The organism is Streptomyces sp. XY006, assembly GCF_002237655.1.
Classification (GTDB): Bacteria; Actinomycetota; Actinomycetes; order Streptomycetales; family Streptomycetaceae; genus Streptomyces; species Streptomyces levis.
Map to the genome: position 1 here is coordinate 1 of NZ_NOKT01000028.1, position 57,671 is coordinate 57,671.

A 57,671-nucleotide genomic window follows, 5' to 3' on the forward strand; every position below is an offset into this window, starting at 1 on the left:
GCGCGGGGCCGGACCCCGCCGGGGCCGGGGCGCGGAGCCGGGCGCTGCGGGTCGCCGGGCCGGGGCTGCCCTGTTGCCGGGCCGGGGCAGCCGTGCTGTGGGGCCGGATGGGCGGCTCCGGCAGCCGGCGTCCCACACCGCCGGCTCGCGCGCGCGCCGCGACCGCACGACACCTCCCACCGCGGCCCCCGCACCGCCGCCGGACCGGACCCCCGGTGCCGCCCCACGGAGGCTCCGCCACGGCCTCCGCCGGCCCGCTCACCGACCCGCCCCCGCCATGTCCCCGGGTGACGCCCGCGGTGTCCCGCGGCGGCGCCCCCACCGACCCACCCCCGCCGCGCCGTCGGGCCGTCGTGACCGGCCTTCCGGCTCCGGAGAGAATGGACCCCGTGCGCTACCGCATCCTCGGCACCACGCAGGCGATCCGCACCGACGGCACGGTCGTCCCGGTCGGCGGGGCGCGGCTGCGTGCGCTGCTGACCGTGCTCGCCCTGCGGGCGGGGCGTACCGTGCCCGCCGGGATGCTCGTCGACGAGGTGTGGGGCGGTGACCCGCCCGCCGACGCGGCGGGCGCGCTGCAGGCGCTGATCGGCCGGTTGCGGCGGGCGCTCGGCGCGGACGCGGTCGCCTCCGCCGAGGGCGGCTACCGGCTCACGGCCGCCCCCGACGACATCGACCTGCACCGCTTCGAGCGGCTGGCCGGTGAAGGGCTGCGCGCCCTGGCCGACGGCGACCCCGCCAAAGCCGCCGTACTGCTCGACGACGCCCTCGCCCTGTGGCGCGACCCCGCCCTGGCCGACCTCCCCGGCCGCACCGCCGAGGCGGCCCGCCGGGAGGCCCGGCACCTGGACGTGCTGCGCGCCCGCCACGGCGCCGCCCTCGCCCTCGGCGAGGCCGGACAGGCCCTGCCGGAACTGACCGCCCTGTGCGACAGCCGCCCCCTCGACGAACCCCTCCAGGCGCTGCGCCTGCGGGCCCTGCGCGACACCGGCCGCACCGCCGAGGCCCTCGCCGCCTACGACGACGTACGACAGCTCCTCGCCGACCGGCTGGGCACCGACCCCGGCCCGGAACTGCGCGCGCTGCACGCCGAGTTGCTGACCGCGCCGGACGGCGACGACGGCCGGCGGACGCCCGCCGCGGGCCCGGCCGGCCGAGCGGCGGCACCCGGGACGGCCCCGACGGCCCCGGCCGCCCCCGCACGCGGCAACCTGCGCGCCCGCCTCACCTCCTTCATCGGCCGGGAGCGCGACATCGAGTCCATCCGCGGGGACCTCGCCGCGGCCCGTCTGGTCACCCTGCTCGGCCCCGGCGGCGCCGGGAAGACCCGTCTGTCGCAGGAGGCCGCCGAGACCGTGCGGCACACCATGCCCGGCGGGGTTTGGCTGGCCGAACTCGCCCCGGTCGACGACCCCGCCGCCGTCCCGGAAGCCGTGCTCACGGCCGTCGGCGCCCGCGAGACCGTCCTGTACGGCGCGGGCGCCGAGGGCATCCGGGCCGCCGTCGCCGACCGGCTCGACGACCCCGTCGAACGCCTCGCGGAGCACTGCTCCCGCCCCGGCATGCTGCTCATCCTGGACAACTGCGAGCACGTCGCCGACGCAGCGGCCCGCCTCACCGAGGACCTGCTGGAGCGCTGCCCCGGCCTGACCGTCCTCGCCACCAGCCGTGAACCCCTGGGCGTGCCGGGGGAGTTGCTGCGCCCGGTGGAGCCGCTGCCCGAGCCGGTCGCGCTGCGGCTGTTCGCCGACCGGGGCGCGGCGGCCCGGCCCGGCTTCCGCGTCGAGGACGACCCCGAGGCCTGCGCGGAGATCTGCCGGCGCCTCGACGGCCTGCCCCTCGCCATCGAACTCGCCGCCGCCCGGCTGCGGATGCTCACCCCCCGCCAGATCGCCGACCGGCTCGACGACCGCTTCCGCCTGCTCACCTCCGGCAGCCGCACGCTCCTGCCCCGCCAGCAGACCCTCAGAGCCGTCGTCGACTGGTCCTGGGAACTGCTCGACGAGGACGAACGGGACGTCCTGCGGCGCCTTTCGGTGTTCGCCGGCGGCTGCGACCTGGCCGCCGCCGAGGCCGTGTGCGGACCGGTCGCCCTGGAGGCGCTCGGTTCGCTCGTCGACCGCTCCCTGGTCGTCGCCGCCCCGCCCGGCGACACGGCCGACGGCGAGATGCGCTACCGGCTGCTGGAGACCGTCGCCGAGTACGCCGCCGAGCGCCTGGACGAGTCCGGCCGCCGCGCCGAGGCCGAGCGGGCCCACCTGACGTACTTCCGCGAATTCGCCCGCACCACCGACCCGTTGCTGCGCGGCCCCGACCAGCTCGCCGCCATCCGCCGGCTGGAGCGGGAGTACGAGAACCTGCGCACCGCCCTGCGCCACGCCGTCGCCCTGCGCGACGAGCAGGAGGCGCTGTGCCTGGCCCTGTCCCTGGTCTGGTACTGGCAGATGCGCGACCTGCGCATCGAGGCCCGCAACTGGTGCAGCGAGGTGATGGCTCTCGGCCCGGACCCCTTCACGGAGCCCGTCCGCCGCGCCGAGCCCGTCTGGCAGCGCTGCACCGACGCCCCGCCCCCGATGACCGGGGAGGTCCTGTGGGAGGCCCGGCGGGGTGTCCACCTGGCCCATCTCGCCTGTATGGACACCGAGCTGGACGCCTGGCAGAACCCGCGCTCCCAGCAGAAGCTGAAGACCATCTCCCAGACCTACGAGCCCGGCCTGCCGCAGACCTGCCGGCTGCCCGGGCTGCTGTGGTTCTTCGCCGTGATGCTGACCGGCGACATGGAACGGCTGCGCGTCATCATGGACGCCTCCATCCGCACCTGCCGTCACACCCCCGGCTTCGAATGGGAGCTCGCCTCCGGGCTCCAGATGCGGGCCAACTTCCTCGCCAACCGCACCGACTGGGCCGGTGACGCCGGGCGCGACGCCGACGAGTCGCTGGAGATCTACCGCCGCCTCGGTGACGCCTGGGGCACCGCCGAGGCCCTCTCGGCCCGCGCCGAGGCCCATGAGCGCCGGGGCCACCACGCCCTGGCCGCCGCCGACTACGAGGCGGCCATCGCGCACGCCGAGCAGCTCGGCGCCCGCGCCCAGGCGGCCGTCCTGACGGCCCGGCTCGGCGGGGCCCTGCTGGAGGCCGGAGAGGACGGAGAGGCCGAACGGGGCGAGCGGCTGCTGCGCGAGGTGATCGCCCAGCACGAGAACTCGCACAGCGAGGCCATGCCCGCCGCCCGGCTGTTCCTCGCCGGCCGGCTCGGCATGACCGGCCGCACGCCCGAGGCCCGCGACCAGCTGCGGCGGCTGCGCGAGGACTTCTCGATCTCCCACTTCATCGTCTTCGACGCGTTCATCCTCGGCGCCGAGGCCTGGCTGGACGTCCGGGACGGCCGGTACGAGGACTGCCTGGACCGCACCCGCAAGGCCCTGGAGCGGGCGAAGGACCCGGTGTCCGCGGCCATCGCGCCCCACATGCGGGCGGTGTTCCTGACCATCGGCGCCCAGGCCCTGTCCCTGTACGACTCCGGGCGCCACGCCGCGGACGCGGCCCGCTGCCTCGGCGCCGCCGACGCCCGGCTGCCGCCCGGCCATGTCGCCCAGCGCCAGGAGCGCGAGACCCGCGAGGAAGCGGAGCGGCAGGCCCGGACGCTGCTCGGCGACGCCGCGTACGACAGCGCCTACGCGCAGGGCGGCGGCCTCTCACTGGAGGAGGCCGCCGACCTGCTCCGGCGCTGAACGACCCGCTCCCGGTCAGTTCTTCGTGCGGAACTTGTGGATCGCGTAGGGCGCCATCACGGCCGTGATGGCCACCGACCAGCCGAGCGTCACCCACAGGTCGTGCGCGACCGGCCCGCCGATCATCAGGCCGCGCGCGGCGTCCGCGAGCGTGGACAGCGGGTTGTAGTCGGTGAAGGCCTGGAGCCAGCCCGGCATCGACGTCGTCGGCGCGAAGATCGACGAGCCGAACTGCAGCGGGAACAGCACCAGGAAGCCCATCGCCTGCACGGACTGCGCGTTCTTCAGGATCACGCCCAGGGTGAGGAACACCCACATGATGGACGAGGCGAACGCCGTCGACAGGGCCACCGTCGCGAACAGCCCCGGCCAGTTCGTGATCTCGAAGCCGACCGCGACGGCGACGATCATCAGCACGGCCGTCGCGAACAGCATCCGCAGCAGCTCCACCGAGATCTTCGCGAACAGCACCGAGCCGCGCCCGATCGGCAGGGACCGGAAGCGGTCCATGACACCGGAGTTGAAGTCCTGGCTGAAGCCGGTGCCGACGCCCTGGGACAGCGTCATGCTCATCATCGCGATCATGCCGGGGATCACGTACTGCACGTAGCGGTCCTGCCCGCCGCCCAGCGCCTGCCCGATCGAGCCGCCGAAGACGAACACGAACAGCAGGGTGAAGATGACCGGCATCAGCAGCGCGTCGGCCATCGACTCCGGGTCCTTGCGGATCCACAGCAGATTGCGGCGGATCAGGGCACCGGTGTGCCGCAGATGGCCGCGCAGCGGGATGCGGGCGTCCGCCTCGACGTCGTGGACGGTGACGGCGCTCATACGGCGGCCTCCTGAAGGTCTTCGGCGGGCACGGTGTCCTGCGGGGCACTGGCGCGGTGGCCGGTGAGGGACAGGAACACCTCGTCCAGGCTGGGCAGTTCGGTGGTGAGGGAGGACAGCGTGATGCCGCGCGCGGTGACCGCGCCGACCACGGCGGTCAGTTGCTCGTCGCTGAGGATCGGCACCAGCACGTCACCCCGGTCGGTGTCCACGGTCGTGGTGGCCAGCCCGGTGATCCCCAGCTCGTCCAGCGCGCCGGCGAGGGGCCGCAGGTGCGCCGGATCGGCCGGGCGGATCCGCAGCGCGCGGCCGCCGACCTTCGCCTTCAGCTCCTCGATGGCGCCGCCGGCGACGACCTGGCCGCGGTCGACGACCGTCAGCTCGGTCGCGAGCTGCTCGGCCTCCTCCATGTACTGGGTGGTGAGCAGCACGGTGACCCCGTCGCCGACCATGCGCTTCACCTCGTCCCACACCTCGTTGCGGGTGCGCGGGTCGAGACCGGTGGTCGGCTCGTCGAGGAAGAGCACCGCGGGCCGCCCGATCATGGACGCGGCCAGGTCCAGCCGGCGCCGCATGCCCCCGGAGTACGTCGCCGCCGGGCGCTTGGCCGCATCGGTCAGCGAGAAGCGCTCCAGCAGCTCGTCGGCGCGGTGGCGGGCGTCCCTGCGGGGCAGGTCGAGCAGGCGCCCGATCATGTAGAGGTTCTCCCAGCCGGAGAGCTTCTCGTCCACGGAGGCGTACTGCCCCGTGAGCCCGATCACCCGACGCAGCTGCCGGGGCTGGCGCACGGCGTCGTAGCCGGCCACGGTGGCCCGGCCCGCGTCGGGCGCGAGCAGCGTGGACAGGATCCGTACCAGGGTCGTCTTCCCGGCCCCGTTCGGCCCGAGGACCCCCATGACGGTGCCCTCCCGCACATCCAGGTCGACCCCGTCCAGCGCCTTGGTCTCGCCGTAGTGCTTCACCAGCCCCCGCACGGTCACAGCGGCGCCGCCGGCGTTGTCGTCGATTCGCGTCATGCCCCCGACGGTGCCACCCCCCACCGACAAATCACCGACATCCCACCGACAACCGGTCCCGGGCGGCCTCGGCTCTCGGCGAGGGCCCGCCCCGGCCGCTGGCGAGGGTCCGTCTCGGCCGCTGGCGGGGCCCGCCCCGGCTCTTGACGAGGTCTCGTCCCGGCCCTTGGCGGCGCCCCGCCCCGGGCCCTTGGCGGCGCCCCGCCCCGGGCCCTGGCGGCGCCCGTCCGGGCCCTTCGGGACAGCTCGTCCCGGCTTCCGGCGGCGGCCCGTCCCGGCTCTCCGCGACAGCTCGTCCTGGCCCTCCGGCGAGAGCGCGTCCCCGCCCTTCGCGACCGCTCGTCCCGGCCCCCGGCGAGAGCGCCTCCCGGCCTCTGCGACGGCCGGTCGACCGGTCGCCCGGCTCGCCGGATAGGGCCCGGCAGACGCGACGGCAGCCCGTGCGGCCGGGGCCGTGGGCTGCCGTGCGCAGGAACCGTCAGTGGCGTACCGTCTCGGAACCGTCAGTGGCGTACCGCCTCGGAACCGTCAGTGGCGTACCGTCTCGGCCTCCCGTGGGACGTGGGTCGCCACGACCCGCTCGCGGCCGGCGGCCGGGGCCCGGCGCCGGTCCACGACCGCGGCCAGCGCGGCGACGCCCAGGCCGAGGACGGCCAGCGCCGCGCCGGCCAGGGCCGGGGAGGTGACCCCGAAGCCGGCGGCCAGGGCGAGGCCGCCGATCCAGGCGCCGCCGGCGTTGGCCAGGTTGAAGGCGGCCTGGTTGGCCGAGGAGGCCAGCGAGGGCGCCGAGGAGGCCTTCTCCATGACCATCAGCTGCAGCGGGGAACCGGTGACGAAGGCCGCCATGCCGAGCAGGGTCACCGCCACGGCGGCGGTGAGCTCCGCGCGCATCAGCAGCGGGAACAGCGCCAGGACCGCCACCAGCGAGGCCAGACCGCCGAAGAGCGTGCCCCGCAGGGAGTGGTCGGCCAGGCGCCCGCCGAGCAGATTGCCCGCGGTCGCGCCGACGCCGAACAGCGCCAGCAGCACGGTCACGCTGGCGCCGGCGTACCCGGCGGCGTCCGTGAGCATCGGGGTGATGTAGCTGTAGGCCGCGAACAGGGCGCCGAAGCCCGCGACGGTCGTGCCGAGCGACAGCCAGACCGGGACGGAGCGCAGCGCGGCGAGTTCGCCGCGCAGGCCCTGGGCGGTGGCGTGCTCGTGGTCGTGCGGGATGAGGAACGCGAGCGCGGCGATGGCCGCCAGGCCGATGGCGCTGACGCCGAGGAAGGTCGCCCGCCAGCCGAGCTGCTGGCCCATGAGCGTCGCCACGGGCACACCCACGACGTTCGCGACCGTCAGGCCGAGGAACATCAGGGAGACCGAGCGCGCCTTGCGTTCGGGGGCGACCAGGCTCGTGGCGACGACGGCGCCGACGCCGAAGAAGGCGCCGTGCGGCAGTCCGCTCAGGAAGCGGGCCGCCAGCAGCCAGCCGTTGCCGGGCGCGAGGGCCGACAGCGCGTTGCCCGCGACGAACAGCCCCATCAGCCCGATCAGGACCGTGCGGCGGGACATCCGGGCGGTGACCGCGGCCAGCAGCGGGGCGCCGATGACGACGCCGAGCGCGTACGCCGACACCAGGTGGCCGGCACTGGGTATCGAGATGTTCAGGTCGTCCGCGACATCGGGCAGCAGCCCCATCATCACGAACTCGGTGGTGCCGATGCCGAAGGCACCCACGGCGAGGGCGAGCAGGGCCAGGGGCATGAAGAACCTTTCGAGACTTGCGTGAAGATCCGTACGTCGTATGTTCAAGTACGGAACAAAGTCTCGCAGGCGCACTATTCCACGAGGTGAAGCCCAGGTTGCCGGATCTCGCCGAAACTGCCCTGACCTGCGGTTTTCAGGAACCGCTTGTGGCGACCCTCACACGGGCGGCGACCGGCAGATGGTCGCTTCCGGTCTGCGGGAGGGTCCACGAGCTGCGCGGCTCCAGGCCCCGCACCATGATCTGGTCGATACGGGCCATCGGGAACGAGGCCGGCCAGCTGAACCCGAAGCCGCTGCCCACCGCGCCCTGCGTGGACCGCATCTGGGAGGTGACGGCGTTGAGCGCGCGGTCGTTCATCGTGCCGTTCAGATCGCCCAGCAGCACGATGTTCTTCAGCGGTTCGTGCGCGATGGCCTCGCCCAGGTAGTCGGCGCTGCGGTCGCGCTGCCGGGCCGTGAAGCCGGCCTCCATCTTCACGCGCACCGAGGGCAGATGGGCGACGTAGACCGCGACCTGCCCGGCCGGCGCGGTCACGGTGGCGCGCATCGCCCGCGTCCAGCCCATGTCGAGGTCGACGTCCCGGACGCCGCTGAGCGGGTACTTGCTCCACACGCCGACCGTGCCCTCCACCGCGTGGTAGCGGTACGTCGACGCGAGCGCCTTCTCGTACGCCGGCACCGCCGCCGGGGACAGCTCCTCCAGGGCGAGCACGTCCGCGCCGGAGGCGGCCACGTCACGGGCCGTGCCGGACGGGTCCGGGTTCTCGGCGTTGACGTTGTGCGTGACCACCGTGAGGTCGCCGCCCGCGACGGTCTTGTCGCTCAGCTGCCCCCCGAAGAGGTTGAACCACACCACCGTCGGCGCCAGCACCGCGATCAGCGCCGTCGCCGACCTGCGCACCAGCGCCAGCACGAGCAGCACCGGCACGAACAGCCCCAGCCAGGGCAGGAACGTCTCGATGAGACTGCCCAGGTTGCCGATGGCGTTGGGGATCTGCGCGTGCAGCAGCATGATCACGGCCAGCAGCACCGCGCACCCGGCCACCACCAGGCCGCGCCGCCAGATTCTCGGATCGCCCCGCCAGCCGCTCAGCAGCCGGTCGAACAGGCGCCGAAGCCGGGTTCCGCGGTGCTCGGGCCCCGAGCCGCCGTTGTCCGTCTCCGTCATGTACGCCTGCTGCGCCATACCGTCGCCTCACTACCTGCCGTGCACACCATCGCCCCCGTGTCCTTACGACCCTAGGGGATGATCCGTTCCGTTCCCGCCGTCCCGCGACGGCCGTACGGGGGCGAGGACGTTCGAGCCGGTCCGGCGAGTTCCGACCACGGCCCCCGAAAGCGCGGTCTGTGACGAAACGCGCACACTGGGGCCGGGCTCACGCGGAACTGACGGGCCGTGAGCCCGCCGGGCGCAGGCCTTCCAGCAGTGTGTCGACGACCTGTTCGGCGAGGCCCTCGGGCAGGTCGGCGTCCGGATGCAGCACCGAGCGCACGAGCAGCGGGCCGACGAACAGGTCGCTGAGCAGCTCCAGGTCGACGTCCGTGCGCAGTTCGCCGTTCTCCTGGCCCCGGCGCAGCACCTCCAGGCCCAGGCGGCGGCGCGGTTCGACGACGATGGCGTGGTAGGCCGCCCAGATCTTCGGGCTGCTCTTCATCTGGGCGTGCACGCTGTGCAGGATCGCCGACGAGCGCTTGGCGAGTCCGCGCCGGCGCATCTGCTCCAGCAGCACCACGAGGTCGTCGCGCATGGACGTGCCCGGCAGCGGCGGGTCGGAGGGCTCGGCGGCGCGCACGACGTCGACGAAGAGCTCCTCCTTGCCGCTCCAGCGGCGGTAGATGGTGGCCTTGCCCACCCCGGCGGTCCGGGCCACGCGCTCGATCGACAGCTCCGCCAGCGGCACGCCCTCCTCCAGGAGCTTCATCACGCCCTCGATGATGGCGCGCTCGACGGCCTCGCTTCTGGGGCGGCCCCTCGGGGGGCCGTCGTGCCGGGGCTGCCGTTCGGCGAGGCTCACGCGCTGCGTCCTTTCTGTCCGGAGTGGACCGGGGCGGGCCCGAGGGAACCGGGGTGGACCGGGTCGGACCCGAGGGGACCGGGGTGGACCGGGTCGGACCCGAGGGGACCGGGGTGGACCGGGTCGGACCGATTCTCGCAGCAGGTCTAGGACCGGGCGTCCGACAACTCCCGCTCCTCCCGGCCGGGCTGAGCGGCCGGCTGCCTGCCCGGCAGGAACAGTGCCACGACGACCGCGCCCACCAGCGCGACGCCCGCGCCCCACAGGGCGGTGACGTGCATGGCGTGCAGGAACGCGTCGTGAGCCGGGGCGATCAGGGCCTCGCCCCGCGGGCCCAGCTTCGCCGCGACGCCCAGGGTCGCCTCGATGGACTCGCCCGCGGTGTGCCGCAGGCCGGGCGGCAGGGCCCCGAGCCTGTCCTCGATGCCCGTGCGGTACGCCGTCGACAGGACCGAACCGAGGACGGCGATGCCGAGGGCGCCGCCGACCTGCCGGAAGGTGTTGCTGAGCGCGGAGGCCGAGCCGGCCTTCTCGCGGGGCAGGGCCTGCATGATGACGACGCTGACCGGCGTCATGATGTGCGCCATGCCGGTGCCCATCAGGAAGAAGACGACCTCCAGGATCCAGATCGGGGTGTCGGCGTCCAGGGTGGCGAAGGCGGCCAGCATGGCGGCGATGACCAGCAGACCCGCGGTCGTGGTGGCCCTGTTGCCGAACCGGTCGACCAGCAGCCGGGCCCGCGGCGCGAAGATCATCTGGGCGGCGGCCAGCGGCAGCATCAGCAGGCCGGTCTCCAGCGGCGAGTACCCGCGCACGCTCTGCGTGTAGAAGACGGAGAAGAACGTCACGCCCATCAGGGCGAAGAACACCAGCGCGATGGCGGCGATGGCGGCCGAGAAGACCTTGTTCTTGAAGTACGTGACGTCGATGGACGGATGGGCGCTGCGCTTCTCGAACACCACGAAGGCGACGAGCACGGCGAGACCGGCCCCGATGGTCGCCAGCACGGTCGCGTCCGTGAAGTCGGCGAGCTGGCCGCCCTTGATGATGCCGTAGACGAGCAGCACCAGGCCGACGACCGACAGCACCACGCCGACCGGGTCGAGCCGGCCCGGCCTCGGGTCGCGGGAGTCGGGGACCAGCCACAGCATCAGGCCGAGGGCGAGCAGCACGATCGGCACGTTGATGAGGAAGACCGAGCCCCACCAGAAGTGGTCGAGCAGCACGCCGCCGGTGATCGGGCCGATGGCGATGGCGAGGCCGACGCCGCCCGCCCAGATGCCGATGGCCTTGGGCTGCTCCTCGCGCTCGAAGACGTTCATGAGGACGGCGAGGGTGGCCGGCATCACGAACGCGGCGCCCAGGCCCATCACCGCGCGGAAGGTGATCAGCTCACCCGGCGAACCCGAGAACGCGGCGAAGGCCGAGCCGACGCCGAACACGGCCAGCCCGCCGAGCAGCACCTTCTTGCGGCCCAGCCGGTCGCCGAGGAGGCCGGCGGTGAACAGCAGCCCCGCGAAGACCAGGGTGTAGGCGTTGATCGCCCACTCCAGCTCGCTCTGCGTGGCGCCCAGGCCGGTCGGGGCGGGGGTGGAGATCGTCTTGATGGCGACGTTCAGGATCGAGTTGTCCAGGACGACGATCAGCAGGCTCAGCATCAGCACGCCGAGGATCGCCCAGCGGCGCCGGTGCACCGCTTCCGGTATGCGGCGGCCGGTGGGGGCGGCGCCGTCGGCAGGTGTGGTCATGCCGTCGAGCCTAGGCGCATTCCGATACGAGACCGTCTCGTATTGGAATACTCTTACCGAGCTCTTAAGGGCGCCGTGCCGGGGTTCCCCGCCCGGGGCGGAACTCACAGGGGCTCCCCTAGCCCTCGATGGCACGAGGTGCCACCATGGACGTGGTCCGGGGACGCCGTCAGGGCGCCTCGAGATGACGTGTTAGGAGCCGTGCCATGACGCAGCTTCCGGCTGCCCAGACTGCTCGCAAGCCCTCCGACGGCGGCAAGACGCTGTACGGGGGCAAGGGGACCCGTCGCATCACCGTGCGCGACCTCGCCGCCGCCAAGGAGCGCGGCGAGAAGTGGCCCATGCTCACCGCCTACGACGCGATGACCGCGTCCGTCTTCGACGAGGCCGGCATCCCGGTCATGCTCGTCGGCGACTCGGCGGGCAACTGCCACCTGGGGTACGAGACCACCGTGCCCGTGACCCTCGACGAGATGACCATGCTGTCGGCGGCGGTCGTACGGGGCACCTCGCGCGCCCTGATCGTCGGCGACCTGCCCTTCGGCTCCTACCAGGAGGGTCCGGTGCAGGCGCTGCGCTCGGCGACCCGGCTGGTGAAGGAGGCCGGTGTGCAGGCCGTGAAGCTGGAAGGGGGCGAGCGGTCGCACGAGCAGATCCGGCTGCTCGTCGAGTCCGGCATCCCGGTCATGGCCCACATCGGGCTGACCCCGCAGTCCGTCAACGCGATGGGCTACCGCGTGCAGGGCCGGGGCGAGGAGGCGGCCCAGCAGCTGCTGCGGGACGCCAAGGCCGTCCAGGACGCGGGCGCGTTCGCCGTGGTCCTGGAGCTGGTGCCGGCGGAGCTCGCGGCCGAGGTGACGCGGGTGCTGCACATCCCGACCGTGGGGATCGGGGCGGGCCCGGAGACGGACGCGCAGGTGCTGGTGTGGACCGACATGCTGGGTCTGACCGGCGGGCGCGTGCCGAAGTTCGTGAAGCAGTACGCGAACCTGCGTGAGGTCATGGGGAACGCGGCGAAAGCCTTCGCCGAGGAGGTGGTCGGCGGAACGTTCCCGCAGGAGGAGCACTCCGTCCACTGAGCCACTGCGGTACCACACAGCCCCGCCGATCGTCCCCCGTCGGCGGGGCTGTTCCGTCCTCCGGCGCCCGGCGTCCGGCGTCCGGCGTCCGGGGCCCGGGGGGCTACTCCGGCTGCGTCGCGATCTGGATCAGGTTGCCGCAGGTGTCGTCGAAGACGGCCGTGGTGACGGGGCCCGTCTCCAGGGGCTCCTGGGTGAAGCGGACGCCGAGGGCCCGCAGGCGTTCGTACTCCGCGTGCACGTCGCTGACGGCGAACTGGATCAGCGGGATGCCGTCGGCGACCAGGGCGTCGCGGTAGGGCTTGACGGCCGGGTGGCCGGCGGGCTCCAGCAGCAGTTCCGTGCCGCCCGGCTCCTCCGGGGAGACCACGGTCAGCCACCGGTCCTGCTCGCCGACCGGGACGTCGTGCTTCTTCACGAAGCCGAGGATCTCGGTGTAGAAGTGCAGGGCCTTGGCCTGGTCGTCGACGAAGACGCTGGTCAGGTGGATCCTCATGGGGTGCTCTCTTCCGGTCGGGCGGCGGGCGCCGGCCAGCGCTCGGTGATGTGCCGCAGCGGGGCCGTGTTCAGGTCGTGGAACGTGTAGCGGCCCTCCCGCCGGGTCTCGACGAGCCCGGCGGCCTCCAGCACCGCGAGGTGCTGGGAGACCGCCTGGCGCGAGATGCCGAGCCGGTGCTTCGTCGGCCACCACCCCAGGATGGGCAAGTGGCGACTTGCCTATCAAGCTCCCCGCCTCGGCGCGTCAGACCGACTCGCGCCACCCGTTCGTGATCGGCAGGCGCCGGTCCTTGCCGAAGCCCTTCGCCGAGATCTTCGTCCCCGGCGGGTACTGCCGCCGCTTGTACTCGGCCGTGTCGACCATGCGCAGGGTCTTCACGACCAGCTCGCGGTCGAAGCCGGCCGCGACGATCTCGTCCGCGCCGCGGTCCCGGTCGACGTACAGCTCCAGGATCGCGTCGAGCACCGGGTAGTCGGGCAGCGAGTCCGTGTCCACCTGGCCCGGGCGCAGTTCCGCGCTCGGCGGCTTGGTGATCGAGTTCTCCGGGATCGGCGGGGTCTGGCCGCGCTCCCGGGCCGCCCGGTTGCGCCACTCCGCGAGCCGGAAGACCGACGTCTTGTACACGTCCTTGATGGGGCCGTACGCGCCGACGGAGTCGCCGTAGAGCGTGGAGTAGCCGACCGCGAGCTCCGACTTGTTGCCGGGGGCCAGGACGATGTGGCCCTCCTGGTTGGAGACGGCCATCAGCAGCGTGCCGCGCAGGCGCGACTGGAGGTTCTCCTCCGCCAGGCCCGTCAGGCCCAGCGAGCCCATGTAGGCGTCGAACATCGGCTCGATGGGGACCGTGCGGTAGTTGAGGCCCGTGCGGCGGGCCAGCTCGGCCGCGTCGTCCTTGGAGTGGTCCGAGGAGTACTTCGACGGCATCGACACGCCGTACACGTTCTCCGCGCCCACCGCGTCGCAGGCGATCGCCGCGACCAGGGACGAGTCGATGCCGCCCGACAGGCCGATCAGCACGGACCGGAAGCCGTTCTTCGCGACGTACGCCCGCAGGCCCACGACCAGCGCCGAGTAGACCTCCTCGTCGTCGTCGAGACGGTCCGCGTAGCCGCCCGTCAGCTCCGGCTCGTAGGCCGGCAGCGGCTCCTCGGAGAGCACCACCCGGTCGATGCGCAGGCCGTCGTCGACCACGCCCGTCGGGGCGTCCACGGCCGCCGCCGGCAGGTCCAGGTCCAGCACCACGCAGCCCTCTGAGAACTGCGGGGCCCGCGCCACGACCTCGCCGTCCTTGTCGACCACGATCGAGTCGCCGTCGAAGACCAGCTCGTCCTGGCCGCCGATCATGGCCAGGTACGCCGTCGTGCACCCGGCCTCCTGGGCCCGCTTGCGCACCAGCTCCAGGCGCGTGTCGTCCTTGTTGCGCTCGTAGGGGGAGGCGTTGATCGAGACCAGCAGACCCGCCCCGGCCGAACGGGCGGCGGGGACGCGGCCGCCGTCCTGCCAGAGGTCCTCGCAGATGGCCAGGGCGACGTCGACCCCGTGCACCCGCAGCACCGGCATGCTGTCGCCGGGCACGAAGTAGCGGAACTCGTCGAAGACGCCGTAGTTCGGCAGGTGGTGCTTGGCGTAGGTCAGGACCACCTCGCCGCCGTACAGCACCGCCCCCGCGTTCTGCGGGGCGCCGGCCGGCTGGCCGTACTTCGGCTGGGCGGTCTCGCTGCGGTCGAGGTAGCCGACGATCACCGGCAGCCGGCCGAAGCCCTCGTCGGCCAGCCGGGCCGCCAGCGCGCGCAGCGCCGCCCGGGAGGCCTCCACGAAGGACGACCTGAGGGCCAGGTCCTCGACGGGATACCCGGTCAACGCCATCTCCGGGAACGCCACGAGATGCGCTCCCTGCTCGGCGGAGTGCCGGGTCCAGCGGACGATCGACTCGGCGTTCCCGGCGAGGTCGCCGACGCTCGAGTCGATCTGGTTCAGGGCGAGACGTAGTTGAGGCACGAGGTCAGTGTAATCGTCAGAGCGACACAATGGGGTGGTGTGGTCCATCCCACACCACCCCTGTGGCCGTACGCCCGTCAGCGCCGGTGCGCGGCCGCCGGCCACGCCTTCACGGCGGCCACCTGCGAACCGTGCATGCCCGGGGGACCTCTGCGCCCTACGTGCGGGGCGCGGCGCCGCGGGCCTTGAGCAGGTCCGCCATGAGCCCGATCTCCGACTGCTGCGCGTCCACCATGCCCCGCGCGAGCCGCTTCTCCACCCCGACCGCGCACTTCTCCACGCAGCCCTGGGCCATGTGGATGCCGCCCTTGTGGTGGTCCGTCATCAGCTGCAGGTAGAAGATCTCGGCCTGCTTCCCGCTGAGTTCGCCGAGCTTCTTCATCTCGGTGTTCGTGGCCATTCCCGGCATCAGCGCGCCGTCCTTGCCGGAGGCCATGCCGCCCATGTCCATCCAGGTCATCGGCGGCTCGGAGGACACCTTGGGCAGGCCCCACAGGTCCAGCCAGCCGAGCATCATGCCGCGCTGGTTGGCCTGCGTCTGCGCGATGTCGTAGGCGAGGCGGCGCACCTCCTCGTCCTTCGTGCGGTCGCGCACGATGTACGACATCTCCACGGCCTGCTGGTGGTGCACCGCCATGTCGCGCGCGAAACCGGCGTCCGCGGACTCGGCGGAGGGGGTCGTGCTGCCGCCGTCGTCCCCGGCGACGGCGTAGGTGATCGCGCCGGCCGCGACGAGCGCCGTCACCGCGGCCCCGGCGACCAGACCGACGTGCCTCACTGCGCCAGCCCGTTGGTGCAGGCGGCACCCGGCTCGGGGGTCTGCTCGCCCTGGACGAACTTCTCGAAGAACTTGTCCACGTTCGGGTCGTCCGCGCCCGTCACGGTGCGCTGGTGACCCCACGCCGAGAGCATGATCGGGTCCTTCTGGTCGTCCATCGGGCTCATCAGCGTGTACGGCGTCTTCTTCACCTTCGCCGCGAGCGCGTCGACGTCGGCCTTCTTCGCGGCGGCGTTGTACGTCACCCACACCGCGCCGTGCTCCAGCGAGTGCACGGCGTTGGTGTTGTCGATCTCCTTGGTGTAGACGTCGCCGTTGCAGTTCATCCACACCTGGTTGTGGTCGCCGCCGACCGGCGGCTCGGTCGCGTACTTCACGGCCTTGGCGACGTGGTTCCGGGAGAGCTTGCCCTCCCAGGTCTTCACGCCGTCCTTGCCGGTGACGAACCTGCCCTTGCCCGAGGAGTCGCTCGCCGCGGTGTCGCTGCCGTTGTCCGACTGGGACCGCACGAGCACGACACCGCCGGCGATCAGACCGCCGACGATCACGACGCTGGCCGCGATGGTGAGGATCCGGGCGCGGCGCTCACGGGCCTGCTCGGCACGCCGCATCTCCTCTATTCGCGCCTTGCGTGCCGTGTTGCTCTTCTTGGCGGAGCCCATGAGGTGTCCTTCGCGGGAAAAGTGGGACGGTCGGGTGGCCTGATCGTAATGGGGGAGGCGGGGCCCCTCGTAGAGCGGCCGAGGGAAAGGGCCGAATCGATACGGCACCGACAGCTCCCCGACAGCTTCGGCCGGTACGGCCCCGGCTCGTTTGAACCGGCCACATCCCTGTATCTACGCTGCCCGCATGCGGCTGCTGCGCTCCACCGACCTCGCCCTGCGGGTCCTGATGCGGCTCGCCGTCGTGGGCGAGTCGAGTCCGACGACCCGGGAGGTCGCGGACGGCATGGGCGTGCCGTACACCCACCTGGCGAAGGTCGTCGCCGAGCTCCAGCACCGGGGACTGCTGACGGCCCGCCGCGGCCGCGGCGGCGGACTCGCCCTCACCGAGGCCGGCCGCACGGCGTCGGTGGGCGCCGTGGTCCGCGCCTTCGAGGGCGAGGGCGACGTCGTCGACTGCGAGGGGCCGGTCCCCTGCCCGCTGAACTCCGCCTGCCGGCTGCGCGGCGCCCTGCGCCGGGCCCAGGAGGCGTTCTTCGCCTCCCTGGACCCGCTCACCGTGGCGGACATCGCCGCCGAGCCGACGGGGGCGCTGCTGCTCGGGATCTCGCGGCGCCCCGGGGACGGCGGCCCTCCTCAGCTCTGACCCGCCAGCCACAGGTCCGGGCCGAACACCTCGTAGTGGAGGTCGGCCGGTGCCACGCCCTTGGCGAGCAGCTGGGCCCGCACGGACCGCATGAAGGGCAGCGGGCCGCACAGGTACGCGCGCGTGCCCGGGGCGACCGGGACCTCGGCGAGGTCGACCAGGCCGGTGCGGGCCCCGGCCGGGGCGTCCTGCTCGTACCAGAGGTGCAGGGCGGCGTCCGGCAGCTTGCCCGTCCAGGACTCGTGGTCGGCGCGCAGGGCGTGGGTGGCGGGGGAGCGGTCGCCGTGGACGACGGTGACCGGGGCGCGGTGGCCCGAGCCGGCCAGGTGGGCCAGCATCGCGGTGATCGGGGTGACGCCGATGCCCGCCGAGGCCAGTAGCAGGGGCGTGTCGGGACCGGCGTCCAGGATCAGGTCGCCGTAGGCCTCGGACAGCTCCAGGACGTCGCCCTCCCGCACGCGCGCGTGCAGGTGGTGGGAGACCTCGCCGTCGGGGGCGCCGTCGCCGTGGACGCGCTTCACGCTGATCTGCCGCAGGTCCGGGCCCGGCGCCCCCGAGAGGCTGTACTGCCGTATCTGCCGGGCGCCGTCCGGGAGGGTGACGCGGACGGAGACGTACTGGCCGGCGGAGAAGTCCCGCACGGGGCCGCCGTCGGCGGGCCGCAGCCGGAACGTGACCACGTCCGCGGTCTCGGTGACCCGCTCGGCGACCTCCCAGGGCCGCCAGGCGGGCCCGCCGCGCTCCTCGCGCAGCCGCCGCTCGACGGCGATCAGGGCGTTCGCCATCAGCCAGTAGACCTCGTCCCAGGCGGCGGCGACCTCGGGCGTGACGGCCTCGCCCAGCACGCCGGCGATGGCGGCGAACAGGTGCTCGTGGACGATGCCGTACTGCTCGGCGGTGACACCGAGGGAGGCGTGCTTGTGGGCGATGCGCCGCAGCATCGCGTCCGGCCGCTGCTCCGGATGGTCCAGCAGGTGCGCGGCGAAGGCGGCGATGGAACCGGCGAGCGCCTGCCGCTGGGTGCCGGCGGCCTGGTTGCCCCGGTTGAACAGGTCGCGCAGCAACGCGGGGTGGGCCTCGAACAGGCCGGCGTAGAAGCGCTCGGTGATCGTGTCCAGGGCCGCGCCGACGGCGGGGAGGGTGGCGCGGACGGTGGTGGCGGACTGCTCGGACAGCATCGGGGCTCCTCACGTCTCGACTGCGCGCACGCTATTTAAAGTTGCATCTGAGATGCAACTTAAGGCGCGCGGGAGCGAAGCGGACCGGCCGTTACGGATGTCGGTGCGAGCAGGCACTATGGGCTGCAGAGCAGTCCACCCGCCGTACGCGGGTCGTCCGGTCCCCGCCGGTCGGGCGATCATGGTCCGCAACGCGTACGAAATGGTGGTGTGGTGGGATGCTCAGGTGCCCGACCGCCTCCCGTGGTACGGAAGACAGGCGGCCTGACCAGCAAGGATGGGGAAGCGGAAGATGGACAAGCAGCAGGAGTTCGTGCTCCGGACGTTGGAGGAGCGCGACATCCGGTTCGTACGCCTGTGGTTCACGGACGTGCTGGGCTTCCTCAAGTCCGTCGCCGTGGCCCCGGCCGAACTGGAACAGGCCTTCGACGAGGGCATCGGCTTCGACGGCTCCGCGATCGAGGGCTTCGCCCGGGTCTACGAGTCCGACATGATCGCCAAGCCGGACCCGTCGACCTTCCAGATCCTGCCCTGGCGCGCGGAGGCCCCGGGCACGGCGCGCATGTTCTGCGACATCCTCATGCCGGACGGCTCCCCGTCCTTCGCCGACCCGCGCTACGTGCTCAAGCGCGCCCTGGCCCGCGCCTCCGACCTGGGCTTCACGTTCTACACGCACCCGGAGATCGAGTTCTTCCTGCTGAAGGACCGCCCGCTGGACGGCTCCCGCCCCACCCCGGCGGACAACTCCGGCTACTTCGACCACACCCCGACCAACGTCGGCATGGACTTCCGCCGCCAGGCGATCACGATGCTGGAGTCGATGGGCATCTCGGTCGAGTTCTCCCACCACGAGGGCGCGCCCGGCCAGCAGGAGATCGACCTGCGCTACGCCGACGCGCTCTCCACGGCCGACAACGTCATGACCTTCCGCCTGGTCATGAAGCAGGTGGCGCTGGAGCAGGGCGTCCACGCGACGTTCATGCCCAAGCCGTTCTCGGAGCACCCCGGCTCCGGCATGCACACCCACCTCTCCCTCTTCGAGGGCGACCGCAACGCCTTCTACGAGTCGGGCTCGGAGTACCAGCTCTCCAAGGTCGGCCGCTCCTTCATCGCGGGCCTGCTGCGGCACGCGGCGGAGGTCTCCGCCGTCACCAACCAGTGGGTCAACTCCTACAAGCGCATCTGGGGCGGCGCGGAGCGCACGGCGGGCGCGGGCGGCGAGGCCCCGTCGTACATCTGCTGGGGCCACAACAACCGCTCGGCGCTGGTCCGGGTCCCCATGTACAAGCCCGGCAAGACGGGCTCGGCCCGCGTCGAGGTCCGCTCGCTCGACTCCGGCGCGAACCCCTACCTCGCCTACGCGGTCCTGCTCGCCGCCGGCCTCAAGGGCATCGAGGAAGGCTACGAACTCCCGCCGGGCGCGGAGGACGACGTCTGGGCCCTGTCCGACGCGGAGCGCCGCGCGATGGGCATCGAGCCGCTGCCCCAGAACCTGGGCGAGGCCCTGACCCTGATGGAACGCAGCGACCTGGTCGCCGAAACCCTCGGCGAACACGTCTTCGACTTCTTCCTGCGCAACAAGCGGCAGGAGTGGGAGGAGTACCGCTCGGAGGTCACGGCGTTCGAGCTGCGGAAGAACCTTCCGGCGCTGTAAGGGCTGGTCAGAGCAGGGTCTATCGCTGCTGCGGCGGACGGGGCCGACGGTTGTGGACCGTCGGCCCCGTGGCGTCTCACCGGTCCTGGGCCGTCTGTGGGCCGTCGGGCGCCGGATCGGTGCCCTCGTACAGGCCGTCGACGGCCTTCCGGGCCCGTGCGTCGCTGCTCGGCATGAGGTGTGTGTAGACCCGGAGCGTGAATCCTGGGTCGTTGTGGCCGAGGTAGGCACTCAACGCCTTGACGTTCTCGCCGGCGTCCAGCAGGACGGACGCGTAGAAGTGCCTGAGGGCGTGCATGCCGTGTTCGCGGGCGGCCTGGTGACGCTCTCCGGGCTTCGGCGTGGGGATGACCCCAGCAGCCACGAGAGCAGGCTTCCACGCGCGGTCGTTGAAGTCGGTACGCCGAACCGCGCCCGCGCCGTCGAGGCGGGTGAACAGCAACCGCTTCGTCACAGGCGGACCGTCCACCCGGAGCCAGGGAAGGGTGATCTCCACCGGGGGGAACGCCTCCATGTGCTGCTTGAGGACGTGCGCCACACGGTCCGGCAAGGGGACGTCGCGGATCTTGGCCCGCTTCGGCGGGGCGAACACGAGACCGTCTTTCGTCACCTTCACCTGGTTCGCGATGTGCAGCCATCCGGAGTCGAAGCCGATGGCGTCGACCGGCAACCCGAAGATCTCGCCTTGCCGGAGTCCGCAGCCGCCTCCGAGGTCGACCATCGCGCGGTACTGCTCCGGCAGTGCCGCACGCACAGCGAAGACGCGCTCTGCACTCCACGGCACGACACGGCCACTTCCCGCGGCCGGCGGACGAACCGATTGCGCGCGGCACGGGTTCTTGGACAGGTGACCGTCGTCCACGGCCGCGTTGAGGACCGTCGAGACGTTGTTGTAGATCACGCGCCGGTAAGACGCCGCAGGGACGGCCCGTTCCAGTTCGCTGAGCCAATCCCGGATGTGTTCCGGCTTGAACGAGCCGAGCGGTCGCGGCCCCAGGTAGGGGATGGCGTGGCCGCGGATTGCAGACTCCACCGACTCTCGTGTGGTCATGTCGGTGGTCTGCGTGCTCAGCCACTTCTCGGCGTACTGCCGGAACGTCACGCGGCTCGCGGCCGGGTCCACGTACTGACCCCGGGACATGTCGGCCTCGATGTGGGCGAGCCACTGATCGGCCAGTCGCTTCTGCCCGTCCGGGAACGACTTGCTCTTCTCGGTGCCGTCCGGGCCGATGTAGCGGGCGCGGTAGCGCATTCCGGTGCCGTAGCGGGCCGTGCGTACGCGGCGGGGCTTGCCGGCGGCGTCGGGTTCGGTCTTGTACCACCGGTCTTGGATGTGGCCTGCCATCAGGCAGTGGTCCTCTCGACATGCGGCAGGGAGGGCCGCGCGGGCGGCTCTCCCTGCCGTGTGGTGGGTGTTCGGTTAGGCGGCGGTGGCGTCGGCGTGCTTGCGCTGGTCGACGTAGGCCCTTACGTCGGCGGGGTCGTAGCGGAGGTGTTTGCCGATGCGGAAGCCCGGCGGGCCGGTCCGCTTCTTGCGCCACTGATAGACGGTCTCCAGGGGCACCTCGAACATCTCGGCGATGTCGTCGGGGGTGAGGTACCGGTCAGGGAGGCCACCGCGGACAGCGGCGCGAGGGTCGAGGTCTCTCGGTGTTGCCATAGGAGCTCCAGGGCGCGGGCGTGGCCGTGTCTGTCCGAAGTGCGGATTTCTGCGTCATTGCGTCATCAGCGTCATTCGGGCTGATGACCTGCGGCTTTGCGTGACGCAGTGAAGTGGGGGTGCGTCACCGGGGCGTCATGGGCTGTGTCATCAGGTGACGCAGATGACGCAAGATGACGCAGACACGGCCGTCTGCGTCATTCCCCTATGCGCAGGTCAGGGGTGATATCTCGGCCTGCGTGACGCAGATGACGCAGGGTTCCTTCCCTTGGGACAAGGGAGGGGGGTGGCGTCTGTTGTGGTCCGGTGCCGCTTCAAGCGTGAAGAGCGAGCCGCTGCGCGGCGCGACCCTCGCAGGGCGGCTGTCGCCGCCGAACAGCAAGAAGAGCACGCGCGGCGGTGGCCGGTGGTGCTCTTCTTGCTTGTCCGGGGACCGTTCGGGGGCGCGGGGTCAGAAGATCCGCTTCTCCTCGTGGGGCGGCGGCGCCTGCAGGTGGGTCATTTCGAGGTAGCGGCCCTCGCTGGTGCGGCCCGATTCGATCAGGACCCCGCGAGCGGCAAGGGTGGGCTGGAGGCGCTTGAGCCGGTCGGAGAGGACCTTGCCCGTGGTCGGCCACCCCTTGGGCAGCGGACGCATGTCGTCGCCGCTGTAGAGGCGGCTGAGGCAGTGCAGCCACTCCGTGGAGGTCATCCGCTGCTCGCCGCCCGGCTCGATGGTCTCGGCGTGCTTGAGGACCGTCTGCGCGAGCAAGTCGCCCTCAATCACGTCGTCGTTGAGGTCGTCGAGGCTGCGCCGGTAGGCAGCGAGGGCTCCCAGGCCGGTCGCGGCGTCGAGCTGCGCGCACAGGTGCGCGAAGTCCGCCATCCGCAGATCGGTCGGGGTCTCCGCCTCAGCTGCACGGACCTTGACCGTGAGGTCGAGCAGGGACCCGAGGATGACCGGCAGGGCTTCGGCGTACTCTGCCCACAGCTCCGCCTCTGTGCGCCGGACGCGGGGGCGTTCCAGGCGCAGGGGCAGGAGGCGTTCGGCGAGGTCGGGCCGGATGACTCCCACGTCGATGCCGGTGAGCAGCATGGGGCGGCGGTAGCGGGCCCGGACCACGTCCCCGTCGGTGTACAGGGCGCGCTTGACGTTCTCGGCGCCCGTGACGATGCAGCACATCGCGTCCGACAGGTCCGGGGTCATGTGGGAGAGGTTGTCCAGGGCGGTGACCCATCCGGCGGCCACGGCCGCGATCAGGTTCTCCTCGTCCTTCGGGGCGCGGCGCAGGTCGCCGCTCATGCCCTCGATGATCCGCACGAGCATCCGCCCGCCCGTGGACTTGCCGGCGCCCTGCGGACCGGTCAGGAACGGCGCGGGCACGGGCACGGATGGCCCGAGACAGCCGATCAGCCAGGCGATGGCCAGGCACTCGGTCTCGGCGCCGGCGAAGTTGCATAGCCGGAGCAGGAGATCGATGCCCTTGCCGTCGGTGTCCTTGACCGGCAGGGGCAACTCGCCCGTGAGCTGGGTGCGGCGCCAGCACACTTCCCGCGGGTCGGGAATGGCGATGTCCCAGCCGGTGGGGTGGATACGGACGGATTGGCCGTCGGTGCGGCCCAGGTCCAGCCACGTCGCCCCGTCGAACCCGGGCGCCACGCGGATGTGGACGGGCTGCACGTCCTCGGTCAGCGCCAGGGCCTCGATCAAGTCCAGTGCCTCCTTGAGCGCGGTGCCGTTGAACACACCCAGTCCGTCACGGTAGAGACCGACCATGAGTTCCTGTCGGTGGCTTCCCGTCGTGCCCTGCGAGCGGATCGGGCGGGCCACGGGGTGGCCGTTCTTCTGCGCGTACACGGTGCCGTCGGCGGTGCGGAAGTACCGGAAGTGGGCCTGTGCGTAGTCGGTGATGACCTCACGGGCTGGGGTCTTGTCGTCGTCGGACATGCTCACAGTCCCAACCTGGTGCGGGCGTTGGCCCACGCGTCGGTGCAGTGCCGCAGCGTCTCGCCCTTGGCCTGAGCGGCGGCGAACAGCCGCGCCACGTGCGCGTCGGTGAGGCAACCGCACCGGCCATGCGTGGACAGCACTGCCAGGAACGCCCGGTAGACGGTCGCGTGGACCGCGCTGCGAGCCTCGACGACGCGCTGCTCCGCCATGGCGATGCCACGCTCCAGATAGGCGGGCGTGCGGTGAGGGCACTCCGCCTCCCCGGCCGGTGCGGGGACGGTGTAGCCGTGCGGCGCCGGCCGGGCGGGGGAGGGCTTCTTCACGGCCAGTCCACGGACGGTGTCCGGCAGGGGGGTCAGGGTTCCGGTGCCGGGGCTGAGGTAGCGGGCGTAGGACATGGCCGACTTGATGTCGACGCCGGGCCGCACCGCGTTGTGCGACGACATGACGCCCTGGTAGATCCAGTGCTCACCGCGCGTCGTCTCCACGGCCCTGGTGGCAGGCAGGGCGGTGCGGGCCCATGCGACGGCCGCCGCGTCGTCGAGGTCCACCACGGTCAGTCCTGCGGCGCCGGGGTGGTAGGCGACGCAGACGGCCCGCCGCCACGCGGTCATCCAGGCCGGGGAGGTGAGCACGTCCGGATCGGTGGTGGCGGCGGCCCACGCGTGACAAGGCGCCGGGCAAATGCAGGCGCCCGCGCTCTTCATGTTCGGCCGACCGCCGCACGCGTTGTTCGCGCACTGCGGGCAGTTGCCGAACGGGGCCTTCCCCGCGCGCAGGGGCAGCACCGGCACACCGGTAGCAGCCAGCGTCAGCGCGGTCCGCAGGGGTTCGGGCAGCGCGCTCATGCCGCCGCGCCCTCGCCGGATCAGGGTCGGTTGCGTCATGCTGGATGACCTCCACAGGTCTGTTGATGGCAGGTGGGCAAGGGCGGCCCCGGTCTTTGGCGAGAGGGGGCCGCCCTTGGCGCATCTAGAAGGGCGGTTCGTCGCTGTAGTGGGTCGAGGTGCGGCGGAACAAGCGGGGCAGGGGCAGCAGGACACAACGGCGGGTGCCGTCCCAGCAGGTGCAGGGCTCCCTGTCGGTGCCTGCGTACTCGCCGGTCTCGGGGTCGCCGTAGTCCCGGCTGATCCCGCCGTCGCCGTCGCACAGGGGACACTTCGAGTCGGGAGTGTCGGTGAGAACGACAGCCCGGCGGGGCCAGCGGATGAGCTGGACACGCGGTCGCATCGCAGTTCTCCTCAGCCGTGGTAGTGGTTGCGCTTGAAGACGGCTTTGCGGATGTTGACCGTGGTCCCGCGGCCCTGGTGGCTGCTCCCGCCGAACACCTGCAGAGCGATCCAGCCGCCGAAGATGACGGCGGCGAGGGTGACGAGCTGGGTGATGAGTGCGGTCAGGGCGGTGATGAGTGCGGTCAGGGCGGTGATGAGTGTGGTGAGCAGCAGCAAGCCGCCGCACACCGCGAGGAACCCGATACCCCCGAGGGCGACGTTCACCGCCGTTCGGGAGACAACCGGTTTGGCGACGATCGGTTCGGGCTTGGGGGGTTCGATGGCGTAGCCGGTGACTACCCGCCCGTCCGGGAGGACGACGCTCGCGACGGCCGGAACGGCGTGCGGCTGGACGGGGACGACCGACGCGGCCGACGGGTGCACGGCGATGGGATGCGGCTGGTGGACTTCGACGGCCACGGGCGGTTCGGGGTGGGCCACGGGGGATCCCTCCGGAATGGCGGCGGGCCCGCGCCAGGGTGGCGGCGCGGGCCCGTGCGGGTGAGTGTCAAGGGGATGTCAGACGACGGTGTCAGGAGTACGTGACACCGCGTCTGCCTAGGGGTTTGGGTGTCAGGCTGCCGTGACGCTGTCAGGCGTCACGCGGCCGTCAGGGCGGGGACGATGCGCCACCGGCCGGTGGTGTTCGTCGGCTCCAGGCGGCCTTCCAGGGCGGCCTCCTTGAGCCGTGCGGAGACCCACGGGCGGGAGAGGTTGTTCCGGTCGCACCAGTCCATGAAGTCCTTGGGACCGACGACCATGTGCCCGGCCCGCTCGAACTCCTCCAGCGCCTGAGCGAACAGGCGCCGGGCCTCCTCCGGCGACGGCTTGCGGCCGGTCTCCTGCCCGAAGATCGGGGCGTCGTCGCCCGGTTCGTCGTCGGGGAGTTCGGCTTCGGGGTCGATGTCGGCGTCCTCGGGGTCGACCAGCGGGCCGTAGCCGGTGTCGTCCATGTCGTCCTCGTCGGTGGCGGTGTGCCCGGCGGGGGTGCCGCCGGGAGTGGGGCGGCCGGTGTAGGCGTTTCCGGCGACGCTGGAGGCGGCGCCGGCGGTGATGGGGTCTGCGGTGGCGCCGTTGCGCTGGGCCCAGTTGGCGAGGACTTCCATGAGGGAGACGGCGTTGGGGCCGAATCCCCAGGTGCGGCCGGGGGAGGCGTAGCGGGTCTCGTCGATGCCGGGGGTGACGAGGTAGCAGTAGCCGGGGCGGCGGTTGCCCCAGGCGCCGGGGTGGGCGCCGGCGTCCAGCACGGTGTCCGGCAGGGAGAACGACTCGTCGCGCGGGTCACAGCCGAGCGCGATCACGGACGGCAGCGAGGCGCGGGTGCTGGTGGACATCTGGTCGTAGGACGGCCGCTGCAGGGACACGATCAGGGATACGCCGGCGGACCGGGCTTCCTGGGCGATGCCGGTGAAGGCGTCGTCCCCGAGGTTGCGCAGGGTGCTGGCGGCCTCTTCCATCCAGGCCACCAGGTACGGCATCCCGGGGCAGCCGCAGGCCCGGCCGTCCGTGCGGCAGGTGTGCTCGGGGTCGTTCTGCACTTGGGCGGCCGCGGGGACCCACTGGCGGTAGTTGTGCTGTCCGAGCCAGCGGGTGCGGGCGGGGATGACGGCCTGGATCGCTTCCACCATGACTTCGGTGGGGGTTCCGCCCTCGGCTGCCCAGTCGATGCCGGGCAGCAGCGGCCGGAAGTCCTGGAACATCTTCGGATCCGACAGCCACAGCAGCACATCCCGCCGGGACAGGATCTCCGTCTGCAGGTTCAGAGCGGTCTCACCCTTGCCCGACCCGGTGCCGCCCGCGATCAGCACGTGGGTGCCGTTGCGGCCCTGCTCGGGGTCGCCGGGCAGCCACAGGAACATCGGGGAGCCGTCGTCGTAGCGGCCGATCACCAGCGGATCGGCGATCGAGCCGCCCAGGTTCGACGGCCCCTCCCAGTACGCGGCCTCAGCGAGCATGTCCTCAGGCACGATGACCAGCTCGCCGCGACGGGAGGAGTCGGCGTCGGGCTGGTAGCGCACGGCGGAGGTGGGCAGGTCCAGCGCGGAGGCGATCCGGCCCAGGGCCTTGGACACGTCGTCGTTGGTCTGCTCACCGGCCTCCACCGCGAGCGGAGCGGTGACCCGGTTCGGCTCCACCTTGGCGTTGCCGATCTGCGCCCGCGCCAGACCGACCTTCTCCAGCAGACCCTTGTCCCCGCCCTCGGCGGTGGGGGCGTCGTTGCGGCGGAGGATCATGCGGATGTTCCACGACAGCGCCACCGCTGGGGCGCCCATCAGGTACAGGTCGGGCAGCGGGCCCGCGGTGGGCCCGGCCAGGCACGCGGCCGTGGTCCACGCGGACGCCGCGGCCACGGTGATGGCGGAGTGCAGGCGCCGCTGGGGGGTGGTGGCCTTTCCCATCCACCAGGTGGCGCCGGTGAGCCCGACGGAGGCGAGGGTCAGGCCGACCCCGGCCGCCGCGCTCTCGGCCCACTGGAGGCTGCCCAACCCACCGGCGATCCCGATACCGGCGGCGGCCACCCACGGCGGCAGGTGCGGCATCGCGCGCTGCAGCAGGTAGCCGCCCACCCCGCCAGTGGCCTGGCCGGTAAAGAGACCAGGGCCGGGGTAGTCGGTGGTCCGGCCGTTGTCGAGGAAGTCCGTGTGCCGCACGCGGCTGTTGCTGTTCCTTGCCATGGGTCGACCTCCTTACTGCTGGGCCCAGTTCATGACGGGCTGTTGCGGCTTGCGGGCGCGGTGACGGACGCGGTTGATCTCTTCCTCGAACTCCTGCTGGAACGTGGCGTAGCAGGCGGCGGCGTTCTTCGCGGCGCTGCGCAGGTCCTCGGCGGCGCGGTTCATCTTCCGGGCGACCTTCGCCGCACGGATCCGGGAGCCGAACGCCCGGCCCTCGGGGTCCGGCACGGCCGCGAGCACGCCCTTGAGGATCTCAGTGCCCATGGCGACCTCGATCGAGAGCGTCACCGCCGCGGCTCGCAGGGTGTTGCAGTAGTTGCGCACCTGCGCCGGGGAGGTGAAGTCCGGGGCGGGGAGCAGGGCTTCGGCGTGCGGGCGGCGCCCGTTCGAGCCGCCCGCCTGCTTGTTGTTGTTCACGGTGACGTTGATCGGCGGGACGAACGAGCCGCCCATCGCGCCGACGAACCCGCCGGCGGCGGCCCCCGCGTTGGCGAACTTGTTGCCCTTACCGTGGTCGCTGTTGCTGCGAGGGCGGGCGAAGGGCTGGGTCGCCTGCCGATTCGCGAAGCCGCGAACGGCGTTGGCGGCGCTGGTGCGTCCGTTGTTGGCCATGTGGCGTTCTCCTCAGGTCAGCGGGACGGGCGGATGATGAGCCACGCGGTCTGCGCGGCGATGAGGATGAGCAGCCATAGCAGCGCGAGCGGCCCGGCGAGCGGGCCGAACCCGGCGGCCAGTGCCAGCCACACCGCGGCGAGCGTGGCGAGGGTGGCCAGGCCGATGCGCCAGGCGAGCGCGGTGCTGCGGGCCGGGTGGCGGCGCTGCATGACCAGCAGCCATCCCAGCGGCGCCGCCGCTGCAGGGGCGATGACGAGGGAGGACCACCAGGCGATCACGTGCAGCAGCCCGGCCACCAGGAACGCGAGCACAGACAGGCCGGTCGGGGCGAGGGCCTGGCGGAACGTCCACAGGCCGCGGCCCACGAAGCCGAGGGCTTCACGGGTCAGGGACGGGCGTTCGGGAACGACGATCACGAACGGTTCGGAGCGGCGCCCGCGCTGGCGGGGGATGCGGACGGTGTGGACGCCCGCGGCCGTCTTCACGGAGCGTGTACGGGTACGGCTGGACACAGCGAAACTCCAAGGGCAGTCGGAGGGATTCAGGCGGCGCGCTGTTCGTCGTCGGGGTAGGCGCAGGGCACGCACATCCCGAGTGCGGCGGGGATGACGTATCCGGCGTCGTTGTGGCACTGCGGGCAGGTACGGCGGGCGGCGTTGGCTTTGGCCAGGGCCGCCCAGCGGGCCGGGGTCATGGGCCGCATGGGTTGGGCCTGCTCGATGCGGTAGAGGTAGGCGACCAGCGGCCCCCGCCGGCGGCGGGGGCGTTCGAGCTGGGCGGCCACGTCCTGACCACCGGGCCGAAGCCCGCGGGCGCGCAGCTGCCGGCGGGTGGCCAACCCGTCCGGCGCCAGGCGCCAGGGGTAGACCGGGACTGCGGCCATCAGCGGCTCGCGATGGCCAGCTCAGCCCCGCCGTTGCCGGGGTCGCGGTGCTCGGCGTAGCGGGCGGAGACCCACCCGACCGACCAGCCGCACAGTTCGGCGGCGGCGCGCACCGGCAACCCGGCCTCGAACGCGGCCCGCACCATCTGGCGGGCGCGCTCCTCGGGGAGCTTGTCCGCGGCCGGTCCGGCGGCCAGCAGCGCGGCGCGTTCCCGGCGCTCACGCTCGGCCCGCTCTTGCCGCTCCTGCTCGCGGCGCTCGGCCTCAGCGCGCTCACGGCGTTCACGCTCCAGCCGGAGCCGTTCACGCTCGCGTTCCGCGCGTTCACGCTCCTCGCGCTCGGCCCGCTCGCGAGCCTGCGCCCGCTCCTGTTCCTCGCGCCGGGCACGCTCTTCCCGCTCGGCCTGCTCGCGGGTCAAGCGGGCCTCGTGTTCACGCTGTTCACGCGCCAGCATCGCGGCGTGCTCGCGCTCCTCACGGGCGCGCTGCGCGGCAGCCTCACGCCGCTCTGCAGCCGCCTTCTCGCGCGCCTCGCGCTCGGCTCGCTGCTTGTCCTCCAGCGCAGTGACGGCAGCGGCGATTGCGCGCCGGTAGGCAAGCCCGGTCTCGGCGGTGACGATCAACAGCAGCGGCGCGACCGCGTGCACAGCCACGCCCACCAGGTCTTTGGCCAGGGCGGAATCTGCGACGTTCAGGGCCAGGGTCATGCAGCCGGTCATCCAGCGCAGCGCCACCGGCCACCCTCCGCCGTTCCCGCCGAGACGGGCCAGCGCCGCGTCCAGGCGGACCACGATGACCACGGCGGCGTCGACCACGAGCGGCAGGATCGGCGCCGTCCAGTCCCACTCATCCGGTGTGTGTTCCGCCGCGAGCGGGGTGACGGTGAGGATCGAGTACAGCATCGCGCCCGCCACGATCAGCCACGTACCGGCCGACAGCGCGCGCTCGGCTGAACGGATCTGAACGCCGTTCACGCGCCCACCTCCGCTCGTGAACGCACCCGGATCGCGGCAATCAGCAGCACCGGCGAGGACGGGTCGAAGGGGGTTTCGCTGTCCTCGGTCCACTGCCACGCAGCGTCCGGCACCGGCTCGAACCCGAGCACGCTGAGCGCGTTCACGCGGTCCGTGAGCGTCGGCACCGGCCCGCCATGACCGAAGCTGTACTCCGGCCACCGCGCGGTGGTGTTCATGAGCACTACGTACAGGTGCCACCGGCCCCGACGCGTCGACATCTGCGCCGTGAACTCGCCGGCCATCACGCCACCACCCCCGGCACCGTGGCGCCGCGGTTGGTCAGCTCACGCCGCACGGTCAGCACCTTGCGGCGGGCCCGCCGCAGTCGGCGCGTGTCCCACTCCGTCGCGGGGCGGTCCAGCAGGCTGATCTGTACGTCCAGCAACTCGACCTCCGCCACGATCAGCGGCGTCTCGCTGGCGATGGCGTCCAGCTCGACAGCGGTCGGCTCGCGGTCGAACTCGTCGGCGGTAACAACCACCTGAACAGCACCGATGTGCTTCATGGGTCGTGGTTCCTCTCAGGGCGATACGGCCCAGACAGCGGCCCCGGTGTTCCAGCACCGGGGCCGCGCGCCGTTGAAGTCGGACGTTCCGGCTCCCCGCGCCCCCGTCCGTCGACCAGCCGCGATGAGGGCGGTCGACGGGCGGGAGAGGCAGCCGGCCGCAGCACTAGGCGCTGCGATGCCAGGAAGAGAGCGGACCGGGAAGTGCGTACGGGCGACGCCGACCGGTCCAGCACGGCGGCGCCCCACGGATGTCGTCGGTACACCGGGGTTCCTCTCAGTCGAGATCAGTAGGGATGAAGCACTGCAAGGGGGATCGCGTCCCCACTCTCCGGCCGTTGCTCGCGGTCACCGGGCCACCTCGCCAGTACGGGCCGAAGCCCTGTCCCACCTGGCCTTTAGCGGGATTGCAGCGTCCCCGCCCCGTGCATGTGCGCAGCCCAAAGAGGGCCCCGCGGAGCGCTGCAGTCCTGGGACTGCGAGGCGCCTGAGAAGACCATGGCTCACAGTCCCAGGACTGTCAACAGTCCTGGGACTGTGTTTCACTGGTCGAAGTCGACGGGAGGTTCTGATGGCACCGAAGTGGCGGGAGCTCGCGGACCGGATCGCGGAGAAGATCCGGTCTGGTGAATACGCGCCCGGTGAGCAGTTGCCGCAGATCAGGGACTTGGTGGAGGCCGGTGAGGGCTCCAAGTCCACTGTTCACGCGGCCTACAAGGCGCTGGAAGCCGAGGGACTGGTGACGTCCTCCCGTGGCCACGGCACGGTCGTACGCGACCGGCCACCGCTCAAGCGGCTCGGGATCGAGCGGTACGACAAGGCCAAGTGGAGGGACGGCGACGAAGTCGCCTTCATCGCGGACCGGGTGGCGTCCGGCCGCGCCTACCGGCGCAACGAACAGACGCAGACGGTCAGCAAGGTCCCTGCACCACCGGTGGTCGCAGCAGCGCACGGCTTGCCCGAGGGAGCCGACGTCTACGCTCGCGCGCGACTGGTCAAGGAAGGGACGCAGCCCACGCACACTCTGACCAGTTACTACCGCCCGGAACACGTCGAGGGAACGCGCATCGTCGACCCGACTCCGGGCCCGGCCGGCAGGGGCGGCGGGTTCCGCGTGCTGTACGACGCGGGGTACGAGATCGACCACATGCGAGAGACGCTGTTCGCCCGAGTCCCTACCACTGACGAGGTCCAGCTCTTGCAGCTCGCCCCCGGTGAGTGGGTCGTAGAGCTGCACCGGACGACGTTCACGGCCGACGGCACGGTGGTCGAATTCGCGCTGGGCGTGCATGCGGCCACACGCTTCTCATGGACGTACGACTTCAAGGTGCCCGACTCGGCGGCGGAAGGCGGAGACAAGAAGTGATCTCGCAGCAGTCATGGGCGGATGCGCGACGACTCTGGGACTTCCAGCAGATGGGCCACGAGGTACGCCCGTGTTCGGTCGCCATCGGGCTGGGGAGCCATGACCTCGGGGTCGCCGACACCACGGCGGCCCTGTATCGGGAAGGTATGGCTCCCCTGATCGTCTTCACGGGAGCGACCAGCCGAACCACCCGGGACCGGATGCCGCGCGGCGAGGCAGAGCACTACCGGGAGCGAGCCCTGGAACTCGGGGTGCCGGCGGACGCCATCCTTGTCGAACCGAACGCCCGGAACACCGGAGAGAACATCACGCTCTCGCGTGCGCTGCTTGCTGACCAGGGCATCGCAGTGGCGTCGGTCCTGCTTGTCTGCAAGCCGTACGAGGAGCGACGAGCGTACGCAACTGCCCGGAAGCTTTGGCCCGATGTGGAGTGGATCTGTGCTTCCGCGTCGATGAGCTTCGCAGAGTACGTCGCCGCAATCGGCGATGAGCGCCTAGTCGTTGACATGCTGGTCGGAGCGCAGCAGCGGCTCATGATCTACCCGGACGAGGGGTTCATGATCCGCCAAAGAATCCCGGCGAACGTAGAGACGGCGTATCGCCGTCTCGTTGCTGCCGGCTTCACGAGTCGTCTAGTTCCCACGACCGCGACACTCGACTGAAAGATCTAGCAGGCGCCGTGTAATCGGGCAACCATCGTGCTGTCCGCCGGGCGCGCCCCATCTTCGCCCCCGGCACCGCTGCTACCTTGTGCCCGCCCGGCCCACACTGCGTTGCGTTCGGGCAGCCGCGCGCCACTTGGACGCCAGACCGGTTCAGCCGTATCGATCGCCACTTCGTCAGCTCGTGCCCCGCAGGACGCTCATCCGAAGCTACAACCCAGCGAATTGTTCAGAACTGGCAGTTTGCGCGACCCGAGTGATGCACGATGACTGGACCACCTGTGAGGGGAGAGCACATGCTCATTCGCGAGTTCCTCTACGTCGATGTAGAGAAGGTTCGTTCGATTCTCGCTCAAGTGGAGGGTGGTGTTCCTGAAACTTCCAGTGCGGCGCAGAAAACAACCACGCATGGACTGCCGGAGAACCAGGAAACTCGCAGGTATGAGTCAGCCAATGAATCAAGCACTACTAAGTCACTCGCTGATTCACTGTTTCCGAGTCTTGAGCAGTCACTACTGGCGGAGAAACTGCTACGCGACGTAACCGACGAAGTCGCTGACCACTCATTCTGGACGTCAGGAAAGCTGCAGGCTAAATATCCGGCAGGCTCCTTGATTAAGATTACCGCACTTGGCTCTCTTTTCGATGCCCGCTATGTGGCCGCCTCATTCGCTGGCCTAGCGGCGGCAGTTACAGGATTTCAGGAGATCAACGGTTCCTACCCTGAACCGGCCGCACTTCCCCCTGCCGTTCGCAAAAGACTGAATCGCGCCGCAGGGAACAAGAAAAACAATCATCCCGCGATCCCGGAATTGGAAGATCGAATCCCAGATTTCACTTTCGCCGACTCGGTTGATTTGAGCGGAGAAAACTTGCGTGCAATGCTACGCATCGCGCGAGGGCTATTTACCCCCGGACTGCATCTCAACCTGTTTCCTGCGCATGATCGTGATTACTCTGTGAGTGTCCGACTTAACGAGGGACGCCAGCACCTTGACGATGACCCTGAAATTCTTTTCGCCAGGTACGGAACGGGTGAACAGGTGTGGACTTTGGTGGGCAGCGTAGGGCATCACGCTGCGCCGGCATCGAACCTGTTTGATGGCGACGGCTCATTCACGGACGATTCGGGAAAGGTCGTGCGAGGCCGCGCGGCGAAGTTCATCAATGAGTTTCTCGGCTTCATGGGTGCCTCTGGATTTTCCGACCTGCCGCAATACCCGGGATTTTCAGTGGTACCCATTGCCGTGTACCGCCCTATCCACGTCGGTGATGATTCTGAGTAGTGCGAGGTCCTGATCTTATGCGTGATCACTTCAATGAGTACTACACGCCAGATGACGAGGAGTATCGGAAGTTCCTCACAGAAGGGACTATCGTTCTAGACACGAACGTCCTTCTTGCTCCATACAAGCTGGACGCTGACACACGAAGACAGGTATTCTCGGTTCTGGAGTCTGTGCAGGGAAGGCTCTGGGTCCCTTATCAAGCAGGCTGGGAGTTTTTCGAGAACCGCCCAGGAGTCATCGCAGGCGAAGACAAGATCTATCAGGAGCTAGAAAAACCAATCAAGGACGCTAAAGCTAAGCTGGAGTCACATTTCTCAACACTGCGAGCACATCCTGTGGTTACACCGGAGGAGCAAACCGCAGTGATGCGGCATGTTGAGGATGCCCTTGCCATCGTTCATCGCCTCAGCGGGGGTCGCGACGGGAAACTAGAAGACGCCCTACGGGCGGATGCGGTGCTGGAGCAGTGGCAAAGACTCCTGGCGGGGCGACTAGGCGATCCCCCCTCGCATGAGACACTCTCCGCACGTATTGAACTGGCAAAGGACAGGTACGCTAAGAAGACTCCGCCCGGCTACCTGGATGCAGAAAAGGAAATCAATACGTACGGAGATGCGCTGCTATGGCTCGACGTACTGGATAAAGTAGAAAAAAGCCCTGGCCACTTCTTGCTAATCACGAACGACACGAAAGAGGACTGGTACAGGCGTCAGAGCGGTCGAACGATCGGACCCCGCGTCGAGCTTGTTCGTGAAGTCGCATCAGTTGGCGGTAATTACTATCAACAAAAGCTTGATGCGTTCCTCAAGCGAGCTGCGCGCGTGGTCGATAAAAATGTCTCGGACAAGTCTTTGGAGGCAATTTCGCGAACTTCCGAGAAGGAACTTCAGTCCCATCTCATGGGGCGTATCATTCATGAGGTTCGCAATATTTCTCCAGAAGCAACTCTCTCGCAGCCGTTTTCACTTAACGGGCCTACGGTAGATATCATCGTGAGCACGCGGCAGGGTAGCATTGGGATCGAAGTAAAGAATTACGCTGGCAAGCTTACCGCCCGCGACATCAAATACTTGGAAGATGTTCTTGCCACACAGGCGATGGACGGCTTCATACTCGTCTCGACGAGCGAAATTTCGCCGGTAGCCATCAAGGGCCTCAAAGAGGCTGCAAATAGAAGAGGTGTCGCATTCACTGCTGCGACTATCAACGACTTTGACTCTATCGACACATTCAGTCATGCATTCCTCGCGACTTTGGATCGCCTCGACAGTCATGACTCCTTCAATAAGAAATTCCGCTTCTAGTTATTGTTGTACGCTCGTCCTTGAGGTGACCCTTCAGGATGCAATTATCCGTGTCGCTGTGTAATGTCCGCGAATGTCATCAGCCTGGTCCCATTGCGGCCTGAGTGGGTGAAACGTTGAGCGTTTGAAATCCGTGGGGGGCCGTTTCGGACACTCCGGTCCACATACTCTCTCAGTAAGAGGACGATCGTCGATGGGCAGCGAATGAAAATGTACCGGTCGGCAAATCTCGTAATGCTGGGCCGACAGGTGCAAAGACCTATGGAGCTCTGTCCGGTCCCGAAGGATCTGCTGCAACTCATCGCTGAGAGCAACACCACTGCAGCCAGTCACGAACTCGGTGCACGAGGCAGGCCCCTACCTATTTTTGAACGGTCTGCCAAGCTTCATAGCCGGGCCGTCTGTGGGCCGTCGAAGGGCGGCTCAGGAAGACCAACAACGACCACCAGCGGCCCCTCGGCAGAGAGCCAGCGCTGCACTGGCGCCGCTCACCCTAGGTCGCTCCCGCACCCCGCCACTTCCTGCGCAACAAGCGGCAGGAGTGGGAGGAGTACCGCTCGGAGGTCACAGCGTTCGAGCTGCGGAAGAACCTTCCGGCGCTGTAGCGCGCGCGACCGTGGTGTGAGGGAGGCCGGCGGCTGGGAGCCGTCGGCCTTGCTTCACAGGGTTGCCGTCTGTGTCACCGGTTCCCACGCGAAGCCGTCCGGGTCCGTGAACGCGCCGGTGTCGCCGTTGATGACGAGGCGGTGGGAGCCCGTGCCGTCGGGGGAGACGCCGGCGACCTTCGCCAGGCCGCCGCGCTTGTACAGCGACAGCTTCACCGGGCCCGGCCCGGTCTCGAACTCGACGTACTTGCCGCCGAAGCTCTTCGCCACGGCCAGGCCGTGCTCGACGTAGAACCGCTTGCCGGCCTTCACGTCCTCGACGCCCAGCAGCAGCACGATCTCGTCGAACTCCCGCGCGGCCGGGCCGGTGTCCTTCTTCGACGACGAGGCGAGCTGCCAGATCGTGCCGTCCGGGGCCTGCACCACGCCGCCGTAGCCCCACAGGGACTTCGCGGCGGGCTTCAGCACGGTCGCACCGGCCGCCACGGCCGCGTCGAAGAGCGCGTCGACGTTGCCCGGCTGGGAGGTCACCAGGGACAGCGTGAAGCCGCGGAAGCCGGTCGAGGGCGCCTGCGAGGCCCGCAGACGCACCTGGCCGGCCAGGCCGAAGGCGGCGGTGTGGAAGCGTTCGGCGGCGGCGGGGTCGCTCACCTCGAGGGTGACGCATGCGATGGAGGTCATGTCTTCGACGCTAGTCGCGCCCCGGCCTTCCGGCTTCTCGATTCCTGACCGGTCCGATCGGCCCCCGCCGCGACGGTCAGGACTCCCGCTGCCGCTTCTGGTTCGCCAGCAGCTCGTGCAGCGGTTCCGTCGCCCGCCGCCGGTACTCCTGCACGGCCCAGCCGTTGCCGTCCGGGTCCTGGAAGTGCATGAACGTGGCACCGTCGTCCGGGGCGTACTGGACCGGCTCCGAGATGTCCAGGCCGCGGGCCACGAACTCGGCGTGCGCCGCCTTGATGTCGGCCACGCACAGCTGCAGCCCCTGGTAGGAGCCGGGGGCCGGGGTGGGGCCCGGGGTCATCTCCCAGAGTGAGTCGCCGAGGGCGATCGAACAGCCGGAACCCGGAGGCGTCAGCTGGACGATCCGCATCCCGGGCATGACCTCCTGGTCGATGTCCACGTGGAAGCCGACCTTGTCCCGGTAGAAGTCCCGGGCCCGGTCGATGTCGGTCACGGGCAGCGGGATGACTTCGAGGGTGATGTCCACGGCGTGACTCCTTCGTCGGGCGGCATCGGCGCCGCACACCGGACGTCGGGCGCACCGCCCTCGCGCCACCGCGTCCGGCTGAACGGCTCCCCCTTACCGAAGCCGAAAACGGTCCGCCGCGCCACCGAGTAGACGGCCGCGCGCCCCGCGCCGTGGTGGAAATGGCCCTCCCGTACCTCGACGTGCCGGAGGTTGCCGTACGTCTCCTCCACCCCGCGGCCAGCCGGCGTAGCCGGGCGCCGCCGCTGACACGCCTCCCCCCGCCTGGTGCCCCCTCCAGCTTGGTGGCCCCCCAGCCTGACAGCCGCCACACACCTCGTGGCCCCCGCCCGCCCGCCCGTCCGGCCGTACGGCCCCGATCCGGAACAGCTCCGCCGTCCCGGCCGTACAGCCCCGATGCGGAACAGCTCCGCCCTCCCGGCCGCACAGCCCCGATCCGGAACAGCCCTGCCGCCCCCATCCGGACCCCGTCCGCCTGCCGAACTCGCCGGCGCCCGTCCCCGGCCCTGCGGTTAGGCTCGAAGCCGTAGGACCTTGATCCGATGCAGGCCCGAGAATGAGTGCGAGGGAGGCCCGGATGACGGCGGCCCCGGGGCGCAGGAGCAGTACCTTCACACGGCTGCTGCGGCACGGCTTCACCGACGCCTCCGCCGCCGAGCGGCTCCTGGACAGCGTCGAGCTCGCGCCCCTGCGCGACGACCCGGTGCTGCTGGACGCCCTGGGTGCGACCGCCGACCCCGATCTCGCGCTGCTCGGCCTCGTCCGGCTGCTGGAGGCCCAGCCGCACCCGGGCGCCCGCCGGGAACTGCTCGACACGCTCATCTCGGCCAAGCCGCTGCGCGACCGGCTCCTCGGCGTGCTCGGCGCCTCCACCGCCCTCGCCGACCACCTCACCCGGCACCCGGACGACTGGCAGGCCCTGGTGACCTACGAGGCGCGGGACCTGCACCCCGGGGTGGCGGAGTTCGAGGCCGGTCTCGCCGAGGCCACCGACCCGGTCTCGCTGCGCGTCGCCTACCGGCGCTGTCTGCTGTCCATCGCCGCCCGCGACGTGTGCGGCACGACCGGTGTCGCCGAATCCGCCGCCGAACTGGCCGACCTCGCCACCGCCACCCTGCGCGCCGCCCTCGGCCTGGCCCGGGCCGCCGCGCCCGAGGACGACGCCCTGTGCCGGCTCGCCGTCATCGCGATGGGCAAGTGCGGCGGCCACGAGCTCAACTACGTCTCGGACGTCGACGTCATCTTCGTCGGCGAGGCCGCCGACGGCGCCGACGAGACCAAGGCGATCCGCGCCGCGACCCGGCTCGCCTCGCACATGATGCGGATCTGCTCGGAGACCACGGTCGAGGGCTCCATCTGGCCCGTCGACGCCAACCTCCGCCCCGAGGGCAGGAACGGCCCCCTGGTGCGGACCCTGGCCAGCCACCTGGCCTACTACCAGCGCTGGGCCAAGACCTGGGAGTTCCAGGCGCTGCTCAAGGCCCGGCCGGTGGCCGGCGACCTCGACCTGGGCGCGGAGTACGTCGACGCCGTCCAGCCCCTGGTGTGGAAGGCCGCCGAACGCGAGAACTTCGTCCCGGACGTGCAGAAGATGCGCCGCCGGGTCGTGGAGAACATCCCCGCCGCCGAGATCGATCGCCAGCTGAAGCTGGGCCCGGGCGGCCTCAGGGACGTCGAGTTCGCCGTGCAGCTGCTCCAGCTGGTGCACGGCCGCACCGACCCCTCCCTGCGCAGCGGCACGACCCTCGACGCGCTCAAGGCCCTCGCCGCCGGCGGCTACGTCGGCCGGGCCGACGCCGCGCAGCTCGACGAGGCCTACCGCTTCCTGCGCTCGCTGGAGCACCGCATCCAGCTGTTCCGGCTGCGGCGCACCCACCTCGTGCCGGAGGACGAGGCCGAGCTGCGCCGCATCGGCCGCTCCCTGGGGCTGCGCACCGACCCGGTCGCCGAGCTGCACCGCGAGTGGCGGCGGCACGCCACCGTCGTGCGCCGGCTGCACGAGAAGCTGTTCTACCGGCCGCTGCTCGACGCGGTCGCCCAGCTCGCCACCGGGGAGGCCCGGCTGAGCGCCGAGGCGGCCCGGGAACGCATGGTCGCCCTCGGGTACGCCGACCCGGCCTCCGCCCTGCGCCACCTGGAGGCGCTGGCCTCCGGCGTCACCCGCAAGGCCGCCATCCAGCGCACGCTGCTGCCGGTGCTGCTCGGCTGGTTCGCCGACTCGGCCGACCCGGACGCGGGCCTGCTCAACTTCCGCAAGGTGTCCGACGCGCTCGGCAAGACGCCCTGGTACCTGCGGCTGCTGCGGGACGAGGGCGCCGCCGCGCAGAACCTCGCCCGGGTGCTGTCCGCCGGCCGTCTCGCGCCCGACCTGCTGATGCGGGCGCCCGAGGCGGTGGCGCTGCTCGGCGACGGGGACGGCGGCGGCCTGGAGCCCCGCTCCCGCGCCCATCTGGAGCAGGAGATACTCGCCGCGGTGAACCGGGCCGACGGGGCCGCCCAGGCGGTCACGGCCGCCCGAGGGGTGCGCCGCCGCGAGCTGTTCCGCACGGCCGCCGCGGACATCGTCGGCTCCTACGGCACCGAGGAGCAGCCCGCCGAGGCCGACCAGGGCGCCCTGGTCGACCTGGTCGGGGCGGCGGTGTCGGACCTGACCGCCGCGACCCTCGCCGGCACGCTGCGCGCCGTCGTCCGGGACGGCTGGGGCGACGAGCTGCCCACCCGGTTCGCGATCATCGGCATGGGCCGGTTCGGCGGCCACGAGCTGGGCTACGGCTCCGACGCGGACGTGCTGTTCGTGCACGAGCCGCGCGACGGCGTCGACGAACGGGAGGCCTCCCAGGCGGCCAACAAGGTCGTCTCCGAGATGCGCCGCCTGCTGCAGCTCCCCAGCGCCGACCCGCCCCTGCTCATCGACGCCGACCTGCGCCCGGAGGGCAAGTCAGGGCCGCTGGTGCGGACGCTGACCTCGTACGCGGCGTACTACCGCCGCTGGTCGCTGACCTGGGAGTCGCACGCCCTGCTGCGGGCCGAGCCGGTCGCCGGGGACGAGGACCTGGGCCGCCGCTTCATCGAGCTGGTCGACCCGCTGCGCTACCCGGCCGACGGCCTCGGTGACGAGGCCGTGCGCGAGATCCGGCGGCTGAAGGCCCGGATGGAGCGGGAGCGGCTGCCGCGCGGCGCCGATCCGAAGCTGCACGCCAAGCTCGGCCCCGGCGGGCTGTCCGACGTGGAGTGGACCGTGCAGCTGCTGCAGCTGCGGCACGGCGCGCGGGAGCCCGGTCTGCGCACCACCCGCACGCGCGAGGCCCTGGCCGCCGCCCGCTCGGCCGGACTGATCACGGACGAGGACGCCGGGACGCTCGACGAGGCCTGGGTCCTCGCGACCCGGGTCCGCAACGCGGTGATGCTGGTACGCGGCCGGGCCGGCGACACGTTCCCCTCCGACCCGCGCGAACTGGCCGCCGTCGGCCGGTACCTGGGCCACAACCCGGGCCACGTCGGCGACATGCTCGACGGCTACCGGCGCACGGCCCGCCGCGCACGGGGCGTGGTGGAGGAGCTGTTCTACGGGGCGGCCGAGCGCTGATCAGGAGCCCAGAGCCCTCGGGCATCAGGGGCCAAAAGCCCCCGGGCAACGGGGGCCCGGAGCCCGCCCCCGGGCATCACGGGCGGCCCGGAGTCCCCGGGCGTGGTGACGCTGCGCCTCAGACCCGGTCCCGCGCGACCGGCCGCTCCTGCCCCGGGGACACCCGAGACCGGGGCCCGACCGGCTTCCGCCCCGGCCTCCACCCCGGCACCCACGACCGGGAGCCGGCCGGTTCCCGCCCGGGCACCCGCTCCGGCAGCGCGTACGGCAGCCGGCCGTACCAGAGCCGGGCCACCGCGAACCCGAACGCCAGGCACAGCACGCCACCGACCGCGTCCAGCCAGAAGTGGTTGGCCGTGGCGACGATCACCACCAGCGTGAGCGCCGGGTACAGCAGCCCCAGCACCCGCACCCACGGGACGGACGCCAGCGCGAAGATCGTCAGACCGCACCACACCGACCAGCCGATGTGCATGGACGGCATCGCGGCGTACTGGTTGGACATGTTCTTCAGGTCGCCGGACGCCATCGAACCCCAGGTCTGGTGGACCATGACGGTGTCGATGAAGTCGCCGCCGTTCATCAGCCGCGGAGGCGCCAGCGGATACAGGTAGTAACCGGCCAGGGCGACGGCGGTGGTCGCGAAGAGCACCAGGCGGGTGGCCGCGTACCGGCCGGGATGGCGACGGTACAGCCACACCAGCACACCCAGCGTGACCACGAAGTGCAGCGTCGCGTAGTAGTAGTTCATGCCGATGATCAGCCAAGTGACCGAGTTCACCGCGTGGTTGACCGACTCCTCGACGGCGATGCCCAGCTGGTGCTCGGCCTTCCAGATCCAGTCGGCGTTGCGCAGCGCCTCGGCCTTCTGCTCGGGCACGGCGTTGCGGACGAGCGAGTACGTCCAGTAACTCACCGCGATCAGCAGGATCTCGAACCAGAAGCGGGGCCGGCGCGGAGTGCGCAGCCGGCGCAGCACACCCGGCCCGGTCTCGGCCGCAACGGGGGGCGGGAGGGCCGCCTCCAGGCCCTCCGGCTGCGTCACGGTCGCGTCACCCATAGGCACAAAGTCTGCCAGAAAAGGACTTCCCCACCGATCATCCCGCGGTCCCGCCCGGGTCGCATGTTCTTCGGCGCAATCAGGCCGCGGGCCTCAGGAGCGGGCGCGGTCCCCGGGCGCCGAGGCGGTCGAACCGCGCACCACCAGTTCCGGCATGAACACGAACTCGCTGTGCGGCGCGGGCGTTCCGCCGATCTCCTCCAGCAGCGTGCGCACGGCCGCCTGGCCCATGGCCGGGACCGGCTTGCGGATCGTCGTCAGGGGCGGGTCGGTGAACGCGATCAACGGGGAGTCGTCGAAACCGACCACGGAGATGTCCTTCGGCACGTCCAGGCCGCGCTGCCGGGCCGCCCGGATCGCGCCCAGTGCCATCATGTCGCTGGCGCACACCACGGCCGTGCAGTTCCGCTCGATCAGCGCGGTGGCGGCGGCCTGTCCGCCCTCCAGCGTGTACAGGGAGTGCTGCACGAGCTGCGACTCGACGGTCTCGGCGGCCAGGCCCAACTGCTCCTGCACCGCCCGCACGAACCCCTCGATCTTGCGCTGCACCGGCACGAACCGCTTGGGCCCCAGCGCCAGTCCGATCCGGGTGTGCCCGAGCGACGCCAGGTGCGTCACGGCGAGGCTCATCGCCGCGCGGTCGTCGGGGGAGATGAACGGCGCCTGCACCTTCGGCGAGAAGCCGTCGACCAGGACATAGGGCACGCCCTGCGCGCGCAGCCGGTCGTAGCGCTGCATGTCGGCGGTGGTGTCCGCGTGCAGCCCGGAGACGTAGATGATGCCGGCGACCCCGCGGTCCACGAGCATCTCGGTCAGCTCGTCCTCGGTCGAGCCGCCCGGGGTCTGGGTGGCCAGCACGGGCGTGTAGCCCTGCCGCGTCAGCGCCTGGCCGATGACCTGGGCCAGGGCCGGGAAGATCGGGTTCTCCAGCTCCGGGGTGATCAGGCCGACCAGGCCCTCGCTGCGCTGCCGCAGCCGCACCGGGCGTTCGTAGCCCAGCACGTCGAGGGCGGCCAGCACGGACTGGCGGGTCGTGGCGGCGACGCCCGGCTTCCCGTTGAGGACGCGGCTGACGGTCGCTTCGCTCACCCCCGCCTGCAAAGCGATGTCCGCAAGCCGTGTGGTCACAGCACTGGACTGTAGCGGCCGGACTTCTGCTTGCACACCGACGGGACGCCGGGTGCGGGCCGGCGCGCGGCCCGCCACGGGTTGCTTGGTCATCGCGGTCCCCTGAAGTCGTGTCGGCGTCCGCTCCGCAACGGATGATTCCCCCGGCGGATACGGATGGCAAGTGCTTGCAGAGTCTTGCACAACTGTCCGACTCCCCGCCGAGCAGCCGAAAATCAAGGCCTCGGGGCGATCGAGGGGAGGTCACGGCGGGATAACCATCCGCACCGCTTGCAACTTTTTGCTGCAAGGTCTTTCGCAACACGTTGCGGCGAGGTTAATGTCACCGACGCCCGGCCGCCAACGGCGCAGTCGGCAGCACAACGGGCTTCACCCTCAAGGAGAACTCATGCGGCGTGGCATAGCGGCCACCGCTCTGGTGGCGTCCCTCGCCCTGGCGGCGACGGCCTGCGGCGGAAGCGACAGCGGCGACGAGGCCGGCGGCCCGGTCACCATCACCTGGTGGGACACCTCCAACGCGACCAACGAGGCGCCGACGTACCAGGCCCTGGTCAAGGAGTTCGAGGCCGCCAACAAGGACATCAAGGTCAAGTACGTCAACGTCCCCTTCGACCAGGCGCAGAACAAGTTCGACACCGCCGCCGGTTCCAAGGGCGCCCCCGACGTGCTGCGCTCCGAGGTCGGCTGGACCCCGGCCTTCGCCAAGAAGGGCTTCTTCGCGCCGCTGGACGGCACCGAGGCGCTCGCCGAGCAGGACAAGTTCCAGCCCAGCCTGATCGAGCAGGCCAAGTACGAGGGCAAGACCTACGGCGTCCCCTTCACCACGGACACCCTGGCCTTCGTCTACAACAAGGAACTGTTCGAGAAGGCCGGCGTCGAGGCCCCCAAGACCTGGGACGAGCTGAAGAAGGCCGCCGCCACCATCAAGGACAAGACCGGCGTCGACGGCTACTGGGGCTCCACCCAGGCCTACTACGCCCAGTCCTTCCTCTACGGCGAGGGCACCGACACCGTCGACGTCGACGCCAAGAAGATCACCGTCACGTCGCCCGAGGCCAAGAAGGCCTACGGCACCTGGCAGGGCCTGTTCAAGGGCAAGGGCCTGCACAAGGCCGACACCACCGCCGACGCCTACGCCCACATCCAGGAGGCGTTCGTCAGCGGCAAGGTCGCCTCGATCGTCCAGGGCCCGTGGGAGATCACGAACTTCTCCAAGGGTTCGGCCTTCAAGGACAAGAACAACCTCGGCATCGCCACCGTCCCGGCCGGCTCCACCGGCAAGGCGGGCGCCCCGACCGGCGGCCACAACCTCTCGGTGTACGCGGGCTCGGACAAGGCCCACCAGGAGGCCTCGCTGAAGTTCGTGAAGTTCATGACCTCGGCCAAGGCCCAGGAGACCATCGCGCTGAAGAACAACACGCTGCCGACGCGCGACGACGCCTACACCGCGAAGGTCAAGGCCGACCCGGGCATCGCCGGCTACCAGGGCGTGCTGTCCGCCGCCCAGCCGCGCCCGGCCCTGCCCGAGTACAGCTCCCTGTGGGGTCCGCTGGACGACGAGCTGATCAAGATCGCGGGCGGCAAGGTGTCCCTGGACAAGGGCCTCGGCAACGCCGAGACCGCCATCGCCAAGCTGGTGCCGGACTACAGCAAGTGACCGCCGCGTGGCCGCCGGATCCCCCGGTCAAGGGGGGAGGGGATCCGGCGGCCACCGGCCCGCGCCTGAACCCGGGCCGCCCTCCCTTGAACTCCTTGAACTTCCAGAAGGTGTCGAACCATGACAGTCGCCATCGACCGAGCGACCGGCAAGCGGCGCGGTGAGCGGGCACCACGGCCCGGACCGGTGCAGCGGCTGAAGAACGGCTTCCACAAGCACTGGTACGCCTACGCGATGATCGCCCCGGTGGCGATCGTGCTCGGGGTCCTCGTGCTGTACCCGCTGGGGTACGGCCTGTACCTCACCCTCACCGACGCCACCAGCCTCAACACCGCCCGCACGATCGGCGTCAACGAGATCGAGGCCACCTACAAGTTCATCGGCCTGGACAACTACGCCGACATCCTGTGGGGCCCGACGTCGTACGACCGCTTCTGGTCGCACTTCCTGTGGACGATCTTCTGGACCGCGGCCTGTGTCACCCTGCACTACGGCATCGGGCTCGGCCTCGCCCTGCTGCTCAACCAGAAGCTGCGCGGCCGCACCCTCTACTGCATGATCCTGGTGCTGCCCTGGGCCGTGCCGACCTTCGTCACCGTCTTCGGCTGGCGGTTCATGCTCGCCGACGGCGGCATCATCAACAGCGGCCTGGAGTTCCTGCACCTGCCGACGCCGTCCTGGCTGGAGGACACCTTCTGGCAGCGGTTCTCCGCGATCATGGTCAACACCTGGTGCGGCGTGCCGTTCATGATGGTCTCGCTGCTCGGCGGCCTGCAGTCGATCGACGCGAGCCTGTACGAGGCCTCGGAGATGGACGGCGCCAGCGCCTGGCAGCGCTTCCGCTACGTCACCCTGCCCGGCCTGAGGTCCGTCAGCACCACGGTCGTCCTGCTCGGCGTCATCTGGACGTTCAACCAGTTCGCCATCATCTTCCTGCTGTTCGGCAACACGGCCCCCGACGCGCAGATCCTCGTGACCTGGGCCTACCAGCTGGGCTTCGGACAGCAGCCGCGCGACTACGCCCAGTCCGCCGCCTACGGGATCCTGCTGCTGTCGATCCTGATCGTCTTCACCTCCTTCTACCGCCGCTGGCTGAACCGCAACGAGCAGCAGCTCGCGATCTGAGGCAGGAGTCCGAAATGAGTACGACCACCGTCGAGAACTCCGCCCCGGCGGCCGAGCGGCGCCCCGCGACCGCCCCCGCCCGCACCCGCCGGCGCGGCGAGCAGAGCCGCGCCGCGTCCCTCGCCTCGCACGCGGTGCTGATCGTCGCGAGTCTGACCGCGCTCTTCCCGGTCGCCTGGCTGTTCTTCCTGTCCCTCGGACCGGACAAGGACGACTATCTGCACCCCGGGCGCATCTGGGGCAAGATGACGTTCGACAACTACGCGTTCGTCCTGCAGGACACCAGCTTCTTCGACTGGCTGAAGAGCACGCTGGTCGTGGTGCTGGGCACGACCCTCATCGGCGTCGTCGTCGCCGCGTCCACCGGCTACGCGGTCTCCCGCATGCGCTTCCCGGGCTACCGGAAGCTGATGTGGGTGCTGCTGGTCACCCAGATGTTCCCCATCGCGGTACTGATCGTGCCGATGTACCAGATCCTCTCGGATCTGCAGCTCATCGACAGCTACCTTGGTCTCATCCTTGTCAACTGCACCACGATCGTGCCGTACTGCGCCTGGCTGATGAAGGGCTATTTCGACACCATCCCGTTCGAGATCGACGAGGCCGGGCGCGTCGACGGGCTGACCCCCTTCGGCACGTTCGCGCGGCTGATCCTGCCGCTCGCCAAGCCCGGACTCGCGGTCGCGGCGTTCTACAGCTTCCTCACGGCCTTCGGCGAGGTCGCGTTCGCCTCGACGTTCATGCTGAGCGACGACAAGTACACGTTCGCCGTCGGTCTGCAGACCTTCGTCAGCGAGCACGACGCACAGCGCAACCTGATGGCCGCGACGGCCGTGCTGATCGCGATACCGGCCGCCCTCTTCTTCTACCTCGTGCAGAAGAACCTGGTGACCGGACTCACCGCCGGCGGCACCAAGGGCTGACCGGCTTCCCGAGGGACGCTGCCGAACGGCACGTCACAAGCCCGAGGCGGCCGCGGCGCCCATCCGACCCCGCTGTGCCGCGGCCGCCTCGTCACCCACCACGTCCCACATGACCACACCCCAGTTACGCATCAAGGACGACATGAGCCAGCACTCAGCTGCACCTGCCCCCACCTCCCCGTCCGCCCTGGCCGTCGCCAAGCGCCGCGACTGGTGGCGGGACGCGGTGATCTACCAGGTGTACCCGCGCAGCTTCGCCGACAGCAACGGCGACGGCATGGGCGACCTGGAGGGTGTCCGCACCCGTCTGCCGTACCTGCGCGACCTCGGCGTGGACGCCGTGTGGCTCAGCCCCTTCTACGCCTCGCCCCAGGCCGACGCCGGCTACGACGTCGCCGACTACCGGGCCGTCGACCCCATGTTCGGCAACCTGCTGGACGCCGACGCGCTGATCCGCGACGCCCACCGGCTGGGTCTGCGCATCATCGTCGACCTCGTGCCCAACCACTCCTCGGACCAGCACGAGTGGTTCAAGCGGGCCGTCGCCGAGGGCCCGGGCTCGCCGCTGCGCGACCGCTACCACTTCCGTCCCGGCAAGGGCGAGAACGGCGAACTGCCGCCCAACGACTGGGAGTCCATCTTCGGCGGCCCGGCCTGGACCCGGATCACCGAGCCGGACGGCATGCCCGGCGAGTGGTACCTGCACCTCTTCGCCCCGGAGCAGCCCGACTTCAACTGGAACCACCCGGCGGTCGGCGACGAGTTCCGCTCCATCCTGCGGTTCTGGCTCGACATGGGCGTCGACGGCTTCCGCATCGACGTGGCCCACGGCCTGGTGAAGGCCGACGGGCTGCCCGACCTCGGATCCCATGATCAGGTGAAGCTGCTGGGCAACGATGTCATGCCGTTCTTCGACCAGGACGGTGTGCACGAGATCTACCGGCAGTGGCGGCTGATCCTCGACGAGTACGCGGGCGAGCGCATCTTCGTCGCCGAGGCGTGGACGCCGACCATCGAGCGGACCGCCCACTACGTCCGCCCCGACGAGCTGCACCAGGCCTTCAACTTCCAGTACCTGAGCACCCACTGGGACGCGGCCGAGATGCGCGAGGTCATCGACCGCACCCTGGAGGCCATGCGCCCGGTCGGCGCCCCGGCCACCTGGGTGCTGTCCAACCACGACGTCACGCGGCACGCCACCCGGTTCGCCAACCCGCCCGGCCTCGGCACCCAGATCCGCCTGGCCGGCGACCGGGACCTGGGCCTGCGCAGGGCCCGGGCCGCGAGCCTGCTGATGCTGGCGCTCCCCGGCTCGGCCTACATCTACCAGGGCGAGGAGCTCGGCCTGCCCGACGTCGTCGACCTGCCGGACGAGGTGCGCCAGGACCCCGCCTACTTCCGGGGCGCGGGCCAGGACGGCTTCCGCGACGGCTGCCGGGTGCCGATCCCCTGGACCAGGTCCGGCTCGTCGTACGGCTTCGGCGACGGGGGCAGCTGGCTGCCGCAGCCGCGGGAGTGGGGCGAGCTGAGCGTCGAGGCGCAGACCGGGACGCCCGGCTCGACGCTGGAGCTGTACCGGGCGGCGCTCGCCGTGCGCCGGGCGCAGCCCGACCTCGGGGCCGGCACGTCCGTGGAGTGGCTGCGGGCGCCCGAGGGCGTCCTCGCCTTCCGGCGCGGGGAGTTCGTGTGCGTCGCGAACACCACGGGCGAGTCGGTGGCGATGCCGGCGTACGGCCGGGTGCTGGTCGCGAGCGGTGAGATCGTGCAGGTCGACGACGAGGCGAAGGTGCCCGCCGACACCACGGTGTGGTGGACCACCGCGTCGACCGACTGATTTTCCTTCAATTTCGCACGGCCCGCTGCCCTTTCGGGCGGCGGGCCTTTAACATCTGCGTCACCGCAAGGTTTCTGAACCTTGCAGCAAAAACCTTCAACGAAGAAGGAAACCCCACATGGCACCCAGACACCTCTCCGCCGCCGTCGCGCTCGCCGCGGCTGCGGTTGTCATGAACCCGACCGCCGTGCAGGCCTCCCCGCCCGGCACCAAGGACGTCACGGCCGTCCTCTTCGAGTGGAAGTTCGCCTCCGTCGCCCGCGAGTGCACCACCACCCTCGGCCCGGCCGGCTACGGCTACGTGCAGGTTTCCCCGCCTGCCGAGCACATACAGGGCCCGCAGTGGTGGACCTCGTACCAGCCGGTCAGCTACAGGATCGCCGGCCGGCTCGGCGACCGCGCGGCCTTCCAGAACATGGTGAACACCTGTCACGCGGCCGGTGTGAAGGTCGTCGTCGACACCGTGATCAACCACATGTCGGCGGGCAGCGGCACCGGCACCGGCGGGTCGTCGTACACGAAGTACGACTACCCCGGGCTGTACTCCTCGTACGACTTCGACAACTGCACCGCGCAGATCACCAACTACCAGGACCGCGGCAACGTCCAGAACTGCGAACTGGTCGGCCTCGCCGACCTCGACACCGGCGAGGACTACGTCCGCAGGACCATCGCCGGGTACATGAACGACCTGCTCTCCCTCGGTGTGGACGGCTTCCGCGTCGACGCGGCCAAGCACATGCCGGCCGCCGACCTCGCGAACATCAAGTCCCGGCTGAGCAACCCCTCGGTCTACTGGAAGCAGGAGGCCATCCACGGCGCCGGCGAGGCCGTCCAGCCCACCGAGTACACCGGCAACGGCGACGTCCAGGAGTTCCGCTACGCCTACGACCTCAAGCGGGTCTTCAACAACGAGAACCTCGCCTACCTGAAGAACTACGGCGAGGGCTGGGGCTACATGAACAGCGGCGTCTCGGGCGTCTTCGTCGACAACCACGACACCGAGCGCAACGGCTCCACGCTCAACTACAAGGCCGGCGCCACCTACACCCTGGCCAACGTCTTCATGCTGGCCTGGCCCTACGGCGCCCCCGACATCAACTCCGGCTACGAGTTCACCGACCCCGACGCCGGGCCGCCGGGCGGGGGCCAGGTGAACGCCTGCTGGCAGGACGGCTGGAAGTGCCAGCACAACTGGCCGGAGATCAAGTCCATGGTCGCCTTCCGCAACGCCACGCGCGGCCAGGCCGTCACCAACTGGTGGGACAACGGCGGCGACGCCATCGCCTTCGGCCGGGGCAGCAAGGGCTTCGTGGCCATCAACCACGAGTCCGGCTCCCTGACCCGGACCTACCAGACCTCCCTGCCGGCGGGCACGTACTGCAACGTGCAGAACAACACGCCGGTGACCGTGAACTCCAGTGGCCAGTTCACCGCCACGCTGGGCTCGAACACCGCCCTGGCGATCCACGCGGGCAAGTCCGGCTGTTAGACGCGGGTCCCGTGCCCGGTGCGCGGCCCCGGACGCCGTCTCGCGTGGCGGCCGGGGCCGCTGTGCCGGGCCAACTCCCGTGGTTGAAAGTTCTTTCCAATGGTTTCAAGACTCTTGCTGTAAGGGTTTCGGCGGCGATACGGTCGCGCGGGGTCGGACCCGAGAGAGCCGCAATCGCTAGGAGCCCCTCTGTGATACCGAGATGGCCGGTGCCGTCCAGGCGCCGAACCGCCCGTGCCGGACGGGTCGCGGCGGTCACCGCCGCCGCGCTGGCCGCCACACTCGTCCAGCCGCTCGCCGCCGGGGCGGCCACCCCGCCGGCGCCCCCGTCCGACGCCGCGCTGGCCGCCCAGCCGGCCCGGCACGACGCCACCCGGGAGCAGTTCTACTTCGTCCTGCCGGACCGTTTCGCCAACGGCGACCCGCGCAACGACAAGGGCGGCCTGACCGGTTCGCGCCTCACCACCGGCTACGACCCCACCGACAAGGGCTTCTACCAGGGCGGCGACCTCAAGGGCCTGACCAAGAGGCTCGACTACATCAAGGGCCTCGGCACCACGGCCCTGTGGATGGCCCCGATCTTCAAGAACCGTCCCGTGCAGGGCACCGGCGCGAACGCCTCGGCCGGCTACCACGGGTACTGGATCACCGACTTCACCCAGGTCGACCCGCACTTCGGCACCAACGAGGACCTGGAGACCCTCATCGACAAGGCCCACGACAAGGGCATGAAGGTCTTCTTCGACGTCATCACCAACCACACGGCCGACGTCGTCGACTACGAGGAGAAGTCCTACGACTACCTCTCCAAGGGCGCCTTCCCGTACCTGACGAAGGACGGCGTGCCCTTCGACGACGCCGACTACGCGGACGGACGGCGGGACTTCCCCGAGGTCGACCGCGGCTCCTTCCCGCGCACCCCGGCCGTCCCCGCGGACGCGAGGAACGCCAAGGTCCCGTCCTGGCTCAACGACCCGACGATGTACCACAACCGCGGCGACTCCACCTTCGCCGGCGAGAGCTCCACCCACGGCGACTTCTCCGGCCTCGACGACCTGTGGACCGAGCGCCCCGAGGTCGTCAGCGGCATGGAGAAGATCTACCAGCGCTGGGTGCGGGACTTCGACATCGACGGCTTCCGGATCGACACCGTGAAGCACGTCAACATGGAGTTCTGGACGCAGTGGGCCACCGCCCTCGACGCCTACGCCGCCCAGCGCGGCCGGGACGACTTCTTCATGTTCGGCGAGGTCTACTCGGCCGACACGGACGTCACCGCCCCGTATGTCACCGAGGGCCGGCTCGACGCCACGCTGGACTTCCCCTTCCAGGAGGCGGCCCGCCAGTACGCCTCGCAGGGCGGCAGCGCCCAGCAGCTCGCGGGCGTCTTCGGTGACGACTACAAGTACACGACCGGCAAGGCCAACGCGTACGAGCAGGTCACCTTCCTCGGCAACCACGACATGGGCCGCATCGGGTACTTCCTGAAGCAGGACGACCCGAAGGCCTCGGACGCCGAGCTGCTGAAGAAGGACCGGCTCGCCAACGAGCTGATGTTCCTCAGCCGCGGCAACCCCGTCGTCTACTACGGCGACGAGCAGGGCTTCGCCGGAGCGGGCGGGGACAAGGACGCGCGGCAGACCATGTTCGCCTCGCGCACCGCCGACTACCTCGACGACGACCGGATCGGCACCGACGCCACGCACGCCGAGGACGCCTACGACACGAGAGCACCGCTCTACCGGCAGATCAGCGCTCTCGCCCAGCTCCGCAAGACCCACCCGGCCCTGACCGACGGCGTCCAGCAGCAGCGCTACGCGGCCGACGGGCCGGGCGTCTACGCCTTCTCCCGCACCGACGTGAAGACCGGCACCGAGTACGTCGTCGCCTTCAACAACGCCGCCGAGCAGCGGACCGCGACCTTCGCGACCGGCTCGGCCGGCATGACCTTCCGCGGCCTCTACGGCACCGACGCCTCCGTCAAGAGCGACGGCGACAAGAAGCTCACCGTCACCGTCCCGGCCGGTTCGGCGATCGTCCTCAAGGCCGCGGGCCGGCTCGCCGAGCCCGCCACCGAGCCGTCCCTCACCCTCAAGGCCCCCGCGGCCGGCGCCACCGGAACCGTCGAGATCTCCGCGGACGTCGACGGCGGGCAGCTCAACCGGGTCGTGTTCGCCGCGCAGACCGGCAACGGCAAGTGGCGGGTCCTCGGCTCCGCCGACCACGCCCCCTACAAGGTCACCCACACCGTCGGCAAGGACGTGGCACCGGGCACGGCCCTGCGCTACAAGGCCGTCGTGATCGACTCGGCCGGCCGCACCGCGAGCGCCCTGGCCTCCTCCACCACCGGCACCCCGCCCGTCCAGGAGCCGCCCACCGCGTCCTCCCGCGACTACGCGATCGTCCACTACAAGCGCGCCGACGGCGACTACGCCGACTGGGGCCTGTACGCCTGGGGCGACCTCGCCGAGGGCGAGGCCACCGAGTGGCCCGAGAGCCACCCCTTCACCGGCCGGGACGCCTACGGCGCCTTCGCCTGGGTCAAGCTCAAGCCCGGCGCCTCGAACGTCGGCTTCCTCGTCATCGACAAGGACGGCACCAAGGACGTCGCCACCGACCGCACGATCGACGTCACCAAGACCGGCGAGATCTGGATCGAGCAGGGCAAGGAGACCGTCACCACCGAGCGCCCCGACTACCCGGCCCCCGACAAGGGCAAGGCCGTCCTGCACTACCACCGGGCTGGGGGTACCTCCCAGGCTTTCGGCTCTGGGGGAGGGAACTACGACGGCTGGGGCCTGCACGTGTGGACCGGTGCCGCGAACCCCACCGACTGGTCGAATCCCCTCAAGCCGGTCAAGACTGATTCCTATGGCGCAGTCTTCGAGGTGCCGCTCTCCGAGGGTGCCACCAGCCTCAGCTACATCATCCACAAGGGCGACGAGAAGGACCTGCCCACCGACCAGTCGCTCGACCTCAAGGCCAACGGCCACGAGGTGTGGCTGGTGAGCGGCCAGGAGAAGTACCTGCTGCCGCAGCCCGCGGGCAGCGCCGCCGCCCTCGACCTGAGCACCTCCAAGGCGGTCTGGATCGACCGGAACACCCTCGCCTGGAACGGCTCCGGCGCCGCCGCCTCCACCCAGCTGCAGTACTCCCGCGACGGCTCCATCAAGGTCGAGGACGGCGCCCTGACCGGCGACGCGAAGTGGCTGCGCCTGGCGAAGGGCGAGCTGACCGACGCCCAGAAGGCGAAGTTCCCGCACCTGAAGGAGTACGACGCCTGGACCGTCGACCCCCGTGACCGCGACCGGGTCCGCGAGGCCCTGCGCGGCCAGGTCGTCGCCACCCAGTACGCGGCCAACGGGGCGGTGCTCGCGGCGACCGGCGTCCAGATCGCCGGAGTCCTGGACGACCTGTACCCCGGCGCCACCGAGGCCGACCTGGGACCGACGTTCGCCAAGGGCCGCCCCACCCTCTCCGTGTGGGCACCCACCGCACAGTCCGTGGCCCTGGAGATCGGCGCCACGACCGTGCCGATGAAGCGCGACTCCGCCACCGGCGTCTGGTCCGCCACCGGCCCGGCGTCCTGGAAGAACAAGCCCTACCGCTACGTCGTGAAGGTCTGGGCGCCCGGCGTCCGCAAGGTCGTCACCAACAAGGTCACCGACCCCTACGCCGTCGCCCTCACCACCGACTCCGAGCGCAGCCTCGTCGTCGACCTGGCCGACAAGGCGCTGAAGCCGTCCGGCTGGTCGTCGTACACCAAGCCCAAGGCCGTGCCGCTGCGGGACGCGCAGATCCAGGAGCTGCACGTCAGGGACTTCTCCGTCGAGGACCGCACGGCGAAGCACCCCGGCACCTACCTCGCGTTCACCGACAAGGCGAGCGACGGCAGCAGGCACCTGCGCGAGCTGGCGAAGGCCGGCACCTCGTACGTGCACCTGCTGCCCGCCTTCGACATCGCCACCATCCCCGAGCGCGCGGCCGACCAGGCGCGGACCGACTGCGACCTGGCCGCCCACCCGGCCGACTCCGGCAAGCAGCAGGAGTGCGTCGGGAAGATCGCCGCGAAGGACGCCTACAACTGGGGCTACGACCCGTACCACTACACGGTCCCCGAGGGCTCCTACGCCACCGACCCGGACGGCACGGCCCGCACGGTCGAGTTCCGCAGGATGGTCAAGGCCCTCAACGACGACGGCCTGCGGGTCGTCATGGACGTCGTCTACAACCACACCGCCGCCGCCGGGCAGGAGAGGACGAGCGTCCTCGACCGGATCGTGCCCGGCTACTACCAGCGCCTGCTCGCCGACGGCTCGGTCGCCAACAGCACCTGCTGCGCCAACACCGCGACCGAGAACGCGATGATGGGCAAGCTCGTCGTCGACTCGATCGTCACCTGGGCCAAGGAGTACAAGGTCGACGGCTTCCGCTTCGACCTCATGGGCCACCACCCGAAGGCCAACATCCTGGCCGTGCGCAAGGCCCTGGACGAGCTGACCCTCGCGAAGGACGGCGTCGACGGCAAGAAGATCATCCTGTACGGCGAGGGCTGGAACTTCGGCGAGGTCGCCGACGACGCCCGGTTCGTCCAGGCCACCCAGAAGAACATGGCCGGCACGGGCATCGCCACCTTCTCCGACCGGGCCCGCGACGCGGTGCGCGGCGGCGGCCCCTTCGACGAGGACCCCGGCGTGCAGGGCTTCGCGTCCGGCCTGTACACCGAGCCCAACTCCTCGAAGAGCAACGGCACCCCGGCCGAGCAGAAGGCCCGCCTGCTGCACTACCAGGACCTCATCAAGGTGGGCCTGACCGGCAACCTGAGCGCCTACACCTTCACCGACACCAGCGGCAAGGAGGTCAAGGGCTCCGAGGTCGACTACAACGGCGCCCCCGCCGGGTACGCCGACGCACCCGGCGACGCCCTCGCCTACGCCGACGCGCACGACAACGAGACCCTGTTCGACGCGCTCGCCTTCAAGCTGCCCGCCACGGTGAGCGCCTCCGACCGGGCCCGGATGCAGGTCCTCGCCATGGCGACGGCCACCCTCTCGCAGGGCCCGGCCCTCTCCCAGGCGGGCACCGACCTGCTGCGCTCCAAGTCCCTGGACCGCAACTCCTACGACAGCGGCGACTGGTTCAACGCCGTCCACTGGGACTGCCGGGACGGCAACGGCTTCGGCCGCGGACTGCCCATGGCGGCCGACAACGCCGACAAGTGGCCGTACGCCAAGCCGCTGCTGAGCACCGTGCAGGTGGGCTGCGAGCAGATCGAGGGCGCCTCGGCGGCCTACCGCGACCTGCTGCGGATCCGCGCCGCCGAGCGGGACTTCTCCCTCGGCACGGCCGAGCGGGTGCAGTCCCGGCTCTCCTTCCCGCTGTCCGGCGCGGACGAGACGCCCGGCGTGATCACCATGCGCCTCGGTGACCTCGTGGTCGTCTTCAACGCCACACCCGAGCGGCAGGAACAGCGCGTCCCCGCCCTGGCCGGGACCGGCTACCGGCTGCACCCGGTGCAGGCGGCGGGCGCCGACACCACCGTGAAGTCCTCCGCCTACGCGGAGAAGTCCGGGACGTTCACCGTCCCGGCACGGACGGTCGCGGTGTTCACCGCCGGGTGACGCACCCGGTACGGGCGGGGCGGGCCACCACCGGTGGTCCGCCCCGCCTGCCGTTAGGGTGAGCCCACCGACCTGGAACAGGAGTGCTGATGCCGCAGATCACCGTCGACTATTCCGCCGACCTCGCGGACGGCTTCGACCGGCCCGGTTTCGCGAAGGCGCTGCACGAGGCGACGGTCGAGATCGCGGCCGCCAGGCCGCCGGCCTGCAAGACCAGGTTCCGGCGGACCGAGGACATCGTGGTCGGCCCCGACACCGAGGGGCACGCCCATGTGCACGTCCACATCGCGCTGCTCGCCGGCCGCACCGACGAGACCAAGGCCCGGCTCACGCAGGCCGCGCTGGAGCTGCTGCGGACGCACCTGAAGCCCGCGGCGGGCCTCGCGCTGCACGCCTCCGCCGAGGTCCGCGACCTGGACCCCTCGTACGCCAAGTACGAGAGCTGAGTGCCGGGCTCGTTCAGCTCGCCAGGGCGATCAGCCGGCCGGCCAGGCTCGCGAACGGGCCGTCGGCCGGCTCGTCCTTGACGATCCGGCGCAGCAGGGCCGCCATCTCCTCGTCGTAGGCGGCGCTGACCGCGGCGAGCGCGGCGAAGTCGTTGACGAGCTGCGGCTCCAGCTCCTCACGCGGGATGCGCCGGCCGTCCAGCCAGATCAGCGCCGTCGACTCGGCGAGCGAGATCCAGGACCGCACGACCAGTTCCAGCCGCGCGGGCGGATCGGTCACGCCCAGGTGCGAAAGGATCTGGACATACGCGGCCTGCCGTACGGAGTCGACGAGCGCATTGGTCGTCGAGGAGCCGACCGCCGGGCCACCGCGCATCAGGGCGGAGAAACCGGGTCCGTGCTCGTCCACGAAGTCGAAGTAGCGGCGCATCACACGCAGCAGCCGGGCCCCCAGCGGGCCCTCGTGCGGCTCCACGAAACGGGCCGCGAGATCGTCCGAGGCCCGCTGCAACGCGGCCTCGTACAGGCTGAGTTTGCCGGGGAAGTAGTGGTAGACCAACGGGCGTGAGATGCCCGCGGCGGACGCTATCTCGTCGATCGAGACCTCGTCGGGCGAGCGGCGGCTGAACAGTTCGAGGGCGACGCCGATCAACTGCTGCCGCCGCTCCTCGACTCCCATTCTGCGGCGAACCCCGATAGTCATACGAACACCTTACCGATCGATTCCGGCCGCGAACGGTCCGGAGCGGTCGGTACGGTCCGCCGGGCGCACCCGGACCGGCACCGGACCCGTCGGTCAGCGCAGCCCGCCGAGCGAACGCCCGTCCTTCAGCGTGCCCTTCAGCTCGGCCTGCGCGCCCTGCTCGGCCGGGACCGTGAGCAGACTGCCGGAGGCCGCCCCGTCGACCCCGCCCGTCGCCCGGATCGAGGCCGTGGCCCGGCTGCCGGCGGCCAGCAGGTACCAGTCGCCCGCCTTCGCCTTCCACAACACCCCGGCCAGCACATGGGGATCGCGCGCCCCGCACGCGGGGACGTTCTCGGCCTTCGCCGCCACCGCCCCGTACGCCCCGCCCGGCGTGTGGAACTGCGCCAGCACCCGCGCCCCGCCGCCCCGCCAGGTCTCGGCCCGCGTGCACACCCACGCCGCCGAGCCGCTCGCGTCGGGCAGCGGCTGCTCGTTGAACGCCCAGGCGTTGACGCCGCGCACCCCGGCCGAGCGGACCGTGCCCAGCGAGCAGGCGAACGGCTGCCAGGTGCGCAGCGCCGCCGCGCCGGACACCTCGCCCGGGGAGCCCGGCCGGCCGGTGGTGAGCCGGGCCGGGACCAGCTCGCCGAGGTCCGTCAGCAGCCGGGTCCTGGCGCCGTCGGTCACCTGCAGCACGTTCCACGAGGTGCAGGGGCCGGTCCGCAGCGCGGGGCTGGCCAGCGGCGCGGTCACACCGTCGGTGAGCGCGAGGTCCATCGCGCCCGCGCGGGGCTTGAGCAGATCCCGCTCGGCCGCCTTCTCGATCCACGGGGCGGTCAGATAGCGGACGTTGCCGTCGGCCCGGCCCAGGACCACCGCACCCGCCTCGGCCCGGGAGGCCCCGTCGACCCGGGCGAAGTCGAGGGCGGCTCCCTGCGTGCCGTCCTTCGGCTCGGCGTACCGGGCGATGCGCAGACCGTCGTGGAGGATCACCACGCGCGCGGCGTCGACCGTCCCCGCGTACAGCAGCTGGGGCGGTCCGGCCGGGCCGCCGGACGGGGTGCCGGGCGTCGCCGAGACCTGGACCGTCTCACCGGGGCGGGCCCAGACCGCGAGGGCCCGGCGCAGCAGGGCCTCGTCGCCGGTGAGGTCGCCCCGGGCCGGCCAGACGGAGAAGTCGGTGCGCGCCGAGATCCGCCAGGCGTCACGGGGCACCCGGGTCAGCTTCGCCGGGTCCAGGGCGGCCTGGGCGGCCGGGTTGCGCGCGTACGGCGGGGCGGCGGCGCCGTCGGGGCCCCACCCCTCGCCGGGCAGCCCGAGCAGCGCCCCGCACACCAGCAGGGCCGCCCCGGCCGCCAGCGCGGCCTTCAGGTGCTGGCGGCGCCGCATCAGGTCGGTGGGACGGGCCTGCAGCGAGCAGGGGTCGAACTCGGGGGAGTCGAGCAGGGCGAACTGCTCGGGGATCCCGCCCGCCTCCAGCAGGGCGCCCTCCGGGTCGGCGACGCCCACCGCCGCCAGCACCTTGCGCGCGCCGTCGTCGGT

46 protein-coding genes and 3 pseudogenes (1 of these 49 running past the window's edge) are annotated in these 57,671 nt (G+C 70.9%); 17 read left to right on the forward strand and 32 right to left on the reverse strand.

Annotation, left to right across the window (positions count from 1 at the left end):
• Positions 1-380 precede the first annotated feature (380 nt).
• On the forward strand, positions 381-3,731 hold the full coding sequence (locus CHR28_RS28245) for an AfsR/SARP family transcriptional regulator (protein WP_094056531.1): 3,351 nt from the start codon (positions 381-383) through the stop codon (positions 3,729-3,731).
• Between the two features lie 15 nt (positions 3,732-3,746).
• On the opposite strand, the gene CHR28_RS28250 is transcribed toward CHR28_RS28245, so the two are convergent.
• The 6 genes from CHR28_RS28250 to CHR28_RS28275 form a co-directional block, all read right to left on the reverse strand.
• Complete coding sequence (locus CHR28_RS28250) at positions 3,747-4,562, reverse strand: ABC transporter permease (RefSeq protein ID WP_094056532.1); 816 nt, start codon at positions 4,560-4,562, stop codon at positions 3,747-3,749.
• Positions 4,559-5,578, reverse strand: coding sequence for an ATP-binding cassette domain-containing protein (locus CHR28_RS28255; RefSeq protein WP_094056533.1), 1,020 nt, complete (start codon positions 5,576-5,578; stop codon positions 4,559-4,561). The genes CHR28_RS28250 and CHR28_RS28255 overlap by 4 nt, the downstream gene beginning before the upstream one ends.
• Positions 5,579-6,106: 528 nt before the next feature.
• Positions 6,107-7,324 (reverse strand): MFS transporter, encoded by a 1,218-nt coding sequence (locus tag CHR28_RS28260; RefSeq protein WP_094056534.1) that lies wholly within the window; start codon positions 7,322-7,324, stop codon positions 6,107-6,109.
• A gap of 136 nt (positions 7,325-7,460) precedes the next feature.
• Positions 7,461-8,513: an endonuclease/exonuclease/phosphatase family protein gene (locus tag CHR28_RS28265; RefSeq protein WP_094056535.1), complete on the reverse strand. Its 1,053-nt coding sequence runs from the start codon at positions 8,511-8,513 to the stop codon at positions 7,461-7,463.
• Between the two features lie 190 nt (positions 8,514-8,703).
• Positions 8,704-9,342 (reverse strand): TetR/AcrR family transcriptional regulator, encoded by a 639-nt coding sequence (locus tag CHR28_RS28270; RefSeq protein WP_094056536.1) that lies wholly within the window; start codon positions 9,340-9,342, stop codon positions 8,704-8,706.
• Positions 9,343-9,488: 146 nt separating this feature from the next.
• Complete coding sequence (locus CHR28_RS28275; protein WP_094056537.1) at positions 9,489-11,090, reverse strand: MFS transporter; 1,602 nt, start codon at positions 11,088-11,090, stop codon at positions 9,489-9,491.
• A gap of 206 nt (positions 11,091-11,296) precedes the next feature.
• Between CHR28_RS28275 and panB the strand changes: the two genes are divergently transcribed.
• Entirely contained in the window at positions 11,297-12,169 is an 873-nt protein-coding gene (gene panB, locus CHR28_RS28280; protein ID WP_094056538.1) for a 3-methyl-2-oxobutanoate hydroxymethyltransferase, read from the forward strand.
• Positions 12,170-12,272: 103 nt separating this feature from the next.
• On the opposite strand, the gene CHR28_RS28285 is transcribed toward panB, so the two are convergent.
• The 5 genes and pseudogenes from CHR28_RS28285 to CHR28_RS28305 all read right to left on the reverse strand — a co-directional run bounded on the left by CHR28_RS28285 (position 12,273) and on the right by CHR28_RS28305 (position 16,106).
• Entirely contained in the window at positions 12,273-12,665 is a 393-nt protein-coding gene (locus tag CHR28_RS28285; RefSeq protein ID WP_094056539.1) for a VOC family protein, read from the reverse strand.
• A pseudogene (locus CHR28_RS28290) lies at positions 12,662-12,847 on the reverse strand (ArsR/SmtB family transcription factor); the annotation flags it as partial. The pseudogene CHR28_RS28290 and the gene CHR28_RS28285, both read right to left, overlap by 4 nt.
• A gap of 64 nt (positions 12,848-12,911) precedes the next feature.
• Positions 12,912-14,666: an NAD+ synthase gene (locus tag CHR28_RS28295; RefSeq protein ID WP_094056540.1), complete on the reverse strand. Its 1,755-nt coding sequence runs from the start codon at positions 14,664-14,666 to the stop codon at positions 12,912-12,914.
• Positions 14,667-14,823: 157 nt separating this feature from the next.
• Positions 14,824-15,444 carry a DUF305 domain-containing protein gene (locus tag CHR28_RS28300; protein WP_094056541.1) on the reverse strand — a complete coding sequence of 207 codons (621 nt, stop codon included), beginning with the start codon at positions 15,442-15,444 and terminating at the stop codon, positions 14,824-14,826.
• Positions 15,441-16,106, reverse strand: a complete 666-nt coding sequence (locus tag CHR28_RS28305; protein WP_094056542.1) for a DUF3105 domain-containing protein — start codon at positions 16,104-16,106, stop codon at positions 15,441-15,443. The genes CHR28_RS28300 and CHR28_RS28305 overlap by 4 nt, the downstream gene beginning before the upstream one ends.
• Before the next feature lie 187 nt (positions 16,107-16,293).
• On the opposite strand from CHR28_RS28305, the gene CHR28_RS28310 reads away from it, so the two are divergent.
• Entirely contained in the window at positions 16,294-16,752 is a 459-nt protein-coding gene (locus tag CHR28_RS28310) for an RrF2 family transcriptional regulator (protein WP_094056543.1), read from the forward strand.
• Here CHR28_RS28310 and CHR28_RS28315 read toward each other — a convergent pair.
• On the reverse strand, positions 16,743-17,930 hold the full coding sequence (locus CHR28_RS28315; RefSeq protein WP_094056544.1) for a globin domain-containing protein: 1,188 nt from the start codon (positions 17,928-17,930) through the stop codon (positions 16,743-16,745). The two genes, CHR28_RS28310 and CHR28_RS28315, sit on opposite strands and share 10 nt — an antisense overlap.
• A 292-nt stretch (positions 17,931-18,222) precedes the next feature.
• On the opposite strand from CHR28_RS28315, the gene glnA reads away from it, so the two are divergent.
• The gene (gene glnA / locus CHR28_RS28320; RefSeq protein ID WP_094056627.1) at positions 18,223-19,584 is read left to right on the forward strand and encodes a type I glutamate--ammonia ligase; all 1,362 of its coding nucleotides are present in this window, start codon (positions 18,223-18,225) and stop codon (positions 19,582-19,584) included.
• Positions 19,585-19,660: 76 nt separating this feature from the next.
• Here the strand turns inward: glnA and CHR28_RS28325 are convergent, their stop codons facing one another.
• From CHR28_RS28325 to CHR28_RS28385, 13 genes are all read right to left on the reverse strand, one after another.
• Positions 19,661-20,929, reverse strand: a complete 1,269-nt coding sequence (locus CHR28_RS28325; protein ID WP_094056545.1) for a tyrosine-type recombinase/integrase — start codon at positions 20,927-20,929, stop codon at positions 19,661-19,663.
• Between the two features lie 75 nt (positions 20,930-21,004).
• Positions 21,005-21,244: a helix-turn-helix transcriptional regulator gene (locus tag CHR28_RS28330; RefSeq protein WP_094056546.1), complete on the reverse strand. Its 240-nt coding sequence runs from the start codon at positions 21,242-21,244 to the stop codon at positions 21,005-21,007.
• Between the two features lie 451 nt (positions 21,245-21,695).
• Positions 21,696-23,171, reverse strand: coding sequence for an ATP-binding protein (locus CHR28_RS28335; protein ID WP_094056547.1), 1,476 nt, complete (start codon positions 23,169-23,171; stop codon positions 21,696-21,698).
• 2 nt (positions 23,172-23,173) lie between these two features.
• Positions 23,174-24,061: a bifunctional DNA primase/polymerase gene (locus CHR28_RS28340; protein ID WP_256984453.1), complete on the reverse strand. Its 888-nt coding sequence runs from the start codon at positions 24,059-24,061 to the stop codon at positions 23,174-23,176.
• 85 nt (positions 24,062-24,146) lie between these two features.
• A complete protein-coding gene (locus CHR28_RS28345; RefSeq protein ID WP_094056548.1) occupies positions 24,147-24,404 on the reverse strand; it encodes a hypothetical protein in 258 nt (85 codons plus the stop codon).
• A gap of 11 nt (positions 24,405-24,415) precedes the next feature.
• A complete protein-coding gene (locus tag CHR28_RS28350; RefSeq protein ID WP_094056549.1) occupies positions 24,416-24,886 on the reverse strand; it encodes a hypothetical protein in 471 nt (156 codons plus the stop codon).
• A 158-nt stretch (positions 24,887-25,044) separates the two neighbouring features.
• A complete protein-coding gene (gene traB / locus CHR28_RS28355) occupies positions 25,045-27,120 on the reverse strand; it encodes a plasmid transfer protein TraB (protein ID WP_094056550.1) in 2,076 nt (691 codons plus the stop codon).
• A gap of 12 nt (positions 27,121-27,132) precedes the next feature.
• Positions 27,133-27,732 (reverse strand): plasmid transfer protein TraA, encoded by a 600-nt coding sequence (gene traA, locus CHR28_RS28360; RefSeq protein ID WP_094056551.1) that lies wholly within the window; start codon positions 27,730-27,732, stop codon positions 27,133-27,135.
• A gap of 17 nt (positions 27,733-27,749) precedes the next feature.
• On the reverse strand, positions 27,750-28,247 hold the full coding sequence (locus CHR28_RS28365; RefSeq protein WP_094056552.1) for a hypothetical protein: 498 nt from the start codon (positions 28,245-28,247) through the stop codon (positions 27,750-27,752).
• Positions 28,248-28,276: 29 nt separating this feature from the next.
• Positions 28,277-28,618 carry an RRQRL motif-containing zinc-binding protein gene (locus CHR28_RS28370; protein WP_094056553.1) on the reverse strand — a complete coding sequence of 114 codons (342 nt, stop codon included), beginning with the start codon at positions 28,616-28,618 and terminating at the stop codon, positions 28,277-28,279.
• Positions 28,618-29,592, reverse strand: coding sequence for a DUF2637 domain-containing protein (locus CHR28_RS28375; protein ID WP_094056554.1), 975 nt, complete (start codon positions 29,590-29,592; stop codon positions 28,618-28,620). Before CHR28_RS28375 ends, CHR28_RS28370 begins: the two co-directional genes overlap by 1 nt.
• Positions 29,589-29,810, reverse strand: a complete 222-nt coding sequence (locus CHR28_RS28380) for a DUF6303 family protein (protein WP_373453394.1) — start codon at positions 29,808-29,810, stop codon at positions 29,589-29,591. The genes CHR28_RS28375 and CHR28_RS28380 overlap by 4 nt, the downstream gene beginning before the upstream one ends.
• Positions 29,811-29,875: 65 nt before the next feature.
• Positions 29,876-30,139, reverse strand: a complete 264-nt coding sequence (locus CHR28_RS28385) for a DUF6284 family protein (RefSeq protein WP_094056556.1) — start codon at positions 30,137-30,139, stop codon at positions 29,876-29,878.
• A 571-nt stretch (positions 30,140-30,710) separates the two neighbouring features.
• Between CHR28_RS28385 and CHR28_RS28390 the strand changes: the two genes are divergently transcribed.
• The 5 genes and pseudogenes from CHR28_RS28390 to CHR28_RS39030 form a co-directional block, all read left to right on the forward strand.
• Positions 30,711-31,505 carry a GntR family transcriptional regulator gene (locus CHR28_RS28390; RefSeq protein ID WP_094056557.1) on the forward strand — a complete coding sequence of 265 codons (795 nt, stop codon included), beginning with the start codon at positions 30,711-30,713 and terminating at the stop codon, positions 31,503-31,505.
• Positions 31,502-32,167, forward strand: a complete 666-nt coding sequence (locus CHR28_RS28395) for a YdcF family protein (RefSeq protein WP_094056558.1) — start codon at positions 31,502-31,504, stop codon at positions 32,165-32,167. Before CHR28_RS28390 ends, CHR28_RS28395 begins: the two co-directional genes overlap by 4 nt.
• Before the next feature lie 296 nt (positions 32,168-32,463).
• Positions 32,464-33,453, forward strand: a complete 990-nt coding sequence (locus CHR28_RS37550) for a DUF6414 family protein (protein ID WP_143655913.1) — start codon at positions 32,464-32,466, stop codon at positions 33,451-33,453.
• A 17-nt stretch (positions 33,454-33,470) separates the two neighbouring features.
• A complete protein-coding gene (locus CHR28_RS37555) occupies positions 33,471-34,760 on the forward strand; it encodes a PIN-like domain-containing protein (protein ID WP_143655915.1) in 1,290 nt (429 codons plus the stop codon).
• Positions 34,761-35,278: 518 nt separating this feature from the next.
• Positions 35,279-35,365: pseudogene (locus CHR28_RS39030) on the forward strand (glutamine synthetase); the annotation flags it as partial.
• A gap of 54 nt (positions 35,366-35,419) precedes the next feature.
• On the opposite strand, the gene CHR28_RS28405 reads toward CHR28_RS39030, so the two are convergent.
• The 3 genes and pseudogenes from CHR28_RS28405 to CHR28_RS38560 form a co-directional block, all read right to left on the reverse strand.
• Entirely contained in the window at positions 35,420-36,046 is a 627-nt protein-coding gene (locus CHR28_RS28405) for a glyoxalase (RefSeq protein ID WP_094056559.1), read from the reverse strand.
• 76 nt (positions 36,047-36,122) lie between these two features.
• Positions 36,123-36,572: a VOC family protein gene (locus CHR28_RS28410; protein WP_094056560.1), complete on the reverse strand. Its 450-nt coding sequence runs from the start codon at positions 36,570-36,572 to the stop codon at positions 36,123-36,125.
• Positions 36,573-36,634: 62 nt separating this feature from the next.
• Positions 36,635-36,837: pseudogene (locus CHR28_RS38560) on the reverse strand (pyridoxamine 5'-phosphate oxidase family protein); the annotation flags it as partial.
• 312 nt (positions 36,838-37,149) lie between these two features.
• Between CHR28_RS38560 and CHR28_RS28420 the strand changes: the two are divergent.
• Entirely contained in the window at positions 37,150-40,158 is a 3,009-nt protein-coding gene (locus CHR28_RS28420; protein ID WP_094056561.1) for a bifunctional [glutamine synthetase] adenylyltransferase/[glutamine synthetase]-adenylyl-L-tyrosine phosphorylase, read from the forward strand.
• Positions 40,159-40,276: 118 nt separating this feature from the next.
• On the opposite strand, the gene CHR28_RS28425 is transcribed toward CHR28_RS28420, so the two are convergent.
• Together CHR28_RS28425 and CHR28_RS28430 are read right to left on the reverse strand one after the other, a co-directional pair.
• Complete coding sequence (locus CHR28_RS28425; protein ID WP_094056562.1) at positions 40,277-41,218, reverse strand: phosphatase PAP2 family protein; 942 nt, start codon at positions 41,216-41,218, stop codon at positions 40,277-40,279.
• A 93-nt stretch (positions 41,219-41,311) separates the two neighbouring features.
• The gene (locus CHR28_RS28430) at positions 41,312-42,346 is read right to left on the reverse strand and encodes a LacI family DNA-binding transcriptional regulator (protein WP_094056563.1); all 1,035 of its coding nucleotides are present in this window, start codon (positions 42,344-42,346) and stop codon (positions 41,312-41,314) included.
• A 388-nt stretch (positions 42,347-42,734) separates the two neighbouring features.
• On the opposite strand from CHR28_RS28430, the gene CHR28_RS28435 reads away from it, so the two are divergent.
• The 7 genes from CHR28_RS28435 (at position 42,735) to CHR28_RS28465 (ending at position 55,444) form a co-directional block, all read left to right on the forward strand.
• Positions 42,735-44,003 carry an extracellular solute-binding protein gene (locus CHR28_RS28435; RefSeq protein WP_094056564.1) on the forward strand — a complete coding sequence of 423 codons (1,269 nt, stop codon included), beginning with the start codon at positions 42,735-42,737 and terminating at the stop codon, positions 44,001-44,003.
• Positions 44,004-44,123: 120 nt separating this feature from the next.
• Positions 44,124-45,128: a carbohydrate ABC transporter permease gene (locus tag CHR28_RS28440; RefSeq protein ID WP_094056565.1), complete on the forward strand. Its 1,005-nt coding sequence runs from the start codon at positions 44,124-44,126 to the stop codon at positions 45,126-45,128.
• Positions 45,129-45,142: 14 nt separating this feature from the next.
• On the forward strand, positions 45,143-46,051 hold the full coding sequence (locus CHR28_RS28445; protein ID WP_094056566.1) for a sugar ABC transporter permease: 909 nt from the start codon (positions 45,143-45,145) through the stop codon (positions 46,049-46,051).
• A 109-nt stretch (positions 46,052-46,160) separates the two neighbouring features.
• The gene (locus CHR28_RS28450) at positions 46,161-47,885 is read left to right on the forward strand and encodes a glycoside hydrolase family 13 protein (RefSeq protein ID WP_373453395.1); all 1,725 of its coding nucleotides are present in this window, start codon (positions 46,161-46,163) and stop codon (positions 47,883-47,885) included.
• A gap of 118 nt (positions 47,886-48,003) precedes the next feature.
• On the forward strand, positions 48,004-49,377 hold the full coding sequence (locus CHR28_RS28455) for an alpha-amylase (protein WP_094056568.1): 1,374 nt from the start codon (positions 48,004-48,006) through the stop codon (positions 49,375-49,377).
• Positions 49,378-49,568: 191 nt separating this feature from the next.
• A complete protein-coding gene (gene pulA / locus CHR28_RS28460) occupies positions 49,569-54,998 on the forward strand; it encodes a pullulanase-type alpha-1,6-glucosidase (protein ID WP_094056569.1) in 5,430 nt (1,809 codons plus the stop codon).
• A gap of 89 nt (positions 54,999-55,087) precedes the next feature.
• Positions 55,088-55,444, forward strand: a complete 357-nt coding sequence (locus CHR28_RS28465) for a 5-carboxymethyl-2-hydroxymuconate Delta-isomerase (protein WP_094056570.1) — start codon at positions 55,088-55,090, stop codon at positions 55,442-55,444.
• 13 nt (positions 55,445-55,457) lie between these two features.
• Here CHR28_RS28465 and CHR28_RS28470 read toward each other — a convergent pair whose 3' ends face one another.
• Both CHR28_RS28470 and CHR28_RS28475 read right to left on the reverse strand, forming a co-directional pair.
• Positions 55,458-56,147 (reverse strand): TetR/AcrR family transcriptional regulator, encoded by a 690-nt coding sequence (locus CHR28_RS28470; RefSeq protein WP_094056571.1) that lies wholly within the window; start codon positions 56,145-56,147, stop codon positions 55,458-55,460.
• Positions 56,148-56,240: 93 nt separating this feature from the next.
• Positions 56,241-57,671, reverse strand: partial view of a hypothetical protein gene (locus CHR28_RS28475; RefSeq protein ID WP_094056572.1) — the 3' portion only. It continues 492 nt past the right edge of the window; only the last 1,431 of its 1,923 coding nucleotides appear in the window; the start codon falls outside the window, past its right edge; it ends in the stop codon at positions 56,241-56,243.

Bases quoted from the DNA above. Each gene is read 5' to 3' on its own strand.
- CHR28_RS28340 (WP_256984453.1), bottom strand. From the start codon at position 24,061: ATGACGCAACCGACCCTGATCCGGCGAGGGCGCGGCGGCATGAGCGCG.
- CHR28_RS28380 (WP_373453394.1), bottom strand. From the start codon at position 29,810: ATGAACACCACCGCGCGGTGGCCGGAGTACAGCTTCGGTCATGGCGGG.
- CHR28_RS28455 (WP_094056568.1), top strand. From the start codon at position 48,004: ATGGCACCCAGACACCTCTCCGCCGCCGTCGCGCTCGCCGCGGCTGCG.
- CHR28_RS28265 (WP_094056535.1), bottom strand. From the start codon at position 8,513: ATGGCGCAGCAGGCGTACATGACGGAGACGGACAACGGCGGCTCGGGG.
- CHR28_RS28255 (WP_094056533.1), bottom strand. From the start codon at position 5,578: ATGACGCGAATCGACGACAACGCCGGCGGCGCCGCTGTGACCGTGCGG.
- CHR28_RS28445 (WP_094056566.1), top strand. From the start codon at position 45,143: ATGAGTACGACCACCGTCGAGAACTCCGCCCCGGCGGCCGAGCGGCGC.
- CHR28_RS28370 (WP_094056553.1), bottom strand. From the start codon at position 28,618: ATGGCCGCAGTCCCGGTCTACCCCTGGCGCCTGGCGCCGGACGGGTTG.
- glnA (WP_094056627.1), top strand. From the start codon at position 18,223: ATGGACAAGCAGCAGGAGTTCGTGCTCCGGACGTTGGAGGAGCGCGAC.
- CHR28_RS28470 (WP_094056571.1), bottom strand. From the start codon at position 56,147: ATGACTATCGGGGTTCGCCGCAGAATGGGAGTCGAGGAGCGGCGGCAG.
- CHR28_RS28450 (WP_373453395.1), top strand. From the start codon at position 46,161: ATGACCACACCCCAGTTACGCATCAAGGACGACATGAGCCAGCACTCA.
- CHR28_RS28285 (WP_094056539.1), bottom strand. From the start codon at position 12,665: ATGAGGATCCACCTGACCAGCGTCTTCGTCGACGACCAGGCCAAGGCC.
- CHR28_RS28435 (WP_094056564.1), top strand. From the start codon at position 42,735: ATGCGGCGTGGCATAGCGGCCACCGCTCTGGTGGCGTCCCTCGCCCTG.
- CHR28_RS28390 (WP_094056557.1), top strand. From the start codon at position 30,711: ATGGCACCGAAGTGGCGGGAGCTCGCGGACCGGATCGCGGAGAAGATC.
- CHR28_RS28310 (WP_094056543.1), top strand. From the start codon at position 16,294: ATGCGGCTGCTGCGCTCCACCGACCTCGCCCTGCGGGTCCTGATGCGG.
- traB (WP_094056550.1), bottom strand. From the start codon at position 27,120: ATGGCAAGGAACAGCAACAGCCGCGTGCGGCACACGGACTTCCTCGAC.
- traA (WP_094056551.1), bottom strand. From the start codon at position 27,732: ATGGCCAACAACGGACGCACCAGCGCCGCCAACGCCGTTCGCGGCTTC.
- CHR28_RS28260 (WP_094056534.1), bottom strand. From the start codon at position 7,324: ATGCCCCTGGCCCTGCTCGCCCTCGCCGTGGGTGCCTTCGGCATCGGC.
- CHR28_RS28465 (WP_094056570.1), top strand. From the start codon at position 55,088: ATGCCGCAGATCACCGTCGACTATTCCGCCGACCTCGCGGACGGCTTC.
- panB (WP_094056538.1), top strand. From the start codon at position 11,297: ATGACGCAGCTTCCGGCTGCCCAGACTGCTCGCAAGCCCTCCGACGGC.
- CHR28_RS28385 (WP_094056556.1), bottom strand. From the start codon at position 30,139: ATGAAGCACATCGGTGCTGTTCAGGTGGTTGTTACCGCCGACGAGTTC.
- CHR28_RS28335 (WP_094056547.1), bottom strand. From the start codon at position 23,171: ATGTCCGACGACGACAAGACCCCAGCCCGTGAGGTCATCACCGACTAC.
- CHR28_RS28305 (WP_094056542.1), bottom strand. From the start codon at position 16,106: ATGGGCTCCGCCAAGAAGAGCAACACGGCACGCAAGGCGCGAATAGAG.
- CHR28_RS28325 (WP_094056545.1), bottom strand. From the start codon at position 20,929: ATGGCAGGCCACATCCAAGACCGGTGGTACAAGACCGAACCCGACGCC.
- CHR28_RS28440 (WP_094056565.1), top strand. From the start codon at position 44,124: ATGACAGTCGCCATCGACCGAGCGACCGGCAAGCGGCGCGGTGAGCGG.
- CHR28_RS28275 (WP_094056537.1), bottom strand. From the start codon at position 11,090: ATGACCACACCTGCCGACGGCGCCGCCCCCACCGGCCGCCGCATACCG.
- CHR28_RS28315 (WP_094056544.1), bottom strand. From the start codon at position 17,930: ATGCTGTCCGAGCAGTCCGCCACCACCGTCCGCGCCACCCTCCCCGCC.
- CHR28_RS28345 (WP_094056548.1), bottom strand. From the start codon at position 24,404: ATGCGACCGCGTGTCCAGCTCATCCGCTGGCCCCGCCGGGCTGTCGTT.
- CHR28_RS28420 (WP_094056561.1), top strand. From the start codon at position 37,150: ATGACGGCGGCCCCGGGGCGCAGGAGCAGTACCTTCACACGGCTGCTG.
- CHR28_RS28425 (WP_094056562.1), bottom strand. From the start codon at position 41,218: ATGGGTGACGCGACCGTGACGCAGCCGGAGGGCCTGGAGGCGGCCCTC.
- CHR28_RS28330 (WP_094056546.1), bottom strand. From the start codon at position 21,244: ATGGCAACACCGAGAGACCTCGACCCTCGCGCCGCTGTCCGCGGTGGC.
- CHR28_RS28405 (WP_094056559.1), bottom strand. From the start codon at position 36,046: ATGACCTCCATCGCATGCGTCACCCTCGAGGTGAGCGACCCCGCCGCC.
- CHR28_RS28245 (WP_094056531.1), top strand. From the start codon at position 381: ATGGACCCCGTGCGCTACCGCATCCTCGGCACCACGCAGGCGATCCGC.
- CHR28_RS37555 (WP_143655915.1), top strand. From the start codon at position 33,471: ATGCGTGATCACTTCAATGAGTACTACACGCCAGATGACGAGGAGTAT.
- CHR28_RS28250 (WP_094056532.1), bottom strand. From the start codon at position 4,562: ATGAGCGCCGTCACCGTCCACGACGTCGAGGCGGACGCCCGCATCCCG.
- CHR28_RS37550 (WP_143655913.1), top strand. From the start codon at position 32,464: ATGCTCATTCGCGAGTTCCTCTACGTCGATGTAGAGAAGGTTCGTTCG.